Source organism: Amycolatopsis sp. NPDC051758 (assembly GCF_044453095.1).
Taxonomy (GTDB): Bacteria; Actinomycetota; Actinomycetes; order Mycobacteriales; family Pseudonocardiaceae; genus Amycolatopsis.
On sequence record NZ_JBITCJ010000011.1, the window covers coordinates 340,199 to 396,010 of the forward strand.

Sequence of the window (55,812 nt, forward strand, 5' to 3'; positions counted from 1 at the left end):
CACGGCCCGTCGTGGGCCGTGCTGAAGGGTCAGACTATCACGGCGCGACAGGTCAACGCCCGTTATTTCCGCGCGCCGTGGGCGTTGGGCGCGCGGTTCACCCCGTTGGCCGCTATGGGGTTGACAGGTAGCGTGGTATGTCGTACGAGCAGCCGTACACGTCGGCCGTCACCGGCTCCCCGATGCTCTTGATCGTCGTGGTCATCCTGCTGTACTTCGCGCCGGCGGGGATCAGGAGCTCTTTGCGGCCGCTCTCGGCGCCGGTCTTGTCGCGGACGCGGACGATGCAGACGCCCGGCCGGTTGTTGTCGTCGCGGGTCACGTTGAGGGTGATTTCCATCGCGTTGCCCGGTTTTCCGGCGAAGGCGACCCGCTCGGCGTCGATCGGCGTGGCACCGAGGTTGACGTAGGCGACCCACGCGATCACGCCGCTGACCAGCAGGGCGATGGCGAGGAAGAGCCAGCGGCGCCACCGCCGGGGCGCCTTCGCGCGCCGGGTGCCGTACCGGTCCTCGAGCAGCGCGGGCGCGCTGCCGCCGGCGACCGTTTCCGCCGGTCCGCCTGCCAACCCGGGCCTCCTGCTCGTTCTTGTCGTACCCGTGGGGACAATGGGGGGTGTCCGACGCGGGTGCTCGCCGTCTTAGGCGAGTATCCGCTCGCTGGGTGGGCGGCCCGCAGGTGGGTCGCGGAATAAGGCTGGAAAGGGAGTCGTTCGGAGCATGGTGGACGCCGACGAGCTGGAAAACAACGCCCAACCGCGCCTGCGCCTGCGCCTGATGGCCGTGCACGCGCACCCGGACGACGAGTCGAGCAAGGGCGCCGCCTCGATGGCGCGCTACGCCGCCGAAGGTCACGAGGTGCTGGTCGTCACGTGCACCGGGGGCGAGGCCGGCAGCATCCTGAACCCCGCCATGGACCGGCCGGACGTGCTGGCGAACATGGCCGAGGTCCGCCGTGAGGAGATGGCCCGCGCGGCCAAGATCCTCGGCGTGAGCCAGCGCTGGCTGGGCTTCGTCGACTCCGGCCTGCCGGAGGGCGACCCGCTGCCGCCGGTGCCCGAGGGCTCGTTCGCCGTCGTCCCGCTGGAGGAGTCCACCGAGGCGCTGGTGCGCGTGATCCGTGAGTTCCGCCCGCACGTGATCACGACGTACGACGAGAACGGCGGGTACCCGCACCCCGACCACATCCGCACGCACGAGGTGTCGATGGCGGCGTGGGACGCGGCGCCGGACCCCGACCGCTTCCCCGACGCCGGTGCGCCGTGGCAGCCGCTGAAGCTGTATTACATGCACGGCTTCTCGCGGGCCCGGATGCTGGCGTTCGACAGCGCGCTCAAGGAGGCCGGGCTCGAGTCGCCGTACACCGAGTGGCTGGCCAAGTGGGACCCCGACAAGGCCGATGTGATGGAGCGGGTGACGACCCGCGTGGAGTGCGGTGAATACTTCGAGGTGCGGGACGAGGCGCTGAAGGCGCACGCCACGCAGATCGACCCGACCAGCCGCTGGTTCGCCGTGCCACTGGAGATCCAGCGCGAGACCTGGCCGACCGAGGAGTACGAGCTGGTCAAGTCGCTGGTCGACAGCACGTTGCCGGAGGACGACCTGTTCGCCGGCATCAAGGAGAAGGTGAACACATGAGTCTGACGCTGCCGGCCGGCGTGGTGCTTCCGGTGACCGCGTCGGCCCTGGTCCTGACGCAGCAGCCGGGGGACGGCGACAACGGCGGGCAGGGTGAGGACTTCGGCAAGTCCTCGCCGGTCGGCTTCCTGGTGCTGATCCTCTTCCTCATCGCGGTGGCCCTGCTGGTCCGCTCGATGACGAAGCACCTGAAGCGCGTCCCGGCCAGTTTCGACGAGGAGCCCGCGGAGGAGAAGGCCGCGGAGGAGAGCGCCGAAGCCGGGGAGAAGGACGAGGCGGCCGAGAAGCCCGTCAAGGACTCCTCGGCCACCAAGGCCGACAGCTAGCTAGAGCCGCGGGTCCACCGGATCCGACTCCAGGGCGAGCACCGCGAACACGCACTCGTGGACCCGCCACAGCGGCTCACCCCGGGCGACGCGCTCCAGCGCCTCCAGGCCGAGCGCGTACTCCCGCAGCGCCAGCATCCGCTTCCGGTTGAGCCCGCGCTTGCGCAGCCGCTCGAGGTTCGACGGCAGGGTGTAGTCGGGCCCGTAGATGATCCGCAGGTACTCGCGCCCGCGCACCTTTACCCCCGGCTGCACCAGCCCGCGCGTGCCGCGGGTCAGGTTCGCCGACGGCTTGACGACCATGCCTTCACCACCGTTCGCGGTCAGCTCCTCCCACCACGAGACGCCCCGGGCGACCGAGGCGTCGTCCAGCAGGTCGACGGAGAGCGTGCGGGTGGGCTGGAACCGCGGTCCGGTCAGCTTCTCGAGCGCCGCCAGGTGCCAGGAGTGCGGCCGGTCGTGGTACGCCGTCCCTTCGGACGCCAGCAGCTGGAACGGCGCCAGTCGCACGCCGTCCAGCCCGGTGGTCGGCCAGCAGTAGCGCCGGTACGCCGCCCGGTAGGAGTCCACTGTGGACTCGCGCAGTGCCGTCCGGGTCAGCAGGTCCGAGACGTCGATGCCGCGCGCGGCGGCCGTCGTCAACGCCGAGACCGCCGCCGGCAGCACCGCTTGGGCGGCCGCGCCGACCGCCGCGTACTGGTCCGAGATCAGCGAACCGGCCTTGGCGCTCCACGGCAGCAGCTCGGCGTCGAGCAGCAGCCAGCCCGACCGCAGCTCCTCGAACAGCCCGGCCGCCGCGGTACGCACGTCGGCCAGCAGTTCGAGGTTCTGCGCCGCCGAGAAGAACGGCCGTCCGGTCCGCGTGTACACCGCTCCGCCGCCGCGAATCCCGAAGCGCCGGTACGCGACTTCGTCGTCCTGGCACACCAGCACGACGGCCCGCGACCCCATGTGCTTCTCCTGGCACACGACCGACTGCACGCCGGCCGCCCGGAACTCGGCGAACGCTTCGTCCGGGTGCTCCAGGTGGTCCTCGCGCGAGGACGTCGAACACGGCGCCATCGTCGGCGGCAGGTAGGCCAGCCACCGCGGGTCGACCGCGAACCGGCTCATCACCTCCAGCGCCGCCGCGGACTGCTCCGCCGAGACGCCGACCCGTCCGTGGTGCGTGGTCTGCACGATCCGCTTCCCGGTGACGTCGGTCAGCTCCAGCACGGCGGGCTCGCGCCCACCGAGCGGCCGCGTCGCGTCGAGCGGCTTGGTCGGCTCGTACCAGACCCGGTGCGCCTTCACCGAGACGACTTCGCGCTCCGGGTAACGCAGCGCGGTCAGCTTCCCGCCGAAGACGGCCCCGGTGTCGAGGCACATGGTGTTGTTGACCCACTCCGGTTCCAGCGTCGGCGTGTGCCCGTAGAGGACCATCGCGGACCCGCGGTAGTCGCGCGCCCACGGCAACCGCACCGGAAGGCCGTATTCGTCGGTCTCGCCGGTCGTGTCGCCGTAGAGCGCCATGCTGCGGACCCGGCCGGACGCGCGCCCGTGGTACCGCTCGGGCAGCCCGGCGTGCGCGACGACCAGGTTGCCGCCGTCGAGGACGTAGTGCGCGATCAGGCCGTCGCAGAACTCGTGGGCCCGGCGCCGGAACTCCTCGCTTTCCGCGCCGAGCTGCTCCAGCGACTCGGCGAGCCCGTGCGCGACGTTGACCTTCCGGCCGTGCAGCGCCCGCACCAGCTTCTGCTCGTGGTTGCCGCAGACGACCAGCGCGTTCCCGCTCTCGGCCATCCCCATCACGCGCCGCAGCACACCCGGGGTGTCCGGGCCGCGGTCGACGAGGTCGCCGACGAACACCGCCGTCCGCCCGGCCGGGTGCACCCCGTCGACGTACCCCAGTTCGGCCAGCAGTTCTTCGAGCTCGGCCGCGCAGCCGTGGACGTCACCGATCACGTCGAACGGCCCGGTCAGCTCACGCTTGTCGTTGCGCAGCGGCTCGAAGACGATCTCGGCTTCGGCCACCTCGGCCTCGCCTCGCAGCACGTGCACGCGCCGGAAACCCTCACGCTCCAACGACTTCAGCGATCGCTGCAGCTCACCGCGCTGCCGCCGGACCACGTGGTCGCCGAAGTCGCGGTCGGGGCGCGAAGCGTTGCGCGCGGCGCAGACCGCGATCGGCAGGTCGAGCACGATCGCCGTCGGCAGCACGTCGTGCTCCTTCGCCAGCTTCACGAGGCTCGCCCGCGAAGCGCGCTGGACGTTCGTCGCGTCGATGACGGTCGTCCGCCCGGCCGCCAGCCGCTTGCCCGCGACGTAGTGCAGCGTGTCGAAGGCGTCGGCGGACGCGGACTGGTCGTTTTCGTCGTCGGCGACGAGCCCGCGGAAGAAGTCGCTGGAGAGCACCTGCGTCGGCGCGAAGTGCGTGCGCGCGAACGTCGACTTGCCGGAGCCGGAAGCGCCGACGAGCACGACGAGCGACATGTCGGGAACGGTCAGCTTCACGCGGCCACCTCCTTGCTGCTCGTGAAGACCGCCAGCTGGGTCGGCGGTCCTGAATTCTGGTCCTCCGGTCCCACCGGCAGGTAACGAACGTCGTAGCGGTTTCGGGCCGCGACGCCGTCGGCCCAGGCGCGGAACTGCGCCCGCGTCCATTCGAACCGGTGATCGGCGTGCCGGAAATGCCCCATCGGCAGGAATTCGAACAGCCGGTTGTACTCCGCGTTGGGCGTCGTGACGAGCACCGTCCGCGGCGCCGCGACCCCGAACACGGCGTGTTCCAGGGCCGGGAGCCGCTCCTCGTCGACGTGCTCGACAACCTCCATCAGCACGGCCGCGTCGTAGCCGGCCAGCGCCGGATCGGCGTAGGTCAGCGCGGACTGCCGCAGCGTCACGCGGCTGTTGTCCTTGAGCCGCTTCTCGGCGATGTCCAGCGCGCTCGCGGAGACGTCGACCCCGACGATCTCGGTGAACGACGGCTCCTTTTCGAGCACGCGCAGCAGTGCGCCGCCACCGCAGCCGAGGTCGAGCACACGCTGCGCGCCGGCGGCCCGCAGCGCCGCGAGCACACTGCCGTGCCGCTGGGTGGCCAGCGGTTCCGGCCGGTCGGGCGCCTCGGTGACCAGCGCCTCGGCCTCCGCCGGGACGTCGTCGGCCTCGGCCAGCCGCGAGAGCGCGTAGCTCACGACCGGACGGCGCCGCTCGAGGTAGCGGTTGGTGATGAGCGTCCGCTCGGGGTGGCCGGCGAGCCAGCCGTCACCGGCGCGCAGCAGCTTGTCGGCCTCGTCCTGGCCGACCCAGTAGTGCTTGTCGCCGTCGAGCGCGGGCAGCAGGACGTAGAGGTGGCGCAGTGCGTCGGCGACCCGGTGGGTGCCGGTGAGCCGCAAGTCGACATAGCGACTGTCGCCCCACTGCGGGAACTCCGGGTCGAGCGGGATCGGCGTCGCCGTGACGCGCCAGCCGAGCGGCTCGAACAGCTTGTGCACCACTTCCGCCCCGCCGCGCGCGGACAGCGAGGGCACGTGGATCTCCAGGTCGAAAGCTTCGTCGGCGAGTTCCGGACGTGCGGCGCAGCGCCCAGCGAGCGCGGTCGTGAACGCCGCCCGCAGTGCGACCGCGAGGTACGAGCCCCCGGCGTACGGCCGGTCGTTGACGTACTGCGTCAGCGACGTCCCGCCGCCGCGGACGAGCGCGATCGGGTCGATCTCGACGAGCAGCGCAACCGTGCACCGCATCGGCTCGGCTTCGGGGTAGAAGACGTGCGCAGTGCCGGCGGACAGCACGACCGACTGCGCCTTCTCCGGATGCTTGTGCAGGAGAAAGCCCAGGTCGGTGGCGGGGGTACGGGTCGTCGTGATCGTCAGCAGCACCGGCTCAGTGTGGCGGAGGGGCCGGTGACCGCGCGCCCGGTTTTCCGGGGTGCGACCCTGGGGCCATGAACCGCCTCGCCAGCGCGACCAGCCCGTACCTGCTCCAGCACGCGGACAATCCGGTCGAGTGGTGGCAGTGGGGCGCCGACGCGCTCGCCGAGGCGAAGCGGCGGAACGTCCCGATCCTGCTTTCCGTGGGGTACGCCGCGTGCCACTGGTGCCACGTGATGGCGCACGAGTCGTTCGAGGACGCCGAAACCGCGGCCGTGATGAACACGAACTTCGTCAACATCAAGGTCGACCGCGAGGAGCGGCCGGACATCGACGCCGTGTACATGGCCGCCACGCAGGCGATGACCGGCCAGGGCGGCTGGCCGATGACCTGCTTCCTCACCCCGGACGGCGAGCCGTTCCACTGCGGCACCTACTACCCGCCGACACCGCGGCCGGGGATGCCGTCGTTCCGGCAGCTGCTGTCCGCCGTCACCGAGGCGTGGAAAGAACGTCCCGACGAGCTGCTGGAGGGCGCGAAGCAGATCGTCGCCCACATCGCCGGGCAGACCGGGCCGCTGCAGGAGTCCGTTGTGGACGAAGCCGTGCTCGCGGCCGCCGTCGAAAAGCTCCAGGGGGACGCCGATCCGGTCAACGGCGGGTTCGGCCGCGCGCCGAAGTTCCCGCCGTCGATGGTGCTGGAGTTCCTGCTGCGCCACCACGAGCGCACCGGGTCCGAAGTCGCGCTCGCCCTGGTGGACAAGACGGCCGAAGCGATGGCCCGGGGCGGGCTGTACGACCAGCTGGCCGGCGGGTTCGCGCGGTACTCCGTCGACGCCGAGTGGATCGTGCCGCACTTCGAGAAGATGTTGTACGACAACGCGTTGCTGCTGCGGTTCTATGCCCACCTCGGGCGCCGGACCGGCTCAGCCACGGCCCTGCGGGTCACCTCCGGGACCGCGGAGTTCCTTGCTTCGGAGTTGCGAACGCCTGAAGGTGGCTTCGCGTCTTCGCTGGACGCGGACACCGAAGGCGTCGAAGGCCTGACGTACGTCTGGACGCCTGCGCAGCTGCGTGAGGTCCTCGGTGACGACTCCGCGGCCGAGCTGTTCGGCGTCACTCCCGAGGGCACCTTCGAAGAGGGCGCGTCGACCCTGCGCCTGTTCGGTGACCTGCCGGAGCCGGTGCGCGTCCAGCTCCTGGAGGCGCGTTCGAAGCGGCCGCAGCCCGGCCGGGACGACAAGGTGATCGCGTCCTGGAACGGCCTGGCGATCACCGCGCTGGCCGAAGCGGGCGTGGCGTTCGATCGTCCACAGTGGATTCAGTGGGCGGTTGACGCGGCCGAGTTGCTGCTGCGGGTCCACGTCGTCGACGGACGGCTGCGGCGCAGCTCGCGCGACGGCGTTGTCGGGGAGTCCGCGGGTGTGCTCGAGGACTACGCCTGCGTCGCGGACGGATTCCTGGCGCTGCACCAGGCGACGGGCTCCGCGAAGTGGCTCACCGAAGCGACCCGCCTGCTCGATCTGGCGCTGACGCACTTCGCGTCCCCGGACGTCCCGGGCGCGTACTTCGACACCGCCGACGACGCCGAAGCGCTGGTCCAGCGGCCGGCCGACCCCGGTGACAACGCGAGCCCGGCCGGGGCGTCCGCGCTGGCCGGGGCGCTGCTGACGGCGTCCGCGCTGGCGGGCCACAACAACGTCGGGCGCTACCGGGAGGCCGCCGAGCAGGCGCTTCGCCGGGTCGGCGTGCTGGCCGGGCGGGTGCCGCGGTTCGCCGGGCACTGGCTGTCGGTGGCCGAAGCGCTGCAGGCCGGTCCGGTGCAGGTGGCGGTGGTGGGCGCGGACCCGTCGTTGCTGCTGGCGGCGGCGCGGGGGATCCACGGCGGCGGCATCGTGCTGGCCGGCGAGCCGGACGCGCCCGGCGTGCCGCTGCTGGCGGACCGTCCGCTGGTCGACGGCGGCGCGGCGGCGTACGTCTGCCGCGGTTACGTCTGCGATCGCCCGGTCACGACGGCCGAAGCCCTCGCCGCCCAGCTCTGATCGCCCTGGGTGAACGACGGCCACCTTCGAGTGTTTCCGGCGTAGCGTGAGTTACGTTGTAATCATGTAATCGCGGAGGTGCGACATGGGACGAGGCTGGAAGGGCGGCCGCGGCTGGCAGCAGGCGGAGGTGCCGTCGGCGGACGACGCCGCGGCCTGGTTCGGCGGGCGCCTGCCCGACGGGTGGTTCACCGGCGCGCCGGAGGTCACGGTCGACCGAGAGGAGATCATCGTGGTCGGTGAGCTGCCGGCGCTCACCGAGGAGTACGCCGACGACGCGGCCCGCGCGGCCGCCGAGGAAGGCCGGATCAGCCGGTACCGCGAGGAGACGCGCGACGAGCGCATCGAGATCGCGCGCCAGGCCGAGCACCGCTACCAGCGCAAAGTCGCGTGGGGCGCGAAGCTCGGCGGGACGAAGGCGCTGTTCACCACCCACTCGGCGCCGGTGATGACCCGCCTGCGCCAGCCGGAGCGCCTGATCCTCGACACGCTCGTCGACGCCGGCGTCGCGCGCTCGAGGTCGGACGCGCTGGCGTGGGCCGTGCGCCTGGTGGGCGAGCACGCCGACAGCTGGCTCGGCGACCTGCGGGAAGCGATGAGCAAGGTCGACGACCTGCGCTCGAAGGGCCCCGACCTCGCCTGACCGAAAAGCCGTGAAGGCCTCCTCACCGGCCATAAGAGCCGGGAAGGGGGCCTTCACGGCTCTTATGGCACCAGGCACCTTCCGCGTGCCGGGCGCAACCCTGGACCCGGAGCCGCTTCCCCGCCTAGAGTTCGTCGTGCCCACGGTCCGTGCCGTGGTTCCGCCGTCGCACCAGTCTTTCCCGTGAAGGAAGGCGTCCATGGACGGCAGGTTCTCCCGGCGGCAGCTGATCAAGGCCGGGCTCGCGATTCCGCTGCTCCCCGCTCTCCCCGTGCCGGCGCGGCACCGCCTCGACGTGCCCACGCTCCCGTGGCCGGCGGCGAACACCATCGTCGCGAGCACCACGATCCCCGCGTTCGCGGACCGGAAGTTCCCGATCACCGGTTACGGCGCGAAGAACGACGGCAAGACCGACAACACGGCGGCGATCGGCCAGGCGATCGACGCCTGCACCGCGGCCGGCGGCGGCCACGTGATCGTGCCGAAGGGCACGTTCCTCACCGGCGCGATCCACCTGAAGAGCAACGTCGACCTGCACCTCGAACCGGGCGCCGTGCTGAAGTTCAGCGGTGACGCGGCGAAGTTCCCGAACGTCCTGACGCGCTACGAAGGCATCGAGTGTGTCAACCGCTCACCGATGATCTACGCCTACCAGCAGAAGAACATCGGCCTCACCGGCAGCGGCACGCTCGACGCGGCGGCGACGTCGTCGTGGAACAAGGGCAGCGACCGGGCGTACCTGGAAACCTTGGTGGCACAGGGAATCCCGCCGGAGAAGCGGGTGGTGCCGGGCTCGGGTCACACGATGCGCTCGACGTTCGTCGAGCCGTACGCGTGCGAGAACGTGCTGATCCAGGGCATCACGCTGAAGAACTCCATGTTCTGGCAGCTGCACCCGACGCTGTGCCGCAACGTCACGGTCGACGGCGTCCGCACCGATCCCAGCACCGCGCACTCCAACACCGACGCCTGCGACCCCGAGTCGTGCGACCACGTCGTCGTCGCGAACTGCACCCTGGGCGCGCACGACGACAACATCGCGATCAAGTCCGGCCGCGACGCCGACGGGCGCCGGGTGAACGTGCCGTGCCAGAACCTCGTGGTGGTGAACTGCGTGATGAACGGCAACTGGGGCGCGATCACCTGCGGCAGCGAGCAGACCGGCGGGATCCGCAACGTCTACGCGTACCGGCTCACCGTGCAGGGTGATACGAAGTTCGCGCTGTACGTGAAGTCGAACACGCTGCGTGGCGGATTCTCGGAGAACATCAACCTCGACAGCGTGTCCGGCACCTTCGCGCGGAACTTCGTGTTCGTGACGTCGACGTACAACAACCAGACGGGGAGCACGCCTCCCTCGTTCGGGCCGTTCACGATGAGCAACTGCTCGAGCACGAAGATCGCGGGCCGGACCTTCGACGTCAGCGGGCTTTCCGGCGCCCACGTGCACGGGTTCGGGGTTTCGGACAGCCGGTTCGCCGGTGTGGCCGACGCCTCGAACACGCTGAAGTACGTGGACAACGCCCGGTTCACGAACGTGACGGTCAACGGGAAGCCGATCTGAACCTGCGGGATCGGCGTGGCTGCGGCAGGCTTACTACCAACGAGTAGGAAGCCTGCCGTCAGTCCTTTCCGGAGGTAGCCGTGGACGTCCCCGAAGTGCCGTCGAAGGTCGATCCGGACGCGCTCACCGCCGTCCTCGACGGCCGCTGGGCCGAGCTGCGCGCCGGCGTGCGCGCGCAGATGGCCGACGCGGAGTTCCGGGACCCGGTGGACCTCGGCATCGAGGCGCACCGCGCCCAGGTGCTCGACCAGCTACGTGCGCTCGCCGAGACCGACCGCCCCGGCCTGGGCTTCGACCCGGCGTACGGCGGCGGTGGTGACGTCGGCGGCTCGGTGACGTCGTTCGAGATGCTGGGCTTCGGCGACCTGTCGCTGATGGTGAAGGCCGGTGTCCAATGGGGACTGTTCGGCGGCGCCGTCCAGCTGCTCGGCACCGAGCGGCACCACGAGCAGCACCTGCGCGCGATCATGGACCTCGGCCTGCTCGGCTGCTTCGCGATGACCGAGCACGGCCACGGCTCCGACGTCCAGCACCTGCGCACCACGGCGACCTTTGTGGACGGCGGCTTCGTGGTGCACACCCCGGATGCCATGGCCACCAAGGAGTACATCGGCAACGCGGCCCGCGACGGCCGGATGGCGGTGGTGTTCGCGCAGCTGGTCACCGGCGGCGAGTCCCGTGGTGTGCACGCGTTCCTGGTGCCGATCCGGGACGAGACCGGCGCGCCGATGCCCGGGGTGTCCATCGAGGACTGCGGCCCGAAGGCGGGCCTGAACGGCGTCGACAACGGACGGCTGAGCTTCGACAACGTCCGGATCCCGCGTGAGGCGCTGTTGAACCGCTTCGGCGACGTCTCCGCGGACGGAACGTATTCGAGCCCGATCGAGAGTGACAGCCGCCGGTTCTTCACGATGCTGGGCACCCTGATCCGCGGCCGGGTCAGCGTCGGCGGAAGCGCCGGGAGCGCCACGAAACGCGCCCTGGCGCTGGCGATCCGCTACGGCGAGCAACGCCGTCAGTTCATGACGCCGGACGGCGACGAAGTGGTCATCCTCGACTACCTCGGCCACCAGCGGAAGCTCCTGCCGGCGCTGGCGAAGACGTACGCGCTGCACTTCGCGCAGGAAGAGCTGGTGGCGAAGCTGCACGACATCGACTCCTCGGCGCCCGAGGAGGAGCAGCGCGAGCTGGAGTCGCGCGCGGCCGGGCTGAAGGCGCTCAACACGTGGCACGCGACGGCGACGATCCAGTCCGCGCGCGAGGCGTGCGGCGGCTCGGGGTACCTCGCGGAGAACATCCTGCCCGGCCTGAAGGCCGACACCGACGTCTTCACGACGTTCGAAGGTGACAACACGGTGCTGCTGCAGCTGGTCGCTAAGGGCCTGCTGACCAGCTACAAGCAAGATTTCGAAGACCTCTCGCCGCTGGCCACCGCCCGGTTCTTCGCCGACCAGGTGGTCAGCACGATCCTGGAGCGGACGTCGGCGCGCAAGGCCGTCGACGCGCTCACCGAAGGGTCGGACGCGGAGGTGTTCTTCCGCCGGGAGTGGCAGCTGCGGCTGTTCGAGGACCGCGAGGAGCACGTGGTCGAAGGGGTGGCGAAGCGCCTGCGCAAGGCGGCGTCGGACCCGTTCGGCGTGTTCAACTCGGCGCAGGACCACGTGCTGCGCGCCGGCCGCGTGCACGTCGAGCGGCTGATCCTGACCGCGTTCGCGTCGGCGATCGAACGGTGCGAGGACCCGGACGCCCGCACGCTGCTGGAGCGCGTCTGCGACCTGTACGCATTGTCGGCGATCGAAGAAGACCTGGCGTGGTTCCTGGGCCACGGCCGCCTTTCGGCGGCACGAGGCAAGGCCGTCACCGCGGCGGTGAACGGCCTTTGCTCGGAGCTGCGCCCGCACGCACGGGCCCTGGTCGACGCGTTCGCCATCCCGGGACAGTTCCTGGCGGCGCCGATGCTGCGGTCCTGATTGTCCCATTGGGGAAGATTCTGCTGCAGGGCAAGGGAAAGCGGCCCGGCGGACGTGCTCTACGCTGGCGCGTCCGCTCCCGCTCTCCGAAGGAACCCCCATGGGCGCACGCCGTGAAAGACGCTTGCTCGACCTCGCCGCACCGCTGATGCAACCGGGCGAAACGCCCGAAGTGATCACCATGGCCAAGGTGGGTTCGGTCCGCCAGGTCTTCGGCCAGGGCATCGCCCTCGGTGTCGCCACGGCCGTGCTCAGCGGCGGCATGATGTTCTCGATCACGACCCAGCGCGAGCTCTACCTGCTGCTGACCGACCGCCAGCTGCTTTTCTTCGAGGCCGACCCGTCGACCGGCGGCCCGCGCAAGGCCCTGTTCGGCGTGCCGCGCGGGCAGCTCGCGATCACCGAGCCGTCGAGCGGCTTCCTGGTGAAGTTCGAGCTGTACGTCCAGGGCTGGGACCGGGCGCTGACGCTGTCGATGCCGCCGTTCCCGCCATCGATGCGGAAGAAGGGCCTGCAGCTGCTGGCCGGGCTGCCGCGCCTGCAGGCGGCCCCGGCCTGAACCCGGGAGCGGCCGGGGTCGGGGCCCGGCCGCCCGCTCCGGGCGGTCCTACTTGCGGTGCTTGCCGTTGTCGTCGGTGACCTCGAACTGCTCTTTGCGGACCTTGCCGGAGACGGTCTGCTCGTCGGTGACCGTCTCGGCCCGCAGGCGCACCCGCTCGACCGGTACGGCTTCCTTGTGCACCACCGGCTTCTCGGCGTGCAGGACGAGGTCCTGCTCGTCCTCGCCGATCTCCGCCCCGCGCTGGCCGTCCTTGATCGGCTCACGCTCGATCCGCACCTCTTCGTGCCGCACCGGCACGGTGACCTGCTGCTCTTCGGTGACGACGTACTTGCGCAGCCGCACGTGCCCGGTCTCGACCTGCTCGGTCCCGACGTTGAGCCGCTCCTCGGAGCGCGTCATCGTGCGGTCGCCGTCCATTTCGGACTTCCCGCGCCCGCTCATGCCGGCCTTGCCGCCATCCATGCCGGCCTTGCCGCGGCCGGCGTCGGCCATGCCCTGGCCCGTTCCGCGGCCCTGCGCCCGGTCGTCCATCCGGCCGTCGGGCGAAGTGCGCGGCACCGGGAGTCCGTAGTGCTGGTAGAGCTGCGCGCTCTCCTCGGGCGAGAGGTGCCCGTCGGCGTCGATGCGCGGCGCGTCGGAGACGGCGTCCTTGTCGACGCGGACGTGCACGCCGTCCTTGTCGGTGTGCGCGCCGGAGAGCGGGACGAAGCTCTCCTTGGTGCCGAACAGGCCGGTCTTGACGGTGATCCACTCCGGCTGGCGGGTCGTGTCGGCGAGGTAGACGTTGCCGACCTTCCCGAGCTTGTTGCCGGCCGGGTCGACCACGGCACTGTCGATGAGCTCCTGGGGCTGCATGGTCTTGGCCATCGCTGTGCTGCTCCTTCCACGCGTTGGGTCTGTTGAGGGTTACGGTCGGCCGTGCTGTTGATCACGGCAACCGTCGTGGTGTTCCCGTGGGTGACCCCCGAAGGTGGTGGTTTGAAGCCGTCTCCGCTGGTCAGGTCCGAGGTGTCCCCGCAGGTGGGGCGGGGTGGCCACGCGGTGATCGGCGCCGTGGGTGATGGCGCGAAGGTGTGGACCTCCGTCGCGCTGGGAAGCAGGGGGCATGGACGAATGCGAAGTGATGTGGCGCGTCCCCGCGGACGCGGACGCGGTGATGCAGTTCGTCGGCTGGGAGCACCCGCTGCCGGCCGTGGTGCTGAAGCTGGGCGAGGTGACGATGACCCTGGCCCCGCCCCGCAACCGGGCCGAGGAGATCGCGTTCGCGCGCTTCATGGTGAAGCTGGCCGCAGCCGCCCGTGACGCGGCGAAGGAGGTCTTGCCGCTGTGACCGGCGCCACTCGCTTCGCTGTCACAACGTCGGCCGCTCCGTCGTCAAGGCTGTGAACGACGACGAAGGGAACCGGTCATGGAAGCGCGTCTCAACATGTTCGAGAACGAAGTCACCACCAAGTTCTTCAAGCGCCTGATCGCGGCGTCGCGCCCGATCGAGGAGTCGACCCTCCCGAAGGTGACCCAGGAGCTGGTGAAGATCCGCGCGAGCCAGATCAACGGCTGCGGAATGTGCCTGGACATGCACACGAAGGACGCAGCAGCCGCGGGCGAAACGGCGGTCCGCCTGGCATTGGTGGCAGCGTGGCGCGAGGCAACGGTGTTCACCGAGGCCGAGCGCGCGGCCCTGGCCCTGACGGAAGAGGGAACCCGCCTGGCGGACGCGCACGAAGGCGTCAGCGACGAGACGTGGGAGTCGGTCCGCAAGCACTACGACGACGAGCAGATCGGCGCGCTGGTGTGCCTGGTGGCGGAGATCAACACGTGGAACCGGCTGAACGTGATCCTGCGCAATCCGGCGGGGGAGTACCAGCCGGGCATGTTCGGCTGAGCCTTGGTCGCTGAGGGGACTTCACCTGGGGGTGAGGTCCCCTTTCGGCGGGTCAGGCGTACATGGCCAGCCAGGTCGCGATGATCTGCTCCTGGTCCTTTCTCGACCTGCAGCCTGGTGCCCTATGCGGGTGCTGAGCTGCAGTTTTACCTGTCATCAGTTCTCGGGGTTTCCTGCCCCACCACGGCCGGGCGGGCCGGCCACGAAGCCGACCGGACAAGCTGCACGCCGACAAGGGCTACGACTATCGCCGCTACCTGACCCGCCGCGGTATCAAAGGTCCGGATCGCCCGGCGCGGGATTGAGGGCGAGTCCCGCCTCGGCCGGGTCCGCTGGGTCGTCGAACGCACCATCTCCCGGCTGCTGCGGTTCAAACGCCTCGGGCTGCGCTACGACCGGACCGAATGCACGACGCTGGCGCTACTCACGCTGGCCTGCGCCGTGATCAACGTCCGCAGCCGCGTTGCTGACGGCACCATCGACGGGGATGAACGAGCACTCTCGTCGGGAAGTGATCAGCCATCGGTGGGGCCGCCTCGTCAGAGGCGTTCGATGCGGTCGGCCTGCGGGCCCCGGTCGCTCTGACGCACCGTGTACCGGACCCGGTCACCCTTCTGCAGCGGTTCCGACCCCATGATCACGGACGCGTGGGCGAAGAGATCGTCGCCGCCTGCGTCCGGGGTGATGAAGCCGAAGCCGCGGTCGTCGTCGTAGCGCGCGACGACGCCCTCGCCGCCTCGTACGGGCACGTCCCGCGCCGCCGGCCCTGCGGCCGCGGCAGGTGCCGACCGCTGCGGTGCCGTCTGGGGCTCGGCGCCCCGGACCAGGTGCACGTCGCGGGCCTGCGGGCCCTTGTCTCCACTAGCCACCTCGTAGGCGACGCGGTCGCCCTCCGCGAGCCACGTCAGCCCCTCGGCCAGGGCCCGGGCGTGAACGAAGACGTCCCCGGCGCCGGAGTCGGGGTTGATGAAGCCGAAGCCCTTGTCCTCGTCGTACCAGGCCACCGTGCCGTCGGCACCGTCCGCGGTACCAGCCGCAGCGGGTGAGCCGGCCCCTGCTCCCAGCGGGATCACGTGCCCGGCCTGCGGGCCGCGCTCGCCTTCGACGATCAGGAAGGCCACCCGCTGCCCCTCGCTGACCACGCCGCCGGTCACGATGGCGGAGCTGTGCACGAAGATGTCGGCGCCGCCGCCGTCCGGCGACGCGAAGCCGTACCCCTTGCCCGGCTCGTACCAGTTGATGGTGCCGAGCAGGCCCACGGTGCTGCCGGTGGCGGCATCGGCGGTGACGCGAACGTGCAGCGCCTGGGGCCCGCGGTCGTTCTCGCCGACCTCGAACACGACGGCCTGACCCTCGCGGAGCAGTTTCGCGCCGCCGTCCCCGACGATCTCGGAGGCGTGCACGAACACGTCCGGCGAGCCGTCCTCGGGCGCGAGGAAGCCGAAACCACGTTCGGCGTCGAACCAACGGACGGTTCCTTGCGGCATCAAAAGCTCCAGGTCGAGAGGGCGGGCAATGGCCCCCAGTCTCTCTGACAGACCTCCGGTCCGTCGGGCCGGGTCCACAGGCGGGCTTCCGACTGAGCGTCTGGCTACCTGCGCTCAAGAAGGCAGGCATCGAGAAGCCGACCCGGGCGGACGGGATGCACGCGCTGCTCGACGCCGGCGAGTCCATCAAAGCCCTGTCCAGCTACCGCGGCGGCCTGAGCAAGGTCCAAAACCACAAAACGGCAGCTAGGCGTACATGGCCAGCCAGATCGCGATGTAGTGCGAAATCGCCGCCAGCACGGTGCAAGCATGGAAGTACTCGTGATACCCGAAGGTGTCCGGCCAGTGGTTCGGCCACTTGAAGCCGTAAAACGCCGCACCCAACGTATAGAACAACCCGCCCACGCACAGCAGCACCAGCGCCGCGACGCCGGCGTGCGACAGCAGCTCGGGGAAGACGAAAACGGCAACCCACCCGAGGGCGATGTAGATCGGCACGCCGAGCCACCGCGGCGCGTGCGGCCACAGCATCTTCAGGGCCACGCCGAGGACAGCGCCGCCCCACACGATCGACAGGATCACGTAGCCCGTCGGCTTCGACATCGCCAGCAGTGTGAACGGGGTGTACGTGCCGGCGATGAACAGGAAGATCATCGAGTGGTCCGCGCGCTTCATCCACTTGTACGCGCGGGGGCTCCACAAACGACGGTGGTACAGCGCGCTCACGCCGAACAGGCCGAGCACCGTAAGGCCGTAGACCGACGTCGCCAGCGCCGCGATCGGGGACACTGTGGACGCCGCCAGGCTGATCAGCACCGCCGCGGCCGCGACCGCGCCGAAGAACGTCCAGAAGTGGATGTGGCCCCTCAGTCGAGGGCGGAGGTCCACTACGGGCTCGGGTGGTTCCGTCTTCACACTCACTCGTCCAGGTTACGGGACCGTAGGTTCTCCAGCACTGCTCAATGCGAGTCACGCGCCTCACACCGGGTGCGTACTCTTCCTCGACGTGAGTGTTCGCTCCTTCTTGTCCGACGTCGTGTACAGCGCCTACGGCAGGCGTCTCATCCAGCAGGCCCGCGGCCGGCATCCCCGGCACATCGCCATCATGCTCGACGGCAACCGCCGTTGGGCTCGTGAAGCGGGCTTCACGGACGTAGCGGACGGCCACCGGGCCGGGGCGAAGAAGATCGCCGACTTCCTGAGCTGGTGCCAGGAGGCCGATGTCGAGGTCGTCACCATGTGGCTGCTGTCCACCGACAACCTCAACCGCGACCCGGACGAGCTCACGCCGCTGCTGAAGATCATCACCGAGGTCACCGACGAGCTGGCCGCGCCCGGGACGCCGTGGCGCCTCCGGATCGTCGGGGCGCTCGACCTGCTACCCAGTGAGATCGCGAAGAAACTCAGCGAAGCCGCCACGCGCACCGAGGGGCGCACAGGGATGGAGGTCAACGTCGCTGTCGGTTACGGCGGGCGCCAGGAGATCGCGGACGCCGTGCGCAGCCTGCTGCTCCAGCACGCCGACGAGGGCACGACCATTCACGAGCTGGCGAAGATCCTCGACGTCGACCACATCTCCGAGCACCTCTACACCTCGGGGCAGCCCGATCCGGACCTCATCATCCGGACTTCGGGGGAACAGCGGCTTTCCGGATTCCTGCTCTGGCAGTCCGCGCATTCCGAATTCTGGTTCACCGAAGCGTATTGGCCGGCATTCCGCCGGGTCGACTTCCTGCGTGCGATCCGCGACTACGCCTGGCGGCACCGCCGGTTCGGCTCGTGAACGCACCGAAGGGCCCCGGAGCGAACTCCGGGGCCCTTCGAAGAACCTGACTCAGTGGTGGTGGTGCTCCAGCGAGTGCAGGATCAGCGCCGGGGTGGTGGCCACGCCGGTGTAGGCGCCGGCGACCAGGGAGGCCGCACCGTAGCCCAGGGCGCCGCCGCCCTCGATGAACGTGGCGTAGGCGTCGCCGAACGTCGGGTCCGGGGTGCCGCTCGAGTCGCCCGTCGCGGCGAACGCGGTGCTGCCGACCATCATGAGGCCCGCAGCGGTGGCGGCGACGAAACCAGCCTTCTTCAGCACTTGGCACACTCCTAGGTAGAACTGTTGGGGTCCGGGCGCCGGCCGAACCGGCGGTGTGTCCCGCAGTCAAAAAATTACTCGCTTATCGGGCTTCTCGTACGTCGTGTACGCCCATTGTGTGAGGCTGCTGCAGGCGCTTTCACTCGGTACGGTTCATTACTCGCGACGCAAAATGCATTCCTTCACCGAACGTGGTAGAACCCCGAAGCCGATCTTGTGAATACGTCGGGTCAGCAATTTATCCAAGATCATTCCGACGAGTGTGTATCGATCGAGAGGGCAACTACCCAGAGCTACCGTCACGGGACGTCGATGTCGGACGACCGACAGTGAGGTGACGATCTGGCGAATCACCGTGTTGGCTCCCTGCGCGATCCGGCATTCGTAGGTACCTTCCGAGAAGAGGGCACGCGATCCGTGCGGGTCCTCGCGGGAGGCCCTGGTCGTGACGGTGATCGAGGGGGCGGCACAGCCGCCCACGAGACGCACGAGGGGGCCGGCACCCGGCCCTCGTGGCCGCGCCGCCTGACAGCTCGTCAGGCGGAGTGGTCCAGCCAGGGAGGTGCCCGGCCCAGCGAGTGCGGGCGTGAGGTGCACACGCCCTCGAGGGAGATGCCGTCGTGACTGCGCAGCGTTTGCCCCGTAAGGCCTCTGGCCGTTCTTCGACCGGTGCCGTTCCTGGCCCGGAGAAAGCCTCGACCTCGCCCGAATCCCAGCAGCACATGTACGTGCTCGACACGTCGGTCCTCCTTTCGGACCCGTGGGCGGTGACCCGGTTCGCCGAACACGCAGTCGTGCTTCCGCTGGTCGTCATCAGTGAACTGGAGGCGAAGCGCCACCACCCGGAGCTCGGCTGGTTCGCCCGGGAGTCCCTGCGCATGCTCGACGACCTGCGCCGGCAGTACGGCAGGCTCGACGCGCCGCTCCCCATCGGGGACCACGGCGGCACGCTGCAGGTGGAGCTGAACCACTCGGACCCGACGGTGCTCCCGGTCGGGTTCCGGACGGACTCCAACGACCACCGCATCCTCGCCTGTGCGCTGAATCTCGCGGCGGAGTACGAGTCGGTCACGCTGGTGACGAAGGACATCCCGCTGCGGGTCAAGGCCGGGGCCGTCGGCCTCGAGGCGGACGAGTACCGCGCGCAGGAAGTGACCCCGTCGGGCTGGACGGGCATGGCGGACGTGGACGTCGAGCAGGACGTGCTGGACACGCTGTTCGGCGGCGGCACCGTCGACCCGGTCGAGTACGGCATGGACGAGCTCGCCGAGCTGCCCTGCCACACCGGGCTGCGGCTGCTCGCGGGCAGCTCCAGCGCTCTCGGGCGGATCACCGCGGACAAGCGCATCCGGCTGGTCCGCGGCGACCGCGAGGCGTTCGGCCTGCACGGCCGCAGCGCCGAGCAGCGCGTCGCACTCGACCTGCTGCTCGACTCCGACGTCGGCATCGTCTCCCTCGGCGGCCGCGCCGGCACCGGCAAGTCGGCACTCGCGCTGTGCGCCGGGCTCGAGGCGGTGATGGAGCGCCGCCAGCACCGCAAGGTCGTGGTGTTCCGGCCGGTCTACGCGGTCGGCGGCCAGGACCTCGGCTACCTGCCCGGGTCCGAGAGCGAGAAGATGCAGCCGTGGGCGCAGGCGGTGTTCGACACCCTCGGCGCGCTGGTCAGCCAGGACGTCCTCGACGAGGTCTTCGACCGCGGCATGCTCGAGGTGCTCCCGCTGACGCACATCCGCGGCCGGTCGCTGCACGACGCGTTCGTCATCGTCGACGAGGCGCAGTCACTGGAACGGAACGTCCTGCTCACGGTGCTTTCGCGGCTCGGCACGGCGTCACGGGTGGTGCTCACGCACGACGTCGCCCAGCGTGACAACCTGCGCGTCGGCCGGCACGACGGCGTCTCGGCGGTGATCGAGAAGCTGAAGGGCCACCCGCTGTTCGCGCACGTCACGCTGACGCGCTCGGAGCGCTCGCCGATCGCCGCCCTGGTCACCGAGATGCTGGAGGACCACGGCTGAGCCCAAGTCCATGAAGGGCACCTTCAGGGCTTAAACGCCCTGAAGGTGCCCTTCATGGCATTCACCAGCCGGAGGGGAGCGGACGGCCTTCCGCGAAGCCTGCGGCCGACTGGACGCCCAGCAAGGCCCGCTCGTGGAACTCTTCGAGAGTGCGCGCGCCCGCGTAGGTGCACGAGGACCGGACGCCGGAGCCGATCGAGTCCAGCAGGTCCTCGACGCCCGGCCGGGCCGGGTCGAGGGACATCCGCGACGTCGAGATGCCCTCTTCGAACAGCGCCTTGCGGGCGCGGTCGAACGAGTTGTCCGTGCGGGTGCGCGCGCCCACCGCGCGCTTCGACGCCATGCCGAACGACTCCTTGTACGGCCGCCCCTGCTCGTCGAACCGCAGGTCACCGGGGGATTCGTAGGTGCCGGCGAACCACGAGCCGACCATCGCCGCGGACGCACCCGCGGCCAGCGCCAGCGCGACGTCGCGCGGGTGGCGGACCCCGCCGTCGGCCCAGACGTGCTTGCCCAGCTCGCGCGCGGCGGCCGCGCAGTCGGCGACGGCCGAGAACTGCGGACGGCCGACGCCGGTCATCATCCGCGTGGTGCACATCGCGCCCGGCCCGACCCCGACCTTGACGACGTCGGCGCCGGCCTGGATCAGGTCGCGCGTGCCCTCGGCGGTGACCACGTTCCCGGCGACCACCGGGACCTGCGGCGACACCGACCGGACGGCCTTCAGCGCGGCGATCATCTTCTCCTGGTGCCCGTGCGCGGTGTCGACGACCAGCACGTCGGCACCGGAGCTGAGCACGGCTTCGGCCTTCGCCGCGACATCGCCGTTGACGCCGACCGCGGCGGCGACACGCAGCTTGCCGCCGTTGTCGACGGCCGGGGTGTAGATGTCGGCGCGCAGCGCCCCGACGGCGGTCAGCACACCCGCGAGGCGGCCGTCCGCGTCCAGGCCCAGCGCCAGGGATGCGCCGTGGCTGTGCAGCCGTTCGAAGACCTCGCGCGGCGGCGTGTTCAGCGGGACCGCGACGGTCGCAGGCTGCGCGACGTCGGCGAGACGCGCGAAGCGGTCGACGCCCGCGCAGGCCGCTTCGTCGACGATGCCGACCGGGCGGCCTTCGCCGTCGACGACCACAACAGCGCCGTGAGCGCGCTTGTGGACGAGGTTGAGCGCGTCGGCCACCGCGTCACCGCCGGTGAGCACCAGCGGTGTGTCCCACACCGTGTGGCGGCTCTTCACCCAGCCGACGATCTCCGCGACGGCGCTGCTGTCCACGTCTTGGGGCAGCACCACCAGGCCGCCCCGGCGGGCGACGGTCTCGGCCATCCGGCGGCCGGCGACCGCGGTCATGTTCGCGACCACGATCGGGATCGTCGCGCCGGTGCCGTCCGCGGTGGACAGGTCGACGTCGAAGCGGGACTCCACGTCCGAGCGGTTCGGCAGCAGGAACACGTCGTCGTAGGTCAGGTCGTGAGCGGGCCGGTGGCCGTCGAGGAAACGCACGAGTCCCCAGGCTACGGGGCGCGCGAGGAGACGGCGAACGCGGCAGGGCGCGTGGCAGGATCGAAGCATGAGCCGCCGCGACCGGGACACCGAGGGACGGGCACGCAACGCACGGCCGCGCGACGGCCTCGGCCGCCCGCTTCCGTACGGCGAGGAAGGTGTCGAGCGCCAGCCGGAGGGCATCGCGCGGACGCCGGCGCAAACGCTTGCGGAGGCCCAGCAGCTGCTCGACGACGGCAAGCCGTTCCACGCGCACGAGGTCTTCGAGGACGCGTGGAAGACCGCCGACGGACCCGACCGCGAACTCTGGCGCGGCCTCGCGCAGCTCGCCGTCGGGCTGACGCACGCCGCACGCGGCAACGCCGTCGGCGCGGCGTCGCTGCTGGAGCGGGGCGCGGCGAGCATCGAGCCGTTCCGGAGCGAGCCACCGCACGGCATTGACGTCGCCGGGTTGCAGGAGTGGGCGCGGAACCTGGTCGAAGAGGCGAAGCAGCGCGTACGCGTGTCGCCGACCCCGCCGCGGCTGAAGAGCTGATGTGCTGACGGCGCTGGGCGCCGCGGTCATCGCGGCGGTAGCTTCGCTGTTCGGCGTGACGCTCGGGGCGCTGCTCGAGCCCCTGAAGCTCAACGCGGCGCGCCGGGCGAAGCAGCGCCAGGAGCGCGCGGACCGCTGCGCAGGACTCATCGAGGCCGCGACGCGAGCACGTAAGCACATCATGGACCTCAACGTCATCCATCGTCGAATGACGCTTGGCGAGGAACAGGAGACGGACGCGCAGCGTGCAGTTGAGTTCGAGGACGGCTACTACACGGCACGCACCGAAATGCGTACTTTCTACGGGTTGCTCATCATGAGCGGTCCGGACGAGCTGGTCGAGCAAGCGAAGCTGCTGCGGAAAGCGGAAGAGGACCTCCACCACACCCGGTTCGAGCTGGATGCCGGCGGGGAATTCAGGCGCATGCACTTGCCCGCGCCGGTGCGCGAAGCGACCGTCGCGTGCGAACGGGCGATCGAGGAGTTCGCGCTCGTCGCCCGGAAGCACACGTCCTAGGGCTGGTCCCAGCCGCTCGAAGCCGTCTTCTCGGCGCCGATCGTGGTGCCGTCGCCGTGGCCGGTGTGCACCTTTGTCGCCTCCGGGAGCGTGAACAGCTTCTCGCGGATGGACTTCAGGATCGTCGGATAGTCCGAATAGGACCGTCCGGTGGCGCCGGGGCCGCCGTTGAACAGCGTGTCGCCGGTGAACACCACGCCGAGCTTTTCGGCGTACAGGCAGACCGCGCCGGGCGCGTGACCCGGCGTGTGGATGACGCGGAGCTCGGTGCCCGCGATGGTGATCCTCTGGTCGTCGGCCAGCTCGCCGTCCGGCGCGCGGTCGGGGTGGGTGAGGTTCCAGACGACCCGGTCGTCGGGGTGCAGCAGGATCGGCGCGCCGGTGGCCTCGGCCAGCTGGGGCGCGGCGTTGACGTGGTCGTTGTGCGCGTGGGTGCAGACGATCGCGGCCAGTTTCCGCTCACCGACGACGTTGGCGATCGCTTTCGCGTCGTGAGCCGCGTCGATGACGATCACCTCCGCGTCGTCACCCACGATCCACACGTTGTTGTCGACGTCCCAGCTGCCCCCGTCGAGCTCGAAGACGCCGGAGGTCACCAGGTTCTGCACGATCGCCGTCATGCGCCCGACCCTAGCGGTGATCCGGCCGCTTGCCGATCGAGCGGGTCGACGACATACCGGCGGTATGCTACTTTCGAGTAGTCTTACTGTCGGTAAGTTCGAGGAGTGCCGCCATGCCGCGTGACCTGCTGGCCGAGCCGCTCAAGCTGCGCTGCGGTGCCGTCCTGCCGAACCGGCTGGTCAAGTCGGCGCTGAGCGAGCAGCTCGGCGACCGCCGGAACGCGCCGACCCGCGAACTCTTCGAGCTGTACCGGACGTGGGCGCGGGGTGGCGCGGGCGCGCTGATCACCGGGAACGTCATGGTCGATCCGGTCGCGCTCGGCGAGCCGCGCAACGTCGCGGTGACCCCGGACCCGGAGGTCTACCGCCCGTGGGCGCGGGCGGTCGAGGGCACGGACACGCAGCTCTGGGTGCAGCTGAACCACCCCGGCCGGCAGAGCCCGCGGTACCTGTCACGGCAGCCGGTCGCGCCGTCCGCCGTGCCCTTCGGTGACCGAGGCGTGCGTACCGCCTTCGCCGCTCCGCGCGCTCTCACCGGCGAAGAGATCGAAGCGATCATCGAACGCTTCGGTATCGCGGCGCGCACATTCGTCGAAGCGGGCTTCGCGGGCGTACAGATCCATGGCGCGCACGGCTACCTGGTCTCGCAGTTCCTTTCCCCGCTGACGAACCTGCGCACCGACGCCTGGGGTGGTGACGCCGTCCGTCGCCGGCGGTTCCTCCTCGAGGTGGTGCGGCGCGTGCGTTCGGCGGTGGGCGACGCCGTGCCGGTGTCGGTCAAGCTCAACAGCGCGGACTTCCAGCGCGGCGGTTTCACCGAGGACGAGTCGCTCGAAGTGGTGCGCGAACTCGGCGAGGCCGGGCTCGACCTGCTGGAAGTTTCCGGCGGCACCTACGAGAAGGCCGCGATGATGGGCTCGGGCCGGGCGAGCACTGTCGCGCGCGAAGCGTACTTCTTGGACTACGCCGCGAAGGCGCGTTCAGTGTCCGACGTCGCGTTGATGGTCACCGGCGGCTTCGCGACTCCGGACGGCATGACGGACGCGTTGCGCTCCGGCGAGCTCGACGTCATCGGGCTCGGCCGGCCGCTCGTCGTCGACCCCGAGCTGCCGGCGCGGCTGCTGAGCGGCGAGGACGTCGAGGCGGAGCGGCGGTGCCCGAAGACCGGGATCCGGCTGGCCGACAGCCTGCTCGAGATCCAGTGGCACACCCGCCAGATGCACCGGATCGCCGCCGGCAAGCCGGTCGACCGGCGCGGCGCGCTGCCGACGCTGGTGCAGGCCGCCGCGACCGACGGGCTCAACGCGTTCCGCCGCGTCCGCGGTTAAGCGGGTCTCACCCGGCGCTCGTACAGGAACGCGGCGGCGGCGAGGGCGGTGAAGAACAGGCCGATGAACACACAGTTGAGAGAGACCTGGCCGTAGCCGAGCGCGCCCGCGTCGACGAACGGGTACGGGTAGAAGCCGGTGATCGCGCCGCGCGGCAGTGTGAAGGCGAGCCAGACCAGCGGGTAGAGCAGCGACCACCACACCGTGCGCCAGGTCAGCGCGCCGCGCGGGCCCGCGATGAGCCAGCCGAGCACGAACAGGATCGGCGTCACCTTGTGCAGCACCGTGTCGGCGAACAGCGAAAGCCCGTGCAGCTCGTACAGGCCGGCGAGGGCGACCTGGTAGACGATGCCGGTCACGGTGATGCCGACCAGCGCGTCGAGCCAGAGCACGGCGAACAGGCGGCCGCGCGCGACGCCCAGCGCGACCAGCGCCGAGGTCACGGTGACCAGCAGGTTCGAGTCGATCGTGAAGAAGCAGAGCAGGTTCGCGATCCGGCCGGCGGGGTCCTGCGCCGAGGCGACCACCTGGGTGACCAAGCCGGTCAGTGCGACCAGGGTGGTGACGGCGAACCAGCCGCGGGTGAGCTTGGACATCCCGTGACGATACCGGCGTGAGTCCATTGTGGACCACTTGGAACCGGGCGGGCTCCGGAGCTGTCCGCCCCGGAGCCCGCCCGGGGGTCTACTTCAGCGCCTTGACCAGCGCGGGGACGAAGACCGACGCGTCGACCGTGCCCCAGCCGCTGGCGATGTCGAAGCCCTTCGCCGCGGTGAAGCCGGTGACGCCGTCCTGGCTGTTGTCGCCCTCGGTGACGTCGACGATGCCCGCCTTCGTGCCCGCCGGGCCCAGCTTCGTGTACAGCGCCGGGTTGATCTGGCCGAGCTTGCCGTGCTTGGCCTGGACGGCCAGCGCGAGCACCCCGGCGAACAGCGGCGCGGACTGCGACGTGCCGTAGACGCCTTCCATGCTGATGTCCGGGAACGAGCGCATCTTGCTGCCGGTGATCTTCTTGACGCCGTCCTGCCAGTTCGGCCGCGCGTACGTCTTCGAGAGGCCCGCGCCTTCGGAGAAGCCGTTGTCGGCGACGTTCACGACGTCGTCCGGCTTGGTGCGCGCGCCGGTCGCGTCGAGGTGCAGCTGCGTGCCGCCGAGCGTCGTGACACGCGGGTCGGACGCCGGCCAGCTCGCGACGCGGTACGGGTAGTTGCCGGGGCCGTAGAGGTAACCACCGGTCGGGCCGTCGTCGCCGGAGGAGGCGACCATCGTGATCCCGGCCTTGCTCGCGCGGTCGAGTGCCGGGTCGAGCGTCTTGATCGAGTCGAACGACGGGAAGTTCTCCTCGGTGGTGCCGAAGCTCATCGAGATGACGTCGACCAGCTTGTGCTCGGTCATGTAGTCGACGGCGTGCATCATCTCGGGCAGGCCGGTGAAGCCCTGCGTCTCCGCGACGGGCGTGGCCGCGACGATGATCTTCGCGTTCGGCGCCAGGGCGTGCATCATCGTGACGTCGAGGTCGGTCTCGCCGCCCCAGCCCTGGCAGGTCGCGGTGTCGACGCCGGGGTCGGTGCACGCCGGGACGGGCCCGGACGGCTGGATGACCTCGACGTTCGCCGGCGGCAGGCCGTGGCTCTTCGAGTAGGTGTCGAGGACTTCCTTGACCTGGTCGTCGCCGAACGACACCAGTGTCGCAACGGTGCTGCCCGCGCCGGTGATGCCGTCGTTCCACAGCTTCGTCGCGTTGTAGGCGGTGCTTTCCTTCGGCAGCGTCGCCATCGCCGCTTCCAGCTTCGCGACCCGCTTCTGCACGGTGTCCGCGCCGACGAACGACTGCGCGGCCGCCGAGAAGTGGTGCTTCGACGGCTGGTGCCCGGCGTCCGGCGTGCTCGGCACCGGCGTGGCCGACGCCGGAACGGCGAACGCCGTCACGAGCAGGGTGGTGCTCGCGAGCAGGCCCGCGGTGGCGCGCAATCTCATGCTTTCTCCCCTGGCTGAAGGAACTCCGTCAGCCACTCTGGCCAGGTTGGGGAGGAGGCAACATCGACTTTCGTCTTTCCTTTTAGGAGGAAAGCACCGCCGACGCGCGAGATGTCGTGATCGAGACTTTCGTTTCAGGCTCCTTCCGACCGGTCGCCGTGGAGCAGGCCGCGGACCGTGTCGATCGTGTCGGCGTCCGCCGGGTCCTTGTCCGGGCGGTAGCGGACCACCCGCGCGAACCGCAGGGCCAGGCCACCGGGGTAGCGCGTCGAAACCTGGGCGCTGTCCAGCTCGATCTCGACGACGACTTCCGGGCGGACGTACACCGTCCAGTCGTCGCGGTGGGTCTCGATCTCCTGGAACGTCCTCGTCTGCCAGGCGAGGATCTCGTCGGTCATGCCCTTGAACGTCTTGCCCACCATGATCGGCGGGCCGCCGTCCGGGTCGCGGGCGCCGAGGTGCAGGTTCGACAGCGTGCCCGTGCGCCGGCCGTGGCCCCACTCCGCCGCGAGGACCACCAGGTCGATCGTGTGCACCGGCTTGACCTTCAGCCACGCGCGCCCGCGCCGCCCGGCTGCGTACGGCGACGCCAGGTCCTTGACCATCACCCCTTCGTGCCCGGCCTCCATCGCCGCCTCGAGCACCTCGGCCGCGCCCGCGACACCAACCTCACCGGGGATCACGTGCGCCCCGGCGACCTTGCGCAGGGCCGCGTTGCGTTCGGACAGCGGCGCGTCCAGGAGGTCGACGCCGTCGAGGTGCAGGCAGTCGAAGAAGTACGGCCGCAGCAGGAGCGCCTTCACCTGCTCGTCGCGGGTGCTGCCGAACCGGCTCATCGTGTCCTGGAACGGCCGCGGCCGCCCGGCGTCGGTCAGCGCCAGCGTCTCGCCGTCCAGGACCACCGACTCGCACGGCAGCGCCCGCACCAGCTCGACCAGCTCCTGCACGCTGCCGGTGATCTCGCGCAGCGTGCGGGTCCAGACGTGCACCTCGTCACCTTGGCGGTGCACCTGGATCCGGGCACCGTCCATCTTGTACTCGACGATCGCCTCGGCGTGCTCGGCGACGGCTTCGTCCAGCGATTCCGCCGGTGACGCCAGCATCGGCTTGATCGGCGTGCCCAGCGTCAGCCGGAACTCCGCCAGCGCCGCCTGCCCGCCGGTGAGCGCCGCGACGCCGGTGGTGCCGAGCTTGCCGGACAGCATGAACGCCCGGCGGACGTCTACAGCCGGGACCTCGGCCGCCGCCGCGATCGCGTCGACCATCACGCCTTCCAGTGCGCCCTGCCGCAGTTCGCCGGTGACCAGCCGGAACAGGAACTGCTGCTCGTCCTCGGTCAGCCGGACGAACAGCGCTCGAAGCACGTCCTGCCGCCGGGTCGACGAGCCCGTGCCCGCCGCCACGCCGGCCGCCTCGGTCAGCGCGGCGTCCACTTCGAGCACCGTCACGATCGGGTCGGGAGCTGGGGCGGCGCCGAGCCCGGCCAGGGTGCGCCAGCCCGCACCCAGCCGGTCCTGCGCCGTCTGCCCGGTCAGGTACGCGATCACCACGGGCAGCTCCGCGACCTCGGCCGCACGCAGCAGCGTGGCCAGGAGGGCGATCTTCGCCTTCCTGGACCTCGTCGCCGCCAGGTCGGCGGACGCCCGGACTATCTCGCTGAGCAGCACCCGGACATCATGACCCGGACCACCGACAATTTCTCGTCGGTCAGATGTCCGGCCTGGTGCAGAGGGGGTCGAGGAGCCCGTCCTTGGCCACGCACGGCGTGTACCCGGCGTCCTGCAGCTCCGCCCGCGCGGCCGAGCTCGCGAGGTAGTCCAGGAACCGCTTCAGCACACTCCCGTTGGACGGCACGCCCTTCGTGTAGAGGTACTCGACGGTCCAGAACCGGTAGCCGGCGTCGACGGTCGTGACGTCGGGGTAGTGGCCGTCGAGCTGCAGGACGCTCAGCTGCTGGTCGCGGGCGGCTGCTGTCTTGGCCGCCGGGACGTCGGCGTACCCGATCGCGCCCGGGACGGCGGCGACCTCGGTGAGCACCTCGCCGGTCGTGCCGCGCTCGCAGCGCGTGGTGGCCGCCGCCGGGTCGCGTTCGGGCTTGCGGCACGAGTCCGACGTCAGCCGGTCCTCCGCGCCGCCGAGCACCTTCTGCTCGAACGTCTTGCGGGTGCCCGACTCCTGCCCGCGCCCGACGATCCCGATCGGCACCGACGGCCCCGGCCGGAGCTGGTCCCAGTTCCGCACCCGGCCGCTGAAGATGTCCTTGACCTGCTGGGTCGTCAGCCGGTCGACGCCGGCGGCGCGGTTGACGACCAGGCTGTACACGACCACCGCGACGGCCTTCGCCTCGAGATCCGGGCCCGCTTCGCCGGACCGGCCGTCCGAGAGCACCGCCAGCTCGTCCTTGCCCGCCGCGTCGACCGGGGCGAGCGCGCGGACCCCGGTGACACTGCCGGTCGCGCGGGTCGTGATCGCGGCGCCGTCGCACTGGCCGTGGTACTCGGCCGCGATGCTGCCGATGATCGGCACGAACGCGCTCGACCCCTCGACCGACAGCTTCCCGGTGGCGCACTGCGCGGTCTCGCCGGACGGCCGTGACCACGACACGAGCAGCGTCGCCAGCAGCGCCCCGGTCAGCAGCACCCCGACCGCCGTCGTGACCACCGGCCAGGTGATCCGGCGCTGCTTGCGGTCGTCCCGGATCCGGCCGGCGGCCAGCCGGGCGTGGTGGTCGATCTCCTTGCTGATCTCGCCGTCGTAGCCGTCGGACTCGCGCAGCACGACAACAAGCTTGAACTTCTCCTTGCGCTTCAAGGAAAGCCGCGCGAACCGGACGCCGTGCCACTCGGGCGCCTCGGGCGCAGGCGTCTCCGCCAGCCGCTTGGGCAGCCATGCACGCACCCTCGACAGCTTCGCGCCTTCCACCGGCCGCTGTGGCGTCTCGCGCGTGAAGAACTCGAGGCCGTCGCGGACGTGCTGACGGAGGCCGTCGTCGGTGGCGTCGGACACCCGCGCGTCCCAGACGATCCGGTTGCCGAAGGTGAACGACAGCGGGATCTCGAAGTCCTCCGGTGCGATGTCGAACCCGCCGGTGTTGCGGATCCGGATCACCACCACGCTCATCCGGCTCAGCAGCCGCGCGGTGCGCTCCAGCTGCGGGTCGGCCTGGGCGGAGCCGTTCTCACCGTCGTGCAGGTCGATCGGGGACAGGCCGATCTTCGAGTTGTAGAGCACCCGGAACGCCAGCCGGCGGCGCCGGATGAAGTAGCGGTCCACGAACGGCGCGGCCATCGCGACCAGCGCGGCGAGCCCGAGGACCAGACTGCCCGAATCCGAGCTGAGGATCTCGGCGAGGGACTGCATCGTCGCGCCGACGCCCACCGTGCCGCTCCTCTACCCCCGACTCCCCAGGTGAAGCAGCGTAGGCAGCGCTCACCCGGTGCGGGGGGCCGACGACCGAGTGTTCACCGGTCGTTCATCGGCGGCGATCCAGCTGGCCAGCAGCCCGAGCGCGCGTTCGGTCTCCGACCCCGGCTCGGCGTGGTAGACGACCATGCCCTGGTCGGGATCCTGGGGCAGGCGCAGCGTCTCGTAGCGCAGCCGCAGCTCACCGACGACGGGGTTCCGCAGCACCTTCCAGCCCTGGGCCTTCTCCCGCACCGCGTGCTCGGCCCACAGCTTCCGGAACCGTTCGCTCGCCAGCGACAGCTCGCCGATGAGCTGGGCGAACCGCGGGTCCCCAGGATGCCGTCCGCTCTCCGCGCGCAGGTTCGCGACGAGCTCACGGCACACCGCGTCGTACTCCGGGTGCAGCTGCTTCGCCCGCTCGTCGAGGAAGATCAGCTTCGGCATGTTGCGTTCGGCCAGGTCGGCGAAGGCGAACGCGACCGCGCCGCCGAGCGCGTTCCACGCCAGCACGTCCATGTACCGGCCGAAGACGAACGCCGGCGCCTGGATGGCGTCGAGCAGCTGCTGCAGCTCGGGCCGGACCTGTTGCGGCGCGCGCTCGTCACGGCGCTTCGGCGCGGCGAGGTTGCGCAGGTAGGCCTCTTCGCCGGAGTCGAGCCGCAGCGCGCGGGCCAGCGCGTCGAGGACCGCGTCCGAGACGTTCTTCGCGCGGCCCTGCTCCAGCCGCGTGTAGTAGTCGACGCTGATCCCGGACAGCTGCGCCAGCTCCTCGCGACGCAGGCCCTTGACCCGCCGCTGCGTGATCCCGGGCGGCAGGCCCAGGTCAGCGGGGTCCAGTGCGGCGCGGCGCGCCTTCAGGAAGGCGCCCAGCTCGGCTGCGTCACTCATGCCTCCAGTATCCCCGCCTCGCGGCGGCCCGCCTGGTACTGCCGGACCCAGGTTGAGCGTGACCTGGCCCGCGCTTTTCGCTCACCGCAGGGTGGTGGCATGAAACGACGAACTTTGGGCGGCACCGGGATTTCGGTCAGCGAATACGCGTTCGGCGCGATGATGCTGGGCAAGTGGGGCAACCCCGACCACGAAGCGGGCGTCCGGATGCTGCACACCGCGCTCGACGCGGGGATCAACTTCTGGGACACCGCGGACATGTACTCCGACGGCGAGAACGAGCAGATCGTCGGCAAGGCTTTGAAGGGCCGCCGCGACGAGGTCGTGCTCGCCACCAAGGGCTTCTTCCCGATGGGTGCCGACCCCAACCAGGGCGGCCTTTCGCGGCGCTGGCTCACTCGCGCGCTGGACGACAGCCTCCGGCGGCTCGACACCGACTACGTCGACCTCTACCAGGTGCACCGGCCGGATCCCACGACCGACATCGAAGAGACGCTCTCGGTGTTGACGGACTTCGTGCGCGCCGGGAAGGTGCGTGCGATCGGGTCGTCGGACTTCCCGGCCGAGCAGATCGTGGAAGCCCAGTGGGTGGCGGAAAAGCGCGGCCTGGCGCGGTTCCGCGCCGAGCAGCCGCCGTACTCGATCTTCAACCGGGCGATCGAGGCCGCGGTGCTGCCGACCGCGCAGAAGTACGGCATGGGCGTGCTGACGTGGAGCCCGCTGGCCAGCGGCTGGCTGTCGGGCAAGTACGTGAAGCCGTCCGATGTGGACCTTTCGGAGGGCCGCCGGACGTTGCAGGCGCACAAGTTCGACCCGGCGCTGCCGGAGAACGCCGTCAAGTTCGAGGCGATCGCACAGCTGAAGAAGATCGCCGACGACCTGGGCCGGCCGCTCACGCACCTGGCAACGGCGTTCGTCCGGGCCCACCCGGGCGTGACGTCGGCGATCATCGGCCCGCGCACACCGGAGCAGCTCGACGACCTGCTCGCCGGCGCGGACCTGGTGCTGGACGACGAGGTGCTGGACCGGATCGACGAGATCGTCCCGCCGGGCACGGACCTCAACCCGGCCGAGAAGGACTACACCCCGCCGGCGCTGGCGGACGCGCGCCTGCGCCGGCGGTAGCGGGTCCCGAAGCGTCACTTTCCCTAGGAAAGATGCGTCACCTCACGGCGATTTCACTTGCCGCCGCGGGCCATGCGGAGGACGTCGAGCGCTTCGTCGAGCTGCTCTTCGGTGAGCTTGCCGTCCTTCACGTGGCCGCGTTCGATGACGACCTCGCGGATCGTCTTCAGCTCCTTCAACGCCTGCTTCGCGATCGCGGCAGCCTCTTCGTAACCGATGTACTTGTTCAACGGCGTCACGATCGACGGCGAACCTTCGGCGTACTGGCGGGCGCGGTCGACGTTCGCGGTGACACCGTCGAAGACTTTGTCCGCCAGCAGCCGCGCCACCGCCGCGAGCAGGCGGGCCGACTCGAGGACGTTCCGCGCGATCACCGGCAGGTTGACGTTCAGCTGGAAGTTGCCCGCGGCGCCGGCGAAGGCCACCGCGGCGTCGTTGCCGATCACCTGGGCGACCACCTGCAACGTCGCCTCCGGGATCACCGGGTTCACCTTGCCCGGCATGATCGACGAGCCGGGCTGCAGGTCCGGCAGCGCCAGCTCGGCCAGGCCGGTGCGCGGGCCGGAGCCCAGCCAGCGCAGGTCGTTGGCGATCTTGTTGAACGACACGGCGATCGTGCGCAGGTGCCCGGACGTCTCGACGACGCTGTCCTGCGTCGCCTGCGCCTCGAAGTGGTCGCGGGCCTCGGTCAGCGGCAGCCCGGTGACGGTGGCGAGTTCCGCGGCGACCGAAGCGCCGAAGCCGTCCGGCGCGTTGAGGCCCGACCCGACGGCCGTGCCGCCGATCGGCAGCTCGCCGAGGCGCGGCAGGCCGGACTTCAGCCGTTCGACACCGAAGCGGACCTGCGACGCCCACGCGCCGGCCTCCTGGCCGAGCGTGATCGGCACGGCGTCCATCAGGTGCGTGCGGCCGGACTTCACCACGTCGGCCCACTCCGCGGCGCGCACCTCGATGGCGCCGGCGAGGTACTCGAGCGCCGGGATGACGTCCTTGAGCACGGCTTCGGTGGCGGCGACGTGGATGGTCGTCGGGAAGGTGTCGTTCGACGACTGCGACGCGTTGACGTGGTCGTTCGGGTGCACGTCCCGCCCGAGGGCGCGGCTCGCCAGGGTCGCGATGACCTCGTTGGCGTTCATGTTCGACGAGGTCCCGGACCCGGTCTGGAAGACGTCGATCGGGAAGTGCGCGTCGTGGGCGCCCTCGGCGACCTCGTCGGCGGCCTTGGCGATGGCGTCGGCGACGTCGGCGTCGAGCACGCCGAGCTTGAGGTTCACGCGCGCGGCGGCGGCCTTGAGCAGGCCGAGCGCGCGGATCTGGGCGCGCTCCAGGCCCCGGCCGGAGATGGGGAAGTTCTCGACGGCCCGCTGCGTCTGCGCGCGGTAGAGCGCGTCGGCCGGCACGCGGACCTCGCCCATGGTGTCGTGTTCGATCCGGTATTCCTGGTCAGCCATGACATCGATTCTGGACCTGTTCCGGCGTGGCCGCGTGGTGGCGTCGACCACCTTCGGCGGCCCGCGACGCTAGGATCGGCTGTGTTCTCGATCACCGCCATCCACCACTGGCTGGAGCGAGCATGACTGAAGCTTCTGGGGACTCGTACGACCTCGTGATCATCGGCGCGGGCCCGACCGGCCTCTTCGCCGCCTACTACGCCGGGTTCCGCGGCCTCTCCATGGCGGTGGTCGACTCGCTACCCGAGCCCGGTGGCCAGGTGACCGCGATGTACCCCGAGAAGATGATCTACGACGTCGGCGGGTTCGCCGAGGTCCGCGGGCGCGATCTGGTCGACGGCCTGGTGAAGCAGGCCGCACCGTTCAAGCCGAAGTACCTGCTGGGGCGCAAGGCCGAGAAGCTCGAGACCCTCGGGGACGGCGTCGAGCTGACCCTCGACGGTGGTGAGACGCTGCGGGCGCGCGCCGTCCTGATCACCGCGGGCATCGGGGAGTTCACCCCGCGTCCGCTGCCCGCCGGCGACGGCTGGCTCGGCCGCGGCATGGTCCACTTCGTCCCGTCGTTCCAGGCGCACGCGGGGCAGCACGTCGTGATCGTCGGTGGCGGCGACTCCGCGTTCGACTGGGTGCTCGCGCTGCACCCGGTCGCGGCGAGCGTGACGCTCGTGCACCGCCGCGCGAAGTTCCGCGCCGCCGAGTCGATCGTGCGGCAGGCGCGTGAGCTCGGCACCCGGATCATCACCGACGCCGAGGTCACCCGGTTCGTCGAGGACGCGGACGGTGCGCTCGAAGCCGTCGACGTCTCGGTGAAGGGCGGCGAAGACGAGCGGCTGCCGGCCCACGCCGTCGTCGCGGCGCTCGGCTTCACCGCCGACCTCGGGCCGATCGAGAGCTGGGGCCTGGAGATCGACCACCGCGCCATCGCCGTCGACTCGACGATGGCGACCCCGCGCGAACGCATCTACGCGGCGGGCGACGTCGCGGCGTATCCGGGGAAGGTCAAGCTGATCGCGACCGGCTTCGGCGAAGCGGCCACGGCCGTCAACAACATCGCCGTTGCGCTCGACCCGGACGCGCACCTGTTCCCGGGCCACTCCAGCAACGCGGAGTAGGTCAGGCCTTCGTCTTCTCCGCGATCCACGGCGCGTACGCAACAACGGACGTGTAGATCGACGGCGCCGTCGCGCATTCCGGGTTGTTGTTGCCCGGCCGGCTGGTGACGCCGACGAGCAGCCAGTGGTCCCCGTCGCGGACGATCTCCGGGCCGCCGGAGTCGCCGAAGCACGCCCCGGCGTGGCCGCCCGGGTTGTCCGTGCACAGCTCGGCCGTGCCGTCGAACACCGACGTGCACTTCGCGCCCTCGACGATGTGCGTGTCGAGCTGCTGCAACGTGGCCGGGATCTGGCCGCAGTTCAGCTTCGGGCAGGTCTGCCCCCAGCCGAGGATGCGGGTCGCAGTGCCCGGCGAGGCGGCCGTCGCGAGCGCGATCGGCGCCGCCTTGACCGGCGTCGCCAGCCGCAGCAGCGCGATGTCACCCGCCGGGCTCTGCGTGTTGAACGCCGGGTTCACGATGACCTGGGCGAGCTGCGCGACCTCGCCGCCCTGGCCCGAGTCGTTCGTCCCCGCGCGCACCGAAACCGCGGACGGAGCCTTGTCGAACGCGCAGTGCGCGGCGGTGACCACCCAGGTGGGCGCGATCAGCGCGCCGGCGCAGAAGAGCTTGCCCGTCGAGGAGTGCAGCGACACCGCGAACGGGTACGGCTCCGCCGCGTTGGCGCCCCCGACGATGTCGGAATCGGCCGCGGCGGTGCCGGGGACCAGGACGAAGGACAGGACCGTCAGCATGACCAGCAGTCGCCGGGTCACGGATCTCCTCTACGGCAGCGGGGGCACGACGTCGTCGTCGGGCGAGTCCAGGTGGCCGTCGAAGTTGACCGAGGAGTACGCCCGCAGCTTGTTGAGCCGGTGGTAACCGTCGATCATTCTGACGGTCCCGGACTTGGACCGCATCACGATGGACTGCGTCGTCGCGCCGCCTTCGCGGTAGTGGACGCCGCGCAGCAGGTCACCGTCGGTGACGCCGGTGGCGCAGAAGAAGATGTTGTCGCCGCGGACGAGGTCGTCGTTGAGCAGGACGCGGTCGAGGTCGTGCCCGGCCGCGATGGCCTTCTCGCGCTCGGCGTCGTCCTTCGGCCACAGCCGGCCCTGCAGCTCGCCGCCGAGGCACTTCATCGCGCAGGCCGCGATGATGCCCTCGGGGGTGCCGCCGATGCCGATCAGCATGTCGACGCCGGTGGTCGGGCGGGCCGCGGCGATCGCGCCCGCGACGTCGCCGTCGGAGATGAAGCGGATCCGCGCGCCGGCGTCGCGGATCTCCTTGATGATCTGCTCGTGGCGCGGGCGGTCGAGGACGCACACCGTGACGTCGCCGACGCTGCTCTTCTTCGCCTTGGCGACCCGCCGGATGTTCTCCGCGATCGGGGCGCCGAGCTCGACCTTGCCCGCCGCCTCCGGCCCGACGGCCAGCTTCTCCATGTAGAACACCGCGGACGGGTCGAACATCGCGCCGCGCTCGGCGACCGCGAGCACCGCGAGGGCGTTGGGCATGCCCTTGGCCATCAGCGTGGTGCCGTCGACCGGGTCGACCGCGACGTCGCAGTCCGGCCCGTCGCCGTTGCCGACCTCTTCGCCGTTGAACAGCATGGGCGCTTCGTCCTTCTCGCCCTCGCCGATCACCACGACCCCGCGCATCGACACCGTCGACACGAGCTGGCGCATCGCGTCGACGGCCGCGCCGTCCCCGCCGATCTTGTCGCCGCGGCCGACCCAGCGGCCGGCCGCCATCGCGGCGGCCTCGGTCACCCGGACCAGCTCCATCGCGAGGTTGCGGTCGGGCGCTTCACGACGTTGTGGGGCGCTGGGGGTGGTCATGAGGGCCTCCCGGGTGCGGAGTTCGGCGGACGCCCAGTCTCTCAGATACCGCGGGTCGGTCCAGTCGCCCACGGCATGGCAAACGTCACTGGCCGTTGCCGGTTTCGTCCTCGACGGACGCCAGAGCAGCCTCGATGCGTTCCCGCGCGCCTTCGAGGTGCCGCTCACACACCTTCGCGAGCTTTTCGCCCTTCTCCCACAGCGCGAGCGACTGCTCGAGGGACAGGCCGCCGGCTTCGAGCTCGCGGACGACCTCGACGAGGCGGTCTCGGGCCTGCTCGTAGCCGAGTTCCTCGCTGGCTGGTTCACTCACGCTGGACGTTCTCCGACCTTCCGGACTGCGCTGGTGGCGGTGTTCGCACTGTTGGCGCACACTACCGCGCTGGCCATCGCGTGGTCGTACCCGACAAACGCGAGGGCGAACTCCTGGCCGTCACCGTCCGCGATCGCCTCTTCGAGGTTCTCCTGGGCGCCGGCGACCCGTTTCCGGTGCCCGGCGCCGTCGGCGAACCACCAGCGCGAGCCGACCTGCATCGACGTCGCCTCGGACAGCCGCCGCAGCTGCGGGCCCAGCTCACGGCGCACGGCCGTCCCGCAGCCCGCGAGCAGCGCCGTCCAGCACTCGGCGGCGGCCCGGTCGGTGCGCATGGCCTGGTCCAGCAGCGGCCACGCGCCCAGGCGACGGGCCGCGTCCACGGTCAGCGGGAGGAACGTCGCCGCCCTCAGCGTCACGCTTGTTCTCCTTCCGCCACCGCGCCGATCGCGCCGTCAGCCACGCGCACGCGCAGCTGGGCACCGGCCTCGACTTCGGAGACGGAGCGGAGTACCTGGAGGTTGCCTTCGGCGTCGACGAACTGCACGACCGCGTAACCACGGGCGAGCGTCGCGGCCGGGCCGAGCGCGGTGAGCCGGGCCCGCGCGCTCGCGACCTCGGCCTGGTCCTTGGCGAGCAGGGTCAGCATGGCGCGGCGCGCGCGTTCGCGGTGGACGTCGACGTCGTCCTGGCGGCGCTGGACCGGGCCCAGGGGATCGGCCAGCGCCGGGCGGCTGCGGAGCTGCGTGAGCAGCCGCGTCTGGGTGTCGACCCAGCCGTGCAGGGCGCGGCGCCCGCGGTCCCGCATCTGCCGGACCCGCTCGGTCTCCTCGCGGTGGTCCGGCACGATCCGCTTACTGGCGTCGGTCGGCGTCGAGCAGCGCAGGTCGGCGACGTAGTCGAGGAGCGGGGTGTCGGGCTCGTGCCCGATCGCGCTGACCACCGGCGTGCCCGCGGCCGACACCGCGCGGCAGAGCGCCTCGTCGGAGAACGGCAGCAGGTCCTCGACGCTGCCGCCGCCGCGGGCGATGACGATGACGTCGATGTCGGGATCGGCGTCCAGGATGCGCAGCGCGCGCATGACCTGCGGCACCGCCTGCGAGCCCTGGACGGCGGTGTTGATGACCTTGAACCGGACGTGCGGCCACCGGGTCTGGGCGTTGACCAGCACGTCCCGCTCGGCCGCCGACGCGCGGCCGGTGATCAGCCCCACGCCCTTCGGCAGGAACGGGATCGGCCGCTTCCGCTGCGCCGAGAAGAGGCCTTCGGCGGTGAGCAGCTTCTTCAGGCGTTCGATCCGGGCCAGCAGCTCACCGATGCCGACCGCGCGGATCTGGTCGGCACGCAGGCTGATCGTGCCGCGGCCGAAGAAGAACGACGGCTTCGCGTGCACGACGACGCTCGCGCCTTCGCGCAGCGGCGGCTCCATCTCGCGGATCAGCCAGTTCGGGCAGGTCACCGACATCGAGACGTCGGCCGACGGGTCCCGCAGCGTCAGGAACGCGGTCTGCGTGTTCGGCCGCGAGTTGACCTGGGTGACCTGGCCCTCGACCCAGACGGCGCCGAGCCGGTGGACCCAGTCGCCGATCTTGCGCGCGACGGTCCGGACCGGCCACGGTTTTTCGGCGGTGCTCGCCGGCGCTGGTGCGGACTCGGTGCTCACGGGCCTTCCGTGCCGTCGCCGTTTTCTTCGGTCGTGCCGCCGTTTTCTTCGGTCTTGCGGGCGTTGCCGATCCGCCGGGCCAGCATGCCGGTGAACGCCGACCGGTTCTCGTGGCCGCGTTCGTACTCGAGGATCTCCTCGAGCTGCGGGATCGTGAGCCGGCGCAACCGGGCGCGTAGCTGGGGCAATGTCAGCTCGTCGTAGTTCGGCAGCCCGGCGGGGGAGATCTCCGGCACACCCGAGTCGAACTCGCCGTCGGCGTGGTCCTCCGCGAGCGCGCGCTCTTCCTCGGCCCACGGATCGCCGAGCTCCTCTTCGAGTTCAGCTGCTGACGGAACGTGACCGTTGATCTCCGTGATCTCCGAACGGGGCTCGGGCACGGCGGCGACCGGCGCCAGGTTCGGCCGGATGGGCGGCACGTCGGGCTCGATGTCCTCGTCGAAGGTCGCCCAGCTGGGGGTGTCCTCGACCGGGCGCAGGCTCGACAGGGCGTTGTCACCCTTGATCGCCAGCTCGGTGACGTGCTGCTGCACCCGCATGGACGCCTGCAGCACCTGGCTGACCACGGTCACCGGGAGCCCGGCGAGCTGCCGGGGAAGTTCGCGAACCCGCTCGGCGGTGCTGACGGCGAGGCCCGCGGCGACCCGGAGGGGGAGCGGGAATGGCTTCATGCGTCCAGCCTGCCGTATGTACGCCATCCTGCCCAACCGAACGGGTGGGTTCGGGCGCGTTGCGTGACCCCGGGCACAGCACGGTAGGGGGACGAAGCTCACCCGAAAGGGACTTCGAGTTCGTCTCGGGACTGCCCGTACCCTGGGTGCCATGACTTCAGCGAGTCCCGGAATCGAGCCCGCGGGTACCCCCACGATCGCCGGAACCGCTTCCGGCAAGCGAGTCCTGCTCGCCAAGCCCCGTGGTTACTGCGCCGGCGTCGACCGCGCGGTGATCGCCGTCGAGAAGGCCCTCGAGGTTTACGGCGCCCCGGTCTACGTCCGCAAGGAGATCGTCCACAACCGGCACGTCGTCGACACGCTGCGCGAGCGCGGCGCGATCTTCGTCGACGAGACGTCCGAAGTGCCCGAGGGTGCGCTCGTGGTGTTCTCCGCCCACGGCGTCTCGCCGATGGTGCACGCGGAGGCGGCCGACCGGAACCTGCGCACGATCGACGCGACCTGCCCCCTGGTGACGAAGGTGCACAAGGAGGTCAACCGGTTCGCCAAGGACGACTACGACATCCTGCTGATCGGCCACGAAGGCCACGAAGAGGTCGAGGGCACCGCCGGTGAGGCGCCGGACAAGGTGCAGCTGGTCGACAAGGCCGAGGACGTCGACAAGGTCGAGGTGCGCGACCCGTCGAAGGTGATCTGGCTGTCCCAGACGACGCTGTCGGTCGACGAGACGATGGAGCGCGTCGACCAGCTCCGCGAGCGGTTCCCCGGCCTGGCGGACCCGCCCAGCGACGACATCTGTTACGCGACGACCAACCGTCAGGTCGCGGTCAAGGCGATGGCCGCCGAGTGCGACCTGGTGCTGGTGGTCGGGTCGACGAACTCGTCCAACTCGAAGCGCCTGGTCGAGGTGGCGCTGAAGGCGGGCGCCCGGGCGTCGTACCTGGTCGACTTCGCGCACGAGGTCGACGAGGCGTGGCTTTCCGGCGTGACGACGGTCGGTGTGACTTCGGGTGCGTCGGTGCCGGACGAGCTGGTGATGGACCTGCTCGGCTGGCTGGCCGAGCGTGGTTACGGCGACGTCGACGAGGTCACCACGGCGAACGAGAAGATCACCTTCGCGCCGCCCAAGGAGCTGCGCAAGCTCTGAGTTCCGACACAAGAACGGCGGTCACCTCACGCTCGTGAGGTGACCGCCGTTTTGTGAGTCAGCGGTCTTCGTCGTCCCAGGGACGGTTCCGGCGCGGGGGAGCACCCCGACCACCGGACGGCCGCCTCGGCGGCGTGTCCCGGCCGTCTTCCCCCGGCGGACGCGGACGCCGCCGCGGAGCATCACCGCGCGGCTGACGGCGCGGGTCGCCTTCTTCCGGCCGCGGCGCACGACGGCCGGCGGGCGGCGGCTTGCGCGCACCACGATCGCGTTCGGCGGGCGGGGTGCGTGGGGTCCGGCGATCACCGTCAGCCGGCGGACGCGGGCGCCGGGGCGGTTCGCCCTCCCGGCCGCGCCGGCCGCCCGGCGGCACCGGGGTCTGGCCGGTCCGGTTCGAGCCCGGCGGCCGCGGACGACCACCCGCCGACGTCGCAGCCGCCCGCGACGACGGCCTTTCGTCGTCTCCGTCCGTCCGGCGCCGGTCGTCCTTGACCTTCTTCGGCGCGTCCGGGTCACGCTCGCGGAAGATCCGGACGAACCCGATCAGCAGCGTGATGCCGGTGGTGATGGCCATCGTCGGGAAGCCGTTGATCAGCGGGGTGCCGATGTTCAGCGCCTTCGACAGCATGTCGTCACCCTGGGACCCGGAGGTCAGCAGGATCACGCCGGGCACGGTCACGGCCAGCACCAGCGGCGGCATCACCATCGGCCCGAACAGGCCGCGGCGCCGCACCGCGCAGACCGCGATCACGGCCCCGGCGATGTAGCAGACCGTGAAGATCAGCGGGATGTTGCCTTGGCTCGGCTTGCCGACGAGGGCGCCGACGACCGCCAGGCCGAGGCCCACCAGGACGGCCGCCCACCAGGGCAGCCCGCGCCTCGAACCGACGACAGGACGCTCGTCCCACGGCACGGGGACGTCGTCGGCATCTGGATCGCTCTGGCGATCGCGAATCGCGGTCACAGCACAACACCGTATCTCGTGGTTGTGAAGATCTTGCCAGCACCGCCGCCGACGTGGGTGTATCGCCACCCGGCGGCGTGACTCGAGTGGTCCCGCCGGGTGCTCGTGTGCTGTGGTCCAGTCCTTTTAGGTGGTTGTTCCGGGCCTCCTCGGGTGTCGGGGGTGTTGGTGGGTTTTCGCAGGTGGGACGGCTGGCGGTGGGTGGACGTGGGTTTGGTTGTGGTCGCCCGCTGGTGGTCGCGTCGAGATGCCGCTGTGGGTTGCGTCGCTTGCGGCGGTCACCGGCCGTCGCTCGACCAGCTGCTGCCGCACGACTTGACCGGTCGTCGCCGCAGGAGGCTGGGCGCTCGCGCGCGACCGGCCGCCGTCGCGTGGCTGGGCGTGGTCGCACGGTTGGCTGCCGTCTCACGGCTGGCCGCTGCTGTACGACAGCCGCCGCTGCGAGGCCGGCCGTGCCGGACTCGCGCGCCGCCTGCCACGCGCCGCCGCGGTGATGCGCCGTCCGCCGCCGCGCCCCGCCACTGCCACGCCTCGCCTGCCGCCACACGTCACCGGGTGCCGAGGCACGTCGGTCTGCGATCGGCCGCAGCGGGCCCGTCGCCGGCGCGGCCAGAACCCGGCCGTACCCGTCGCGATCGCCGCTCAAGCGACTCGTGGCCGCACCGAATGGTCAGCTCGCCGCCGGCTTGTCCCCTTCCGCGGAGGGAACCGACCGGACTACCCGGCGCCTCGGCCATCGGAGCCGCCGCACGCCACCCGACGCGATCGCCGCTCGAGCGACCCGATCCTCAGCTCGCCGCCAACTCGTCCCCCTTCCGCACCGGAGGAACCGGCGCCGGACTCCCCGATGCCTCGCTGAGCGGGGCCACCGTCGCCCGGAACGTCTCCAGTGCTTCGAGCTCTCGCCGCCGGGCCGAGATGAAGCGCTGGAGGTGGGTGCTCGACAGGTTGAGCGCGTCGACCGCGCCGCCCGCGGCCCGGTGTGCCGCGGCCGCTCCCGTGCGCACCTGCTCTATGTCCGCTTCGAGCGTGCGGTCGCTGGCCGCGAACAGGGCCGCCGATGCCAGCACGCCGAACCCGGTCGGGCCGCACAGGAACACCCGCCGGTCGATGAGCCAGCGCAGCAGCTCCGGGTCGGTGTCCATCGCCGCGACCACGGCGGCGTCGGACGGGACGAACATGATCGTGCCGTAGATCGCGTCCGCCCAGCGCTGATAACCCTTGCCGGCCAGCTCGGCGGCCCGGGAGCGGATCTGCCGGACGTGTGCGCGCAACGCGTCGACCCGCTCGTCCGGGTTGTCCGTCTCCACCGCCTCGGACCAGGTGGCCATGCTCGCCTTCGCGTCGACCGGCACCGTGCGGCCGCCGCCCACCCGCAGCACCATGTCCGGTTTTGCCGCGCCGCCGCCCGCCAGGTCGGTCTGCAGGGTGAAGTGGAGCTCCTCGCGCAGCCCCAACGCCCGCGCAGTCTCGAGCAGCACCTGCTCGCCCAGCTCGCCGCGGCCGCTGATCGAGGCGAACGCGACCTCGTAGCGGCGCAGCGCGAGCTGCTGCTGATCCGCCTTGGCCCGCTCGGCCGCCACCAGCCGGGCCGCCGCGTCCGCCCGGCGCATCCCGTCGTTGTACAGCCGCCACAGCACCGCGACGGCGAACAGCAGCAGGACCGCGAGCACGATCGCCGCGGTGGTCAGCACTGTCGCCACTGGTCTCTCCTCCTTCCGGGCCGCCTGGTTCGGACCGCGGGGACATCATGGCGGACCGCACCGACAAAAACCGCACCCGGCCCGTCGCTCTGGGTAGCTGACCAGGCGATAAAACCCTGCCACGCAGGGCGTGTCCGATCAGCACTCCCGTGTTAGTACACACGTTCGAGTGAGCCGGCGGCGAGTCTTCGCGATTTCGTCGGAGGCGGGTCGTACCTTGGCCCTCGTGAGATTCCTGCACACCTCCGACTGGCACGTCGGCCGCACCTTCCACGGTGCCGACCTGCTCGCGGAACAGGAAGCGGTGCTCGGGCACCTCGCCGACCTCGTGGCCGGCGAGGCGATCGACGCCGTCCTGGTGGCAGGCGACATCTACGACCGCGCGGTGCCGTCGGCCGAGGCCGTGCGGGTGGCCACCGCGGCGGTCGCCCGGATCCGCGCGGCCGGCGCGCAGCTGGTCGTCACACCCGGGAACCACGACTCGGCGCCCCGCCTCGGCGCCTTCGCGGAGTTCGCCGCGGCGGGCGGCCTGCACCTGCGCACCACCGTCGGTGGCCTGGCCGAACCGGTGCTGTTCGAAGACGGCCACGGCCCGGTCGCCGTCTACGGGATCCCTTACCTGGAGCCGGAACCGGCGCGGCACGCGCTGGGCGTGCCGGACGCGCGCGGCCACACCGGCGTGCTCACCGAGGCCATGCGCCGGATCCGCGCGGACCTCGAAACCCGGCCGGGCACCCGGTCCGTCGTGCTGGCGCACGCGTTCGTCACCGGCGGCGAGCCGACCGAATCGGAGCGCACGATCGCGGTCGGCGGGGTCGAGCAGGTGCCCGGCTCGGTCTTCGACGGCGTCGACTACGTCGCGCTCGGCCACCTCCACGGCCCGCAGACGCTCGCCGACCACCTGCGGTACTCCGGCAGCCCGCTGGCGTACTCGTTTTCCGAGGCGCGGCAACGTAAATCCGTCTGGCTGGTCGATCTGGACCAAAGGGGGCTCGGCGAGGCCCGCCGGCACGAACTGCCCGTGCCGCGCAAGCTGGCCACCCTCCGCGGCGAACTCGAAGACCTGCTCGTGGCCCCGGAACACGACACGCTTCTCGACCACTTCCTGTCGGTCACGGTCACCGACCGGGTGCGTCCGGTGGACGCGATGCGGCGGCTGCGCCAACGGTTTCCGTACGCGGTTCACCTCGAGTGGGAGCCCGAAGGCGGGTACGCCGGCGCCCCGCTGCGGTACTCCGACGCCGTGCGCGGCCGGTCGGACATCGAGATCTCGCGCAGCTTCCTCGACGACTGCCGCGGCGCCCCGCCGACCGGGAGCGAGGAGCAGCTCCTGTTCAAGGCCCTGGAAGCGGCCGACCGGGGGGCCCTCGCGAAATGAGGCTGCACAGGCTGGAGGTCGAAGCCTTCGGGCCGTACTGCGCACGCGAAGTGGTCGACTTCGACGTGCTCGGCGCCGACGGTCTCTTCCTCCTGCACGGCGAAACCGGCGCGGGCAAGACAACGCTGCTCGACGCGATCGCGTTTGCGCTGTTCGGCGTGGTCCCGGGCGCCCGCAACGAAGCCAAGCGGCTGCGCTGCGACCTGGCCGAGCGCGACCAGGTCACCGAGGTCGCGCTGGAGCTCACCGTCCAGGGGCACCGGCTGAAGATCGTGCGCAATCCCGAATACCAGCGCCCGAAGCGGCGCGGTGAGGGCACGACCACCCAGCAGGCCAGAGTGTCGCTGAGCTGGGTCGGCACCGCGCCCGCCGGGCTGGCGCCGGAGGGCCTGATCCGGATCGAGGAGGTCGCGCGCACCGTCGAGCGGCTGCTCGGGATGACCGCGGCCCAGTTCTTCCAGGTGGTGCTGCTGCCGCAGGGCGAGTTCGCCCGCTTCCTGCGGTCGGACACCGCCGAGCGCGAGAAGCTGCTGGAGCGGCTGTTCGGCACCGAACGCTTCGCCGACGTCGAACGCTGGTTCGCCGACTTGCGGGCCGAACGCGGCCGGGAGCTGGAAAAGCTGCAGCAATCGGTGCGCGAGCTGCTGGCGCGGTACGCGCAGGAGGCGCAGCAGGATCCGCCCGAGGAAGACGTGGCCGAGTGGGTCGGCAGTGTGCTCGCCGCGTCGGCCGAACGCGTCGGGCAGGTGACGGCCGAGGAGGAGCGGGCCCGGTCGGCCGCCCAGCGCGCGGACGTCTACCTGCAGGAAGAACGTGCGGGCGCCGAGAAGATCCGCCGGGTCCGCACCGCGCACCTGCGGCTGGTCGAGATCACCGAGCAGGCGCCGCAGCGCGCCGAATGGGCTCAGGAAGTTGCCGCCGCGCGGCGCGCGGCCGGGGTGGCCGTGGAGGCCGATCTCCTGGACCGCCGGACCGCGGAACTGACCGAAGCCGAACAGGCCGAGAAGGCGCGTGGTGCGGAGCTGCGCGAGTTCGGCACGCGGGCGACCGGCGACCTGAAGGCGCGGGCGGCCGCGGCGCGCGAAGAGGCCGGCGCGGTGGCAGAACTGGTCGCCGAGGCCGAGCAGCAGGAGCTCGACGTCATGCGGCGGGACGACCGGAAGCTGGCCGCCGTCACGGCCGGGCAGCAGGTCGAGGAGCTGACGGCCGAGCTGGCCGCGATTCCCGGTCAACTGGCCAAACTGCGGGCGGACGCGCTTGCGGCGGCCGAAGCCGAAGCGAAGCTCGACGGCGCCAAGGCGAAAGTCGACGAGCTGAGGGCGGTCGCCCGCGACGCCGCCGAGCTGCCCGAGGCCGAGGCGAAGGTCGGGCGCGGTGAGGCGAAGCTGCGTGAGGTCGTCGACACGCACCAGGCGGCCCGGCAGCGCCGGCTCGACCTGAGGGAGCGGCGGCTCGACGGCATGGCGGCCGAGCTCGCGGCCGCGCTGCCCGACGGTGCGCCGTGTCCGGTCTGCGGTTCGGCCGAGCACCCGGCGCCGGCGACCCGGAACGTCGAACTGGTCGACCCGGCCGAGGAACGCGCCGCCGAAGAAGCCGAGCAAGCGGCGGATGCGGTGCGGCAACGCGTTGTCGTCGCGCTGGAAGAGGCGAAGGCGCGGCTGGCCGGGCTGATCGAACGGCTGGCCGGGCGCACGGCCGAGTCCGTCACGGCCGAGCTGGCCGAGGCCCGGGCCGGCGTCGCGACGCTGACCGAGCAGGCGGCCGGCAAGGCGAAGCTCGGCCAGCAGGTCGTGTTGCTGGAACGGGATCTGGAGCTGCGGACCGAGCGCCGTCGCAAAGCCGAGCAGGAAGTCGCCGAAGCCACAGCCGACGTCCGTGCGCTGGAGGAACGTCTCACCGAGCGCGAACGCCGTTTGGTCGCCGGGCGGGGCGAGTTCGCGGACGTCGGGGCCCGCCGGACACACCTGATCGGGCTGGCCGAGGCCCTGGAAGCGGTCTCCGAAGCCAAGACGGCGGTCGCGGGCGCCCGGGAACGGGTGGCCCAGCAGCGCACGCTGGTCGAAGCGGCCGTCAAGGCGAAGGGGTTCACGTCGCTGAAGAAGGCGCGGGCCGCGATGCTGCCGGACGAGCAGATCGAGAAGCTGGAGCAGGGCATCGCCGAGGCCGAGGCGGCCGCGGCGGGGGCGCGGGCGCTGCTGTCCGAACCGGATCTCTTCGGAATCTCGCCGGACGACGTCGCGGACGTCGGCCGCGCGGCCGACTCGGCCCAGCTGGCGCGGGCTCGCGCCGACTCGGCATACGCGGCGCTGCGCGTGGCCGCGGCCCAGCACGACGAACTGACCCGGCTGTCCGGCCTGCTGCGCAAGGCACTTGCCGGACTCGCGCCGGCCGAAGCGGAGTACGCCGAACTGCGGGCGCTGGCGGAGGTTGTCAACGGGCGCGGGCAGAACAGCCGGAAGATGTCGCTGCGCTCGTACGTGCTGGCGGCGCGCCTGGAGGAAGTGGCGGTCGCCGCCACGCACCGGCTGCGCACGATGAGCCAGGGGCGCTACTCGTTTGTGCACTCGGACGCGGCCGGCGCGCGCGGCACCCGCGGCGGGCTGGGCATCGACGTGCTGGACGACTACTCGGGCACGATCCGCCCGGCGAAGACCCTGTCCGGTGGTGAGTCGTTCCTCGCGTCGCTGGCCCTGGCGCTGGGGCTGGCCGACGTCGTCGCGGGCGAGACCGGCGGCGCGCTGCTGGACACGCTGTTCGTCGACGAGGGCTTCGGCACGCTGGACGCCGAAACCCTGGACGTGGTGATGAACATCCTCGACGAGCTGCGCGCGGGCGGCCGGGTGGTGGGCCTGGTGTCCCACGTCGAAGAGCTGCGGCAGCGCATCCCGACGCGGCTGCGGGTCCGGAAGTCCCGCAGCGGCTCGACCGTGGAGGTGCGCGCCGGCTGAGCACACGGCCAAGATGAAGTCATGACCGACCAGCCGCCCAACGGCCTGCCGCGCTACCGCCTCCTCACCGGCCCGGACGACGCGAAGTTCTGCCACCGGATCAGCGAGGCACTCGAACTCGGCTACCGCCTGCACGGGTCGCCGGCCGCGACGTTCAACGGCGAGCAGGTGATCGTCGCCCAAGCCCTGCTGTGGCAGGGCGAACAGGGCTAGGACAACACGGCCACGCGCCGGAGGTACATCCCGGCGTAGGAGCACCACGGCGTCCAGCTCCGGGCTCGCTCGGGCAGCAGATCCGGCGAGATACCCAGCGCTTCGGCACCACGCCGGACGGCGGTGTCCGCAGTGAGCAAGACGTCCGGGGCGCCGAGGACGCGCATGAGCACGTAGTCCGTCGTCGACGCGGTGATGCCCGGGCACGCCAGCAGGTCGGCGCGCAGCTCGGCCGCGTCCCGGCCGACGTGGACGTCCAGCCTGCCCTCGGCCAGCGCGGCGGCGACCCCGGAGATCGTCTCGCCGCACTCCGCGGTCGCGATCTGTGCGGCGGTCGGGAACAGGCGCGTCACGCCCCACTCGCCCGGCACCTCTTCGCCGAGCGTCGCGGGAACCCGGTCCCCGAGCAGGGCGCGGATCACCAGCTCGTCACCGTCGACGGCGCCCGGGACGCGGATTCCCGGCACGGCCTCGACCACCGGGGCCAGCGCCGGGTCGTCGCTGAGGACCCGGGTGACCGCCGCGGGATCGGCGTCCAGGTCGAGCAGCCGGCGCACCCGGCTGACCGCGCTGCCGAGGTCGCGCAGGTCGGTGAGCAGCAGCTCGCAGCGCACGTGGTCCGGCGCCGGCGTCAGCCGCACGACGCCGGTGCCGTGGGCGAGCCGCAACGTCCGGGCGTACGAGCTCGTCGTGACTTCTTCGACGCCCGGTACCGCGTGGGCAGCGAAGAAGCGAAGCAACCCGAGCGCGTCGAACGGCGGCCTGAACGGCAACCGCAGGCTGAGGCGCGTCCCGCTGACGTCGCCCTGACGGCCACGTCGAGAAGCCGCGAAGGCGCGAAGTTGCGAAGGCGTTGTCGCGAACACTTCGCGGATCGTCTCGTTGAACTGCCGCACGCTGGAGAAGCCCGCCGCGAACGCGACGTCCGTCAGCGGCAGCCCGGACATCTCGATCAGCAGCCGCGCCGAGTGCGCGCGGTGCGCCCGGGCCAGGGCGAGCGGGCCGGCGCCCAGCTCGGCGGTGAGCACCCGGCCGAGCTGGCGCTCCGAGTAGCCGAGCCGCCGCGCGAGGCCCGGCACGCCCTCACGCTCGACGGTCCCGTCCGAGATCAGCCGCATCGCCCGCGCGGCGAGGTCGGCACGCACGTTCCAGTCCGGCGAGCCGGGCACGGCATCGGGCAGGCAGCGGCGGCAGGCGCGGAAGCCGTTGGCCTGCGCGGCCGCCGACGTCGGGTAGAAGCGGACGTTCTGCTCCTTCGGCGTCGACGCCGGGCACGACGGGCGGCAGTAGATGCCGGTGGTGCGGACGGCCATGATGAACTGGCCGTCGAAGCGCGAGTCGCGGGCGGTGACCACGCGGTAGCAGCGCTCGGCGTCCCGCCAGAGGGCGAGCGTTTCGGTGACCATGTCTTCGAGCATGACAGCAGGTCAGCGCGGTCGCTGGCGGAAATCCGACGCTGCGTTGGGGGTGTGGGCCGCGGTCGGGCGAGCCACGTAGACTTCGGGGTCGTGAGCCTCACCCTCGGTATCGTCGGCCTGCCCAACGTCGGCAAGTCCACCCTGTTCAACGCGCTGACCCGCAACGACGTGCTCGCCGCGAACTACCCGTTCGCGACGATCGAGCCGAACGTCGGCGTGGTGCCGCTGCCGGACCCGCGGCTGGACAAGCTGGCGGAGCTGCACAAGTCGGAGAAGATCGTGCCGGCTGTGGTGTCCTTTGTGGACATCGCGGGCATCGTGAAGGGCGCGTCCGAGGGTGCCGGGCTGGGCAACAAGTTCCTCGCGAACATCCGCGAGGCCAACGCGATCTGCCAGGTCATCCGCGTGTTCGACGACCCGGACGTGATCCACGTCGACGGCCGGATCGATCCGCTGAGCGACATCGAGACGATCAACACCGAGCTGATCCTGGCCGACCTGCAGACCTTGGAGAAGGCCGTCTGGCGGCTGGAGAAGGAAGCGCGGACCAAGAAGGAAGCGAAGCCCGCGCTCGAGGCCGCGCAGAAGGCGAAGGAGATCCTCGACAGCGGACGCACGCTCTTCTCCGCGCAGAAGGACGTCGACCTCGAGCTGCTTCGCGAGCACAGCCTCCTGACGACGAAGCCGTTCCTGTACGTCTTCAACGCCGATGAAGGCGTCCTCACCGACGACGCCCGCCGCGAGGAGCTGACCAAGCTGGTCGCCCCCGCGGACGCGGTGTTCCTCGACGCGAAGGTCGAGGCGGAGCTGCTGGAGCTGGACGACGAGGAGTCGGTCCGCGAGCTGCTCGAGTCGGTCGGCCAGCCGGAGCCGGGCCTGTACTCGCTGGCCCGCGCGGGCTTCCACACCCTCGGCCTGCAGACGTACCTGACGGCCGGGCCCAAGGAGTCGCGCGCCTGGACGATCCCCCAGGGCGCAACGGCCCCCCAGGCGGCGGGCGTGATCCACACGGACTTCGAGCGCGGCTTCATCAAGGCGGAAATCGTGTCGTACGAGGACCTGATGGCGGCCGGCTCGATGGCGGCGGCTCGTGCGGCGGGCAAGGTCCGCATGGAGGGCAAGGACTACGTCATGGCCGACGGTGACGTGGTGGAGTTCCGCTTCAACGTCTGATTCGAAGGTGTGACCGTGCTCGGCCGAGCGGGTCCACTGCTCGAACTCACCAGGTGCTGACGAGCGACCTGGCCGCGGCGTCGGCATCCTGGCCTGAAAGCTGCGCGGCCATGGCGGTCTTCAGGACGGGCGCGGCCAGACGGTGGAGCGAGACCGCCGAATCGTCGCAGGACTTCGACGTGCATCCGGCCACGGTCCCCCGGGGCGCCGATGGCCGGTCGGGACGACCGTAGCCACTCCGCGGCCTGCTTGCGCCCGCCGGTTCCGTGACCACCGGTTACTAGTTGTTATTTTCATTGGACGCAAGATATGCTGCGTCCAATGAAAGCTTCGCCGAGCCTGCTGCCCCTGCTGCGGTCGCGCATGCAGGGAGAGCTGCTCGCGCTCGTTCTGCTGCACCCGGACCGCGAGTACACCATCACCGAGCTCGCCGAGGCCTGCGGTGTCACGCCCACCGCAGTGCTGCGTGAGGTCGAGCGGCTGGTCGAGGGTGGGATCCTGGCAGCCCGGCGGGTGGGGCGGAGCCGGCTGGTCAAAGCCCGCACGGACACTCCGCTCTACCGCCCGCTGAGCGACCTCATCGCGGTCACCTTCGGGCCGATGCCGCTCCTGGCCGAGGCCTTGTCCGGGCTGGCCGGCGTGATCGAGGCCTACATCTACGGCTCCTGGGCGGCGCGCTACCGCGGTGAACCGGGGCCGCCGCCCGGGGACGTCGATGTTCTCGTGGTGGGTTCGCCTGATCCGGACGCGCTCTTCGATCTGGCCGAGCGTGCTTCGCAGCGGCTGGGCCGTGAGGTCAACGTGCACCGGATCTCGCCCGAGTCGTGGGCGGCGGACACCACGGATCCGTTCGTCACCAGCGTTCGTGAACGTCCGCTGGCCGCGCTGAATCTCGACCAGGAGTCTTGATGCCCCAGTGGAACCAGGGCCGTGAACGGATCGACGCGTTCATCGCGCGCGGTGCCATCGAGCACGTTCCGGCGTCGCGGGAGGCGGCCGAGGCCGAACTCGTCAGGGCGCGGACGCACCTCGCTTCGGCGCGGCAGCTGCAGGACACGGATCCGGAAGGCGCCTACACGCTGGCCTACGACAGCGCGCGGCGTGCGCTGGCCGCCGTCCTGCAGAACCAGGGTCTGCGCGTGACGAGCCGGGGTGGGCACGTCACCGTCTACGAGGCTGTCCTCGCGCAGCTGGATCCGCCGCTGGGGTCGATCTTGCGCCCCTTCAACCGGATGCGGGCCCGGCGCAACGAAGTCGCCTACCGATCTTCGGAGGCTCCGACGCTGACGGCGGAGGACGTCGCGGCCGATGTGCCGAAGGTCGAAGCCCTCATCGAGGTGGCCGAGAAGGCGATTCCGAACATGCCACGCTATTGACCACCGCTCGCCGGCCGCTCACTCCGCGCGAGAGATCGGTCCTGGACCTGTTGCTGGCCACGGACTTTCCCGGCGCGGCGGAACTCCGCGTCCAGGCGCGCACGGCTCGGGTGACCGGCCGGTGTGCCTGCGGGTGTCCCACGATCGATCTTGCCGTGGACGCCGCGGCTCCGGTGGCCGACGTCGACGGCCGGGTGGCCGTCGAGGTCGACGTCGCGGACGGCGGGCTCATCGTGTTCGTCGACGACGGCCGCCTGTCGGGGCTGGAGTACTGGACGGTCGGCGACACCCCGGCGGAGTTCCCGCCGCCGGAGACGATCCGGCCAACCGGGTAGTGACGGCACCACGCTCCACCTGGGCGGTTCTGCCACGCTCGAAGCCGTGAGTGCCTACGTGATCTCCGAGGTCCGGATCCTCGACGAAGCCCGAGCGCAGCGTTACCGCGAACTCGCCCAAGCGTCGATCGAAGCCCACCAGGGCCGCTACCTCGCCCGCGGCGCAACACCGACCGTGCTCGAAGGGGACTCCGACAAGAAGGTGATCATCGTCGAGTTCCCGGACCGCGAAACGGCGGAACGCTGGTACACCTCGGCCGAATACGCCGCCGCGCTGGCGATCAGGGAGACGGCGCTCGACCGGCGATTGCTGCTCGTCGACGGCTTGGACTAGCCGAGGAGACCCATCAGGGCGATGGCGATCAGCACCACCGCGGGGGCGAGGGTGTTGATCCAGGCGCGCTGGGCGGGGGTGAGGGAGGCGGTGCTGTTCATGGCATTTCCTAGGGCCGAAACCGATGCTTTCGCGGGTTCAGCGCGTTGACCATGCTGTTCGTTAGCAGCTGTGATCAAGCTCACCGCAGCATGCCGCTGACCAGCGGAAACGCCACTCAGCCATCCGAGTGACGGCGGTTGCGGACGGTGAACCAGAGCACCCCGCCGGCCGCCGCCACCATCGACGCGAATGCCGCCGTTCCCACCACGATCGCCTGGGTCATGCCGTCCCTCCATAACAAAGCTGTTTACCGAGAGACGCCGAAACCCGGCAAAGGTGCACTCAGCGTTACCAGGATCACAAGGCGCCGAGCACCGAGTCGATCTCGTCCGCCAGTGAGAAGTCCTTCGCGGTCAGGCCGCCCGCGGAGTGGGTGCTGAGCCGGAACGTCAGCGTGCGCCAGCGGATGTCGATGTCCGGGTGGTGGTCGGCGGCCTCGGCGAGCACCGCGACGCGGTCCACCACCTCGATCGCCTGGGAGAAGCTCGCCAGCTCCACCTCGCGGGAGATCACGGCGCCGTTGCGGGTCCAGCCCGGGCTCAGCCGCTGGTCGGCTTGATCTTCGCTCAAGATTTCCGTCATGGCTCCATGGTCGTACGTCCTGGACTACGCTGCACGGTTGCCACGGGAGTCCGGTCAGCCGGGCTGAGAGGCGGGTCACCCCGCGACCGTTCGCACCTGACCGGATCATGCCGGCGAAGGGAGGGCTTCTCCTCCTCGTCCGGCGAAGTGCAGGAGGGTAGATGAAACGCAGGGCTGTTCGCGCCGCGACGGCCATCGCCGCCGTCGGTGCCGTCACAGCGGCGTGCTCGCTGTCGGAAGGTGACGGTGGCACGCAGCAGACGCCCACCGTGACCCTCGTGACGCACGACTCCTTCCTGGCCCCGCAGGAGGTGCTCGACGCCTTCCAGAAGCAGTCGGGCATCAAGATCTCCGTGCTCAAGCAGGGCGACGCCGGCTCGCTGACCAACAAGCTCGTGCTGACCAAGGCCAACCCGGTCGGCGACGTCGCGTACGGCGTCGACTCGACGTTCGCCTCGCGCGCGCTCGCCGAGGGTGTCTTCGAGCCCTACACCAGCCCGGAGGCCGACCGCGGGCCGCAGCGGTACGCCGTCGACCCCGAGCACCGGCTCTCCGCGGTCGACGTCGGTGACGTCTGCGTCAACGTGGACACGAACTACTTCACGAGCAAGGGGATCGCGGCGCCGGAGTCGTACGACGACCTCGCCGACCCGAAGTACAAGGACCTGCTGGTCGCCGAGGACCCGGCGACGGCTTCACCCGGCCTGGCGTTCTTCCTCGGCACCATCGCCAAGTACGGCGAAGCCGGCTGGAAGGACTACTGGACCAAGCTGAAGGCCAACGGCCTCAAGGTGGTCAGCGGCTGGGAAGAGGCCTACACCAAGGAGTTCTCCGGCTCGTCCGGCAAGGGGCCGCGGCCGATCGTCGTCTCGTACGCGTCGTCGCCGGCCGCCGAGGTGGGTGACGACGGGAAGCCGCGGACGAAGGCGCTGCTCGACACCTGCTACCGGCAGGTCGAGTACGCCGGCGTGCTGGCCGGCGGCAAGCAGGTCGAGAGCGCGCGCAAGGTGGTCGACTTCCTGCTGTCGCAGCAGTTCCAAGCGACCGTGGCGGCCAACATGTACGTCTACCCGACACGCCAGGGTGTGGACCTGCCGGCGGGCTGGGCGCAGGTCGCGCCGCTGCCGCAGAAGCCGCAGGCGCTGACCCCGGACCAGGTGCAGGCCGGGCGTGAGAAGTGGATCGGCGAATGGCGCACGCTCGTGCAGTCCTAGCCCCACCCCGAACCGGTCGAGGGCTAGGCCTGGCGTTGCTCGGCCTGGCCCCGATCGGCTTCCTGGTGGTGTTCTTCGCCTGGCCGGTGCTGGCGATCATCGGCCGCGGGTTCGCCGCGGGCGGGCTCGACGTCGTCCTCGGAGACCCGCGGACCTGGCAGCTGGCCGGGTTCACCGTGGCGAGCGCGGCCGCCTCCACCGTCGTCGCGGTGCTGGCCGGGCTGCCGGTCGCGTTCCTGCTGGCGCGGGTGAAGCTGCCCGGTGTCGGCCTCGCGCGGACGCTGGTGCTGGTGCCGTTCGTGCTGCCGACCGTGGTGGTCGGGCTGGCGTTCCGGGCCCTCTGGCCGGACGGCGGCGTGCTGCCGATCGTGCTGGCCAACGCCTTCTTCAACGTCGCCGTGGTCGCGCGGACCGTCGCCGGGCTGTGGGCGCGGCTGGATTCGCGGACGACCGACGCCGCCCGCGCGCTGGGTGCGTCACCGTGGCGGGCGTTCCGCTCGGTGACGCTGCCAGCGCTGGCACCCGCGATCGCGTCCGCCGCGGCCGTGGTGTTCCTGTTCTGCGCCACCAGCTTCGGCGTTGTCCTCATTCTGGGCGGCGCGAAGTACCGGACCCTGGAAACCGAGATCTACCTGCGGACCGTCGACCTCCTGGATCTCTCGGGAGCGGCGGCACTTTCGCTGATCCAGTTCACCGCCGTGGTCGCCGCGCTGGTGCTCGGCGGGCTGGCCCGGCGGCGCAAGGACGGCGCCCGGATCGGTGCCGCAAATACCCGGCGCCCGCGGGGTGGCGAGTGGTGGGCCGTCGGCGCCGCGGGGGTCGTGCTGGCGCTGCTGCTGACGCCGATCGTCGCGCTGCTCGCCGAATCGGTGTCCACTTCGGACGGCTGGAGCTTCGCCGGCTACCGCGCGCTCACCAGCACCGGCGAGAAGGGTGCGCTGCAGGTGTCCGGCTGGGACGCCGCGGTGAACTCGCTGAAGGTGGCCGTCGACGCGACGCTGCTGGCGATGGTCGTCGGTGTGCTCGCGTCCGTCGTGCTGGTGGCGCTGCGGCGCTCGCCCGCCAAAGCCGCGCGCGGGCTCGGCGAGACCATGGACGCCGTGCTGATGCTGCCGCTCGGCGTCTCCGCGGTGACCGTCGGGTTCGGCTACCTGGTGACGCTCGACGCGCTGCCCGGCGACCTCCGGACGTCGCCCTACCTGGTGCCGCTGGCCCAGGCGCTGGTGATCATCCCGCTGATCGTGCGGATGGTGCTGCCGGTGCTGCGCTCCGTCGACGTCCGATTGCGGCAAGCCGCGTCGACGCTCGGCGCGAGCCCGCTGCGAGTGTGGCGGGAGATCGACCTGCCGCTGGCGCTGCGGCCGCTGGTCGCGGCGGCGGGGTTCGGGTTCGTCGTGGCGCTCGGCGAATTCGGCGCGACGAGCTTCCTCGCCAGGCCGACGTCGCCGACGCTGCCGGTCGCGGTCGCGTCGCTGATGTCCCGGCCGGGGGAGCTGAACAACCAGATGGCGTACGCCGCGTGCGCGCTGCTGATGCTCGTGACGGTGCTGGCGGTCGCGCTGATCGACCGGCTCGGGGCCGCGCGCGGCCGGGTGGGAGAGTTCTGATGGCGCTGTCGGTGCGGGACCTGACCGTCCACTATGGAACGTTCACGGCGGTGCGCGACGTCCGGCTCGACATCGCGGACGGCGAAGTGCTGGCGCTGCTCGGCCCGTCGGGCTCGGGCAAGTCGACCCTGCTGCGCGCGATCACCGGCCTCGAGCCGTCGGCGCGCGGCACGGTGAGCTGGGACGGTGACGACCTGGGCGCGGTGCCGGTGCACCGCCGCGGCTTCGGGCTGGTGTTCCAGGACGGCCAGCTGTTCGGCCACCGCGACGTCGCCGCGAACATCGCGTTCGGCCTGCGCATGCACGGCGTACCCCGCGCGCGGTGGGCCCCGCG

General features: G+C 71.0%; 53 protein-coding genes, 2 pseudogenes and 1 riboswitch (1 of these 56 running past the window's edge). Of the genes and pseudogenes, 29 read left to right on the forward strand and 26 right to left on the reverse strand.

The window, feature by feature from the left end:
* Positions 1–112 precede the first annotated feature (112 nt).
* A complete protein-coding gene (locus tag ACIA5G_RS41565; RefSeq protein ID WP_395933652.1) occupies positions 113–568 on the reverse strand; it encodes a DUF4307 domain-containing protein in 456 nt (151 codons plus the stop codon).
* Positions 569–719: 151 nt separating this feature from the next.
* Here ACIA5G_RS41565 and mca point away from each other — a divergent pair, with 151 nt between their 5' ends.
* Positions 720–1,637, forward strand: a complete 918-nt coding sequence (mca, locus tag ACIA5G_RS41570) for a mycothiol conjugate amidase Mca (RefSeq protein ID WP_395933654.1) — start codon at positions 720–722, stop codon at positions 1,635–1,637.
* Complete coding sequence (locus ACIA5G_RS41575; RefSeq protein ID WP_395933656.1) at positions 1,634–1,963, forward strand: hypothetical protein; 330 nt, start codon at positions 1,634–1,636, stop codon at positions 1,961–1,963. Before mca ends, ACIA5G_RS41575 begins: the two co-directional genes overlap by 4 nt.
* On the opposite strand, the gene ACIA5G_RS41580 is transcribed toward ACIA5G_RS41575, so the two are convergent.
* Together ACIA5G_RS41580 and ACIA5G_RS41585 are read right to left on the reverse strand one after the other, a co-directional pair.
* Positions 1,964–4,456, reverse strand: coding sequence for a polynucleotide kinase-phosphatase (locus tag ACIA5G_RS41580; protein WP_395933658.1), 2,493 nt, complete (start codon positions 4,454–4,456; stop codon positions 1,964–1,966).
* Positions 4,453–5,820: a 3' terminal RNA ribose 2'-O-methyltransferase Hen1 gene (locus ACIA5G_RS41585; RefSeq protein WP_395933660.1), complete on the reverse strand. Its 1,368-nt coding sequence runs from the start codon at positions 5,818–5,820 to the stop codon at positions 4,453–4,455. The genes ACIA5G_RS41580 and ACIA5G_RS41585 overlap by 4 nt, the downstream gene beginning before the upstream one ends.
* Before the next feature lie 65 nt (positions 5,821–5,885).
* Here ACIA5G_RS41585 and ACIA5G_RS41590 point away from each other — a divergent pair, with 65 nt between their 5' ends.
* From ACIA5G_RS41590 to ACIA5G_RS41610, 5 genes are all read left to right on the forward strand, one after another.
* Positions 5,886–7,853, forward strand: a complete 1,968-nt coding sequence (locus ACIA5G_RS41590) for a thioredoxin domain-containing protein (protein WP_395933662.1) — start codon at positions 5,886–5,888, stop codon at positions 7,851–7,853.
* An 85-nt stretch (positions 7,854–7,938) separates the two neighbouring features.
* Entirely contained in the window at positions 7,939–8,496 is a 558-nt protein-coding gene (locus ACIA5G_RS41595) for a hypothetical protein (protein ID WP_395933664.1), read from the forward strand.
* A gap of 199 nt (positions 8,497–8,695) precedes the next feature.
* Entirely contained in the window at positions 8,696–10,060 is a 1,365-nt protein-coding gene (locus ACIA5G_RS41600) for a glycoside hydrolase family 28 protein (RefSeq protein WP_395933666.1), read from the forward strand.
* Positions 10,061–10,140: 80 nt separating this feature from the next.
* Positions 10,141–12,030 (forward strand): acyl-CoA dehydrogenase, encoded by a 1,890-nt coding sequence (locus ACIA5G_RS41605; protein ID WP_395933668.1) that lies wholly within the window; start codon positions 10,141–10,143, stop codon positions 12,028–12,030.
* 100 nt (positions 12,031–12,130) lie between these two features.
* Positions 12,131–12,589, forward strand: a complete 459-nt coding sequence (locus ACIA5G_RS41610) for a hypothetical protein (RefSeq protein ID WP_395933670.1) — start codon at positions 12,131–12,133, stop codon at positions 12,587–12,589.
* 48 nt (positions 12,590–12,637) lie between these two features.
* Here ACIA5G_RS41610 and ACIA5G_RS41615 read toward each other — a convergent pair whose 3' ends face one another.
* Positions 12,638–13,459, reverse strand: a complete 822-nt coding sequence (locus tag ACIA5G_RS41615) for a DUF2382 domain-containing protein (RefSeq protein ID WP_395933672.1) — start codon at positions 13,457–13,459, stop codon at positions 12,638–12,640.
* A 238-nt stretch (positions 13,460–13,697) separates the two neighbouring features.
* Between ACIA5G_RS41615 and ACIA5G_RS41620 the strand changes: the two genes are divergently transcribed.
* From ACIA5G_RS41620 to ACIA5G_RS41630, 3 genes and pseudogenes are all read left to right on the forward strand, one after another.
* Positions 13,698–13,922, forward strand: a complete 225-nt coding sequence (locus ACIA5G_RS41620) for a hypothetical protein (protein WP_395933674.1) — start codon at positions 13,698–13,700, stop codon at positions 13,920–13,922.
* Positions 13,923–14,000: 78 nt separating this feature from the next.
* On the forward strand, positions 14,001–14,474 hold the full coding sequence (locus tag ACIA5G_RS41625) for a carboxymuconolactone decarboxylase family protein (protein WP_395933677.1): 474 nt from the start codon (positions 14,001–14,003) through the stop codon (positions 14,472–14,474).
* A 185-nt stretch (positions 14,475–14,659) separates the two neighbouring features.
* Positions 14,660–14,921: pseudogene (locus ACIA5G_RS41630) on the forward strand (transposase); the annotation flags it as partial.
* A 92-nt stretch (positions 14,922–15,013) separates the two neighbouring features.
* On the opposite strand, the gene ACIA5G_RS41635 reads toward ACIA5G_RS41630, so the two are convergent.
* From ACIA5G_RS41635 to ACIA5G_RS41645, 3 genes and pseudogenes are all read right to left on the reverse strand, one after another.
* Positions 15,014–15,733 (reverse strand): cold-shock protein, encoded by a 720-nt coding sequence (locus tag ACIA5G_RS41635; RefSeq protein ID WP_395933819.1) that lies wholly within the window; start codon positions 15,731–15,733, stop codon positions 15,014–15,016.
* A 30-nt stretch (positions 15,734–15,763) separates the two neighbouring features.
* Positions 15,764–15,961, reverse strand: a pseudogene (locus tag ACIA5G_RS41640) (cold-shock protein); the annotation flags it as partial.
* Between the two features lie 246 nt (positions 15,962–16,207).
* On the reverse strand, positions 16,208–16,849 hold the full coding sequence (locus ACIA5G_RS41645) for a hemolysin III family protein (RefSeq protein WP_395933821.1): 642 nt from the start codon (positions 16,847–16,849) through the stop codon (positions 16,208–16,210).
* 118 nt (positions 16,850–16,967) lie between these two features.
* Here ACIA5G_RS41645 and ACIA5G_RS41650 point away from each other — a divergent pair, with 118 nt between their 5' ends.
* On the forward strand, positions 16,968–17,744 hold the full coding sequence (locus ACIA5G_RS41650; protein ID WP_395933679.1) for an isoprenyl transferase: 777 nt from the start codon (positions 16,968–16,970) through the stop codon (positions 17,742–17,744).
* 51 nt (positions 17,745–17,795) lie between these two features.
* Here ACIA5G_RS41650 and ACIA5G_RS41655 read toward each other — a convergent pair whose 3' ends face one another.
* Positions 17,796–18,044: a hypothetical protein gene (locus tag ACIA5G_RS41655; protein WP_395933681.1), complete on the reverse strand. Its 249-nt coding sequence runs from the start codon at positions 18,042–18,044 to the stop codon at positions 17,796–17,798.
* A 722-nt stretch (positions 18,045–18,766) separates the two neighbouring features.
* On the opposite strand from ACIA5G_RS41655, the gene ACIA5G_RS41660 reads away from it, so the two are divergent.
* Positions 18,767–20,059 (forward strand): PhoH family protein, encoded by a 1,293-nt coding sequence (locus ACIA5G_RS41660; RefSeq protein WP_395933683.1) that lies wholly within the window; start codon positions 18,767–18,769, stop codon positions 20,057–20,059.
* 61 nt (positions 20,060–20,120) lie between these two features.
* On the opposite strand, the gene ACIA5G_RS41665 is transcribed toward ACIA5G_RS41660, so the two are convergent.
* Entirely contained in the window at positions 20,121–21,560 is a 1,440-nt protein-coding gene (locus tag ACIA5G_RS41665) for a GuaB1 family IMP dehydrogenase-related protein (protein WP_395933685.1), read from the reverse strand.
* Between the two features lie 67 nt (positions 21,561–21,627).
* On the opposite strand from ACIA5G_RS41665, the gene ACIA5G_RS41670 reads away from it, so the two are divergent.
* Together ACIA5G_RS41670 and ACIA5G_RS41675 are read left to right on the forward strand one after the other, a co-directional pair.
* Positions 21,628–22,095, forward strand: coding sequence for a DUF309 domain-containing protein (locus ACIA5G_RS41670; RefSeq protein WP_395933687.1), 468 nt, complete (start codon positions 21,628–21,630; stop codon positions 22,093–22,095).
* 1 nt (position 22,096) lies between these two features.
* On the forward strand, positions 22,097–22,612 hold the full coding sequence (locus ACIA5G_RS41675; protein ID WP_395933689.1) for a hypothetical protein: 516 nt from the start codon (positions 22,097–22,099) through the stop codon (positions 22,610–22,612).
* Here ACIA5G_RS41675 and ACIA5G_RS41680 read toward each other — a convergent pair.
* Entirely contained in the window at positions 22,609–23,232 is a 624-nt protein-coding gene (locus ACIA5G_RS41680) for an MBL fold metallo-hydrolase (RefSeq protein WP_395933691.1), read from the reverse strand. The genes ACIA5G_RS41675 and ACIA5G_RS41680 overlap by 4 nt on opposite strands.
* Before the next feature lie 113 nt (positions 23,233–23,345).
* On the opposite strand from ACIA5G_RS41680, the gene ACIA5G_RS41685 reads away from it, so the two are divergent.
* Positions 23,346–24,560 (forward strand): NADH:flavin oxidoreductase/NADH oxidase family protein, encoded by a 1,215-nt coding sequence (locus tag ACIA5G_RS41685; protein ID WP_395933693.1) that lies wholly within the window; start codon positions 23,346–23,348, stop codon positions 24,558–24,560.
* On the opposite strand, the gene ACIA5G_RS41690 is transcribed toward ACIA5G_RS41685, so the two are convergent.
* The 5 genes from ACIA5G_RS41690 to ACIA5G_RS41710 all read right to left on the reverse strand — a co-directional run bounded on the left by ACIA5G_RS41690 (position 24,557) and on the right by ACIA5G_RS41710 (position 30,830).
* Positions 24,557–25,156, reverse strand: coding sequence for a Pr6Pr family membrane protein (locus tag ACIA5G_RS41690; protein WP_395933695.1), 600 nt, complete (start codon positions 25,154–25,156; stop codon positions 24,557–24,559). The genes ACIA5G_RS41685 and ACIA5G_RS41690 overlap by 4 nt on opposite strands.
* Positions 25,157–25,244: 88 nt before the next feature.
* Positions 25,245–26,537, reverse strand: coding sequence for a S8 family serine peptidase (locus ACIA5G_RS41695; RefSeq protein ID WP_395933697.1), 1,293 nt, complete (start codon positions 26,535–26,537; stop codon positions 25,245–25,247).
* Between the two features lie 134 nt (positions 26,538–26,671).
* The gene (locus ACIA5G_RS41700) at positions 26,672–28,204 is read right to left on the reverse strand and encodes an ATP-dependent DNA ligase (RefSeq protein WP_395933699.1); all 1,533 of its coding nucleotides are present in this window, start codon (positions 28,202–28,204) and stop codon (positions 26,672–26,674) included.
* 40 nt (positions 28,205–28,244) lie between these two features.
* Positions 28,245–29,915 (reverse strand): PstS family phosphate ABC transporter substrate-binding protein, encoded by a 1,671-nt coding sequence (locus tag ACIA5G_RS41705; protein WP_395933701.1) that lies wholly within the window; start codon positions 29,913–29,915, stop codon positions 28,245–28,247.
* Positions 29,916–29,966: 51 nt separating this feature from the next.
* Positions 29,967–30,830 (reverse strand): helix-turn-helix domain-containing protein, encoded by an 864-nt coding sequence (locus ACIA5G_RS41710; RefSeq protein ID WP_395933703.1) that lies wholly within the window; start codon positions 30,828–30,830, stop codon positions 29,967–29,969.
* A gap of 99 nt (positions 30,831–30,929) precedes the next feature.
* Here ACIA5G_RS41710 and ACIA5G_RS41715 point away from each other — a divergent pair, with 99 nt between their 5' ends.
* The gene (locus tag ACIA5G_RS41715) at positions 30,930–31,955 is read left to right on the forward strand and encodes an aldo/keto reductase (protein WP_395933705.1); all 1,026 of its coding nucleotides are present in this window, start codon (positions 30,930–30,932) and stop codon (positions 31,953–31,955) included.
* Positions 31,956–32,008: 53 nt separating this feature from the next.
* Here the strand turns inward: ACIA5G_RS41715 and ACIA5G_RS41720 are convergent, their stop codons facing one another.
* Positions 32,009–33,406 carry a class II fumarate hydratase gene (locus ACIA5G_RS41720; RefSeq protein WP_395933707.1) on the reverse strand — a complete coding sequence of 466 codons (1,398 nt, stop codon included), beginning with the start codon at positions 33,404–33,406 and terminating at the stop codon, positions 32,009–32,011.
* Positions 33,407–33,528: 122 nt separating this feature from the next.
* On the opposite strand from ACIA5G_RS41720, the gene ACIA5G_RS41725 reads away from it, so the two are divergent.
* Positions 33,529–34,518 carry an NAD(P)/FAD-dependent oxidoreductase gene (locus ACIA5G_RS41725; RefSeq protein ID WP_395933709.1) on the forward strand — a complete coding sequence of 330 codons (990 nt, stop codon included), beginning with the start codon at positions 33,529–33,531 and terminating at the stop codon, positions 34,516–34,518.
* A 1-nt stretch (position 34,519) separates the two neighbouring features.
* Here the strand turns inward: ACIA5G_RS41725 and ACIA5G_RS41730 are convergent, their stop codons facing one another.
* The 6 genes from ACIA5G_RS41730 to ACIA5G_RS41755 form a co-directional block, all read right to left on the reverse strand.
* Positions 34,520–35,272 (reverse strand): S1 family peptidase, encoded by a 753-nt coding sequence (locus ACIA5G_RS41730; RefSeq protein ID WP_395933711.1) that lies wholly within the window; start codon positions 35,270–35,272, stop codon positions 34,520–34,522.
* A 9-nt stretch (positions 35,273–35,281) separates the two neighbouring features.
* A complete protein-coding gene (gene glpX / locus ACIA5G_RS41735) occupies positions 35,282–36,337 on the reverse strand; it encodes a class II fructose-bisphosphatase (RefSeq protein WP_395933713.1) in 1,056 nt (351 codons plus the stop codon).
* Between the two features lie 85 nt (positions 36,338–36,422).
* On the reverse strand, positions 36,423–36,650 hold the full coding sequence (locus tag ACIA5G_RS41740) for an exodeoxyribonuclease VII small subunit (RefSeq protein WP_395933715.1): 228 nt from the start codon (positions 36,648–36,650) through the stop codon (positions 36,423–36,425).
* Positions 36,647–37,069: a hypothetical protein gene (locus tag ACIA5G_RS41745; protein ID WP_395933717.1), complete on the reverse strand. Its 423-nt coding sequence runs from the start codon at positions 37,067–37,069 to the stop codon at positions 36,647–36,649. Before ACIA5G_RS41745 ends, ACIA5G_RS41740 begins: the two co-directional genes overlap by 4 nt.
* Positions 37,066–38,313 (reverse strand): exodeoxyribonuclease VII large subunit, encoded by a 1,248-nt coding sequence (xseA, locus tag ACIA5G_RS41750; protein ID WP_395933719.1) that lies wholly within the window; start codon positions 38,311–38,313, stop codon positions 37,066–37,068. Before xseA ends, ACIA5G_RS41745 begins: the two co-directional genes overlap by 4 nt.
* Complete coding sequence (locus ACIA5G_RS41755; protein ID WP_395933721.1) at positions 38,310–38,984, reverse strand: lipid droplet-associated protein; 675 nt, start codon at positions 38,982–38,984, stop codon at positions 38,310–38,312. Before ACIA5G_RS41755 ends, xseA begins: the two co-directional genes overlap by 4 nt.
* A gap of 151 nt (positions 38,985–39,135) precedes the next feature.
* Between ACIA5G_RS41755 and ACIA5G_RS41760 the strand changes: the two genes are divergently transcribed.
* On the forward strand, positions 39,136–40,131 hold the full coding sequence (locus ACIA5G_RS41760; protein ID WP_395933723.1) for a 4-hydroxy-3-methylbut-2-enyl diphosphate reductase: 996 nt from the start codon (positions 39,136–39,138) through the stop codon (positions 40,129–40,131).
* Positions 40,132–40,189: 58 nt separating this feature from the next.
* Here the strand turns inward: ACIA5G_RS41760 and ACIA5G_RS41765 are convergent, their stop codons facing one another.
* Positions 40,190–41,095 (reverse strand): DUF6542 domain-containing protein, encoded by a 906-nt coding sequence (locus ACIA5G_RS41765; protein ID WP_395933725.1) that lies wholly within the window; start codon positions 41,093–41,095, stop codon positions 40,190–40,192.
* A 788-nt stretch (positions 41,096–41,883) separates the two neighbouring features.
* Complete coding sequence (gene rmuC / locus ACIA5G_RS41770) at positions 41,884–42,798, reverse strand: DNA recombination protein RmuC (protein ID WP_395933727.1); 915 nt, start codon at positions 42,796–42,798, stop codon at positions 41,884–41,886.
* A 226-nt stretch (positions 42,799–43,024) separates the two neighbouring features.
* Between rmuC and ACIA5G_RS41775 the strand changes: the two genes are divergently transcribed.
* Genes ACIA5G_RS41775 through ACIA5G_RS41785 form a run of 3 tightly spaced genes read left to right on the forward strand, consistent with a single transcriptional unit; the run spans position 43,025 to position 47,337 of the window.
* Positions 43,025–44,176 (forward strand): exonuclease SbcCD subunit D, encoded by a 1,152-nt coding sequence (locus ACIA5G_RS41775; RefSeq protein WP_395933729.1) that lies wholly within the window; start codon positions 43,025–43,027, stop codon positions 44,174–44,176.
* Positions 44,173–47,124: an AAA family ATPase gene (locus ACIA5G_RS41780; RefSeq protein ID WP_395933731.1), complete on the forward strand. Its 2,952-nt coding sequence runs from the start codon at positions 44,173–44,175 to the stop codon at positions 47,122–47,124. The genes ACIA5G_RS41775 and ACIA5G_RS41780 overlap by 4 nt, the downstream gene beginning before the upstream one ends.
* 21 nt (positions 47,125–47,145) lie before the next feature.
* Positions 47,146–47,337: a DUF1737 domain-containing protein gene (locus tag ACIA5G_RS41785; RefSeq protein ID WP_395933733.1), complete on the forward strand. Its 192-nt coding sequence runs from the start codon at positions 47,146–47,148 to the stop codon at positions 47,335–47,337.
* Here ACIA5G_RS41785 and ACIA5G_RS41790 read toward each other — a convergent pair.
* Complete coding sequence (locus tag ACIA5G_RS41790) at positions 47,334–48,755, reverse strand: DNA-3-methyladenine glycosylase 2 family protein (RefSeq protein WP_395933735.1); 1,422 nt, start codon at positions 48,753–48,755, stop codon at positions 47,334–47,336. The two genes, ACIA5G_RS41785 and ACIA5G_RS41790, sit on opposite strands and share 4 nt — an antisense overlap.
* 90 nt (positions 48,756–48,845) lie before the next feature.
* On the opposite strand from ACIA5G_RS41790, the gene ychF reads away from it, so the two are divergent.
* The 5 genes from ychF to ACIA5G_RS41815 all read left to right on the forward strand — a co-directional run bounded on the left by ychF (position 48,846) and on the right by ACIA5G_RS41815 (position 51,973).
* Positions 48,846–49,928, forward strand: a complete 1,083-nt coding sequence (gene ychF / locus ACIA5G_RS41795; RefSeq protein ID WP_395933737.1) for a redox-regulated ATPase YchF — start codon at positions 48,846–48,848, stop codon at positions 49,926–49,928.
* 321 nt (positions 49,929–50,249) lie between these two features.
* A complete protein-coding gene (locus tag ACIA5G_RS41800) occupies positions 50,250–50,837 on the forward strand; it encodes an ArsR family transcriptional regulator (RefSeq protein WP_395933739.1) in 588 nt (195 codons plus the stop codon).
* Entirely contained in the window at positions 50,837–51,304 is a 468-nt protein-coding gene (locus tag ACIA5G_RS41805; RefSeq protein ID WP_395933741.1) for a hypothetical protein, read from the forward strand. The genes ACIA5G_RS41800 and ACIA5G_RS41805 overlap by 1 nt, the downstream gene beginning before the upstream one ends.
* 155 nt (positions 51,305–51,459) lie before the next feature.
* Positions 51,460–51,639 carry a hypothetical protein gene (locus tag ACIA5G_RS41810; protein WP_395933743.1) on the forward strand — a complete coding sequence of 60 codons (180 nt, stop codon included), beginning with the start codon at positions 51,460–51,462 and terminating at the stop codon, positions 51,637–51,639.
* Between the two features lie 46 nt (positions 51,640–51,685).
* Entirely contained in the window at positions 51,686–51,973 is a 288-nt protein-coding gene (locus ACIA5G_RS41815; protein WP_395933745.1) for a DUF1330 domain-containing protein, read from the forward strand.
* A 399-nt stretch (positions 51,974–52,372) separates the two neighbouring features.
* Here the strand turns inward: ACIA5G_RS41815 and ACIA5G_RS41820 are convergent, their stop codons facing one another.
* The gene (locus tag ACIA5G_RS41820; RefSeq protein WP_395933747.1) at positions 52,373–52,657 is read right to left on the reverse strand and encodes a 4a-hydroxytetrahydrobiopterin dehydratase; all 285 of its coding nucleotides are present in this window, start codon (positions 52,655–52,657) and stop codon (positions 52,373–52,375) included.
* A 32-nt stretch (positions 52,658–52,689) separates the two neighbouring features.
* A riboswitch (TPP riboswitch) is annotated at positions 52,690–52,797 on the forward strand.
* A gap of 21 nt (positions 52,798–52,818) precedes the next feature.
* Here ACIA5G_RS41820 and ACIA5G_RS41825 point away from each other — a divergent pair.
* The 3 genes in view from ACIA5G_RS41825 to ACIA5G_RS41835 are tightly spaced (each overlapping or abutting the next) and all read left to right on the forward strand, a layout consistent with a single transcriptional unit that may run on beyond the window.
* Complete coding sequence (locus ACIA5G_RS41825) at positions 52,819–53,871, forward strand: thiamine ABC transporter substrate binding subunit (protein ID WP_395933749.1); 1,053 nt, start codon at positions 52,819–52,821, stop codon at positions 53,869–53,871.
* Complete coding sequence (locus tag ACIA5G_RS41830) at positions 53,847–55,478, forward strand: ABC transporter permease (RefSeq protein ID WP_395933751.1); 1,632 nt, start codon at positions 53,847–53,849, stop codon at positions 55,476–55,478. Before ACIA5G_RS41825 ends, ACIA5G_RS41830 begins: the two co-directional genes overlap by 25 nt.
* Positions 55,478–55,812, forward strand: the 5' end (the start) of a protein-coding gene (locus tag ACIA5G_RS41835) for an ABC transporter ATP-binding protein (RefSeq protein ID WP_395933753.1). 673 nt of this gene lie beyond the right edge of the window; the window shows 335 of its 1,008 coding nt (coding positions 1–335); the start codon lies at positions 55,478–55,480; the stop codon falls past the right edge of the window. Before ACIA5G_RS41830 ends, ACIA5G_RS41835 begins: the two co-directional genes overlap by 1 nt.

Coding starts and splice junctions, on each gene's coding strand:
- ACIA5G_RS41620 (WP_395933674.1), top strand. CDS start 13,698: ATGGACGAATGCGAAGTGATGTGGCGCGTCCCCGCGGACGCGGACGCG.
- ACIA5G_RS41725 (WP_395933709.1), top strand. CDS start 33,529: ATGACTGAAGCTTCTGGGGACTCGTACGACCTCGTGATCATCGGCGCG.
- ACIA5G_RS41660 (WP_395933683.1), top strand. CDS start 18,767: ATGTACGTGCTCGACACGTCGGTCCTCCTTTCGGACCCGTGGGCGGTG.
- ACIA5G_RS41695 (WP_395933697.1), bottom strand. CDS start 26,537: ATGAGATTGCGCGCCACCGCGGGCCTGCTCGCGAGCACCACCCTGCTC.
- ACIA5G_RS41825 (WP_395933749.1), top strand. CDS start 52,819: ATGAAACGCAGGGCTGTTCGCGCCGCGACGGCCATCGCCGCCGTCGGT.
- ACIA5G_RS41600 (WP_395933666.1), top strand. CDS start 8,696: ATGGACGGCAGGTTCTCCCGGCGGCAGCTGATCAAGGCCGGGCTCGCG.
- ACIA5G_RS41590 (WP_395933662.1), top strand. CDS start 5,886: ATGAACCGCCTCGCCAGCGCGACCAGCCCGTACCTGCTCCAGCACGCG.
- ACIA5G_RS41785 (WP_395933733.1), top strand. CDS start 47,146: ATGACCGACCAGCCGCCCAACGGCCTGCCGCGCTACCGCCTCCTCACC.
- ACIA5G_RS41830 (WP_395933751.1), top strand. CDS start 53,847: ATGGCGCACGCTCGTGCAGTCCTAGCCCCACCCCGAACCGGTCGAGGG.
- ACIA5G_RS41720 (WP_395933707.1), bottom strand. CDS start 33,406: ATGGCTGACCAGGAATACCGGATCGAACACGACACCATGGGCGAGGTC.
- ACIA5G_RS41615 (WP_395933672.1), bottom strand. CDS start 13,459: ATGGCCAAGACCATGCAGCCCCAGGAGCTCATCGACAGTGCCGTGGTC.
- ACIA5G_RS41790 (WP_395933735.1), bottom strand. CDS start 48,755: ATGCTCGAAGACATGGTCACCGAAACGCTCGCCCTCTGGCGGGACGCC.
- ACIA5G_RS41760 (WP_395933723.1), top strand. CDS start 39,136: ATGACTTCAGCGAGTCCCGGAATCGAGCCCGCGGGTACCCCCACGATC.
- glpX (WP_395933713.1), bottom strand. CDS start 36,337: ATGACCACCCCCAGCGCCCCACAACGTCGTGAAGCGCCCGACCGCAAC.
- ACIA5G_RS41690 (WP_395933695.1), bottom strand. CDS start 25,156: ATGTCCAAGCTCACCCGCGGCTGGTTCGCCGTCACCACCCTGGTCGCA.
- ACIA5G_RS41805 (WP_395933741.1), top strand. CDS start 50,837: ATGCCCCAGTGGAACCAGGGCCGTGAACGGATCGACGCGTTCATCGCG.
- ACIA5G_RS41820 (WP_395933747.1), bottom strand. CDS start 52,657: ATGACGGAAATCTTGAGCGAAGATCAAGCCGACCAGCGGCTGAGCCCG.
- ACIA5G_RS41610 (WP_395933670.1), top strand. CDS start 12,131: ATGGGCGCACGCCGTGAAAGACGCTTGCTCGACCTCGCCGCACCGCTG.
- ACIA5G_RS41800 (WP_395933739.1), top strand. CDS start 50,250: ATGAAAGCTTCGCCGAGCCTGCTGCCCCTGCTGCGGTCGCGCATGCAG.
- ACIA5G_RS41625 (WP_395933677.1), top strand. CDS start 14,001: ATGGAAGCGCGTCTCAACATGTTCGAGAACGAAGTCACCACCAAGTTC.
- ACIA5G_RS41575 (WP_395933656.1), top strand. CDS start 1,634: ATGAGTCTGACGCTGCCGGCCGGCGTGGTGCTTCCGGTGACCGCGTCG.
- mca (WP_395933654.1), top strand. CDS start 720: ATGGTGGACGCCGACGAGCTGGAAAACAACGCCCAACCGCGCCTGCGC.
- ACIA5G_RS41680 (WP_395933691.1), bottom strand. CDS start 23,232: ATGACGGCGATCGTGCAGAACCTGGTGACCTCCGGCGTCTTCGAGCTC.
- ACIA5G_RS41710 (WP_395933703.1), bottom strand. CDS start 30,830: ATGAGTGACGCAGCCGAGCTGGGCGCCTTCCTGAAGGCGCGCCGCGCC.
- ACIA5G_RS41755 (WP_395933721.1), bottom strand. CDS start 38,984: ATGAAGCCATTCCCGCTCCCCCTCCGGGTCGCCGCGGGCCTCGCCGTC.
- ACIA5G_RS41780 (WP_395933731.1), top strand. CDS start 44,173: ATGAGGCTGCACAGGCTGGAGGTCGAAGCCTTCGGGCCGTACTGCGCA.
- ACIA5G_RS41715 (WP_395933705.1), top strand. CDS start 30,930: ATGAAACGACGAACTTTGGGCGGCACCGGGATTTCGGTCAGCGAATAC.
- ACIA5G_RS41670 (WP_395933687.1), top strand. CDS start 21,628: ATGAGCCGCCGCGACCGGGACACCGAGGGACGGGCACGCAACGCACGG.
- ACIA5G_RS41595 (WP_395933664.1), top strand. CDS start 7,939: ATGGGACGAGGCTGGAAGGGCGGCCGCGGCTGGCAGCAGGCGGAGGTG.
- ACIA5G_RS41685 (WP_395933693.1), top strand. CDS start 23,346: ATGCCGCGTGACCTGCTGGCCGAGCCGCTCAAGCTGCGCTGCGGTGCC.